Origin of the sequence: Streptomyces sp. UW30, from assembly GCF_008042075.1 — a bacterium.
Classification (GTDB): Bacteria; Actinomycetota; Actinomycetes; order Streptomycetales; family Streptomycetaceae; genus Streptomyces.
In genome coordinates this window covers 398,243-448,501 of sequence record NZ_RDBN01000033.1, presented here as the reverse complement: position 1 = coordinate 448,501, position 50,259 = coordinate 398,243, and the positions used below count along the sequence as shown (strand labels likewise).

At 71.6% G+C, this 50,259-nt stretch carries 42 protein-coding genes and 3 pseudogenes (1 of these 45 running past the window's edge); 22 read left to right on the top strand and 23 right to left on the bottom strand.

Annotated elements, in window-relative coordinates:
• From EAO75_RS17370 to EAO75_RS17350, 5 genes and pseudogenes are all read right to left on the bottom strand, one after another.
• A partial coding sequence (locus tag EAO75_RS17370; RefSeq protein ID WP_187284475.1) for an amino acid adenylation domain-containing protein occupies window positions 1-1,132 on the bottom strand: 1,132 nt, incomplete at its 3' end.
• Between the two features lie 273 nt (window positions 1,133-1,405).
• Window positions 1,406-1,588: pseudogene (locus EAO75_RS48605) on the bottom strand (IS6 family transposase); the annotation flags it as partial.
• Window positions 1,589-1,700: 112 nt separating this feature from the next.
• On the bottom strand, window positions 1,701-1,880 hold the full coding sequence (locus EAO75_RS17360) for a hypothetical protein (protein ID WP_147995947.1): 180 nt from the start codon (window positions 1,878-1,880) through the stop codon (window positions 1,701-1,703).
• Window positions 1,881-2,147: 267 nt separating this feature from the next.
• Window positions 2,148-3,395 (bottom strand): helix-turn-helix domain-containing protein, encoded by a 1,248-nt coding sequence (locus tag EAO75_RS17355; RefSeq protein ID WP_147995946.1) that lies wholly within the window; start codon window positions 3,393-3,395, stop codon window positions 2,148-2,150.
• 442 nt (window positions 3,396-3,837) lie between these two features.
• Entirely contained in the window at window positions 3,838-4,041 is a 204-nt protein-coding gene (locus EAO75_RS17350) for a hypothetical protein (RefSeq protein WP_147995945.1), read from the bottom strand.
• Between the two features lie 468 nt (window positions 4,042-4,509).
• Between EAO75_RS17350 and EAO75_RS17345 the strand changes: the two genes are divergently transcribed.
• The 9 genes from EAO75_RS17345 (at window position 4,510) to EAO75_RS17305 (ending at window position 14,270) form a co-directional block, all read left to right on the top strand.
• A complete protein-coding gene (locus tag EAO75_RS17345) occupies window positions 4,510-5,610 on the top strand; it encodes a GNAT family N-acetyltransferase (RefSeq protein WP_147995944.1) in 1,101 nt (366 codons plus the stop codon).
• Entirely contained in the window at window positions 5,603-5,980 is a 378-nt protein-coding gene (locus EAO75_RS17340) for a nucleotide pyrophosphohydrolase (protein WP_147995943.1), read from the top strand. Before EAO75_RS17345 ends, EAO75_RS17340 begins: the two co-directional genes overlap by 8 nt.
• Window positions 5,977-6,651: a nucleoside 2-deoxyribosyltransferase gene (locus EAO75_RS17335; protein ID WP_147995942.1), complete on the top strand. Its 675-nt coding sequence runs from the start codon at window positions 5,977-5,979 to the stop codon at window positions 6,649-6,651. The genes EAO75_RS17340 and EAO75_RS17335 overlap by 4 nt, the downstream gene beginning before the upstream one ends.
• On the top strand, window positions 6,648-7,934 hold the full coding sequence (locus tag EAO75_RS17330; protein ID WP_147995941.1) for a hydroxymethylcytosylglucuronate/cytosylglucuronate synthase: 1,287 nt from the start codon (window positions 6,648-6,650) through the stop codon (window positions 7,932-7,934). Before EAO75_RS17335 ends, EAO75_RS17330 begins: the two co-directional genes overlap by 4 nt.
• Window positions 7,935-7,948: 14 nt before the next feature.
• A complete protein-coding gene (gene blsE / locus EAO75_RS17325; protein WP_147995940.1) occupies window positions 7,949-8,941 on the top strand; it encodes a cytosylglucuronate decarboxylase in 993 nt (330 codons plus the stop codon).
• Window positions 8,942-8,995: 54 nt separating this feature from the next.
• On the top strand, window positions 8,996-9,934 hold the full coding sequence (gene blsF / locus EAO75_RS17320; RefSeq protein WP_147995939.1) for a CGA synthase-related protein: 939 nt from the start codon (window positions 8,996-8,998) through the stop codon (window positions 9,932-9,934).
• Between the two features lie 52 nt (window positions 9,935-9,986).
• On the top strand, window positions 9,987-11,150 hold the full coding sequence (locus EAO75_RS17315) for a DegT/DnrJ/EryC1/StrS family aminotransferase (protein WP_147995938.1): 1,164 nt from the start codon (window positions 9,987-9,989) through the stop codon (window positions 11,148-11,150).
• Between the two features lie 51 nt (window positions 11,151-11,201).
• Window positions 11,202-12,497: an MFS transporter gene (locus EAO75_RS17310; protein WP_147995937.1), complete on the top strand. Its 1,296-nt coding sequence runs from the start codon at window positions 11,202-11,204 to the stop codon at window positions 12,495-12,497.
• A gap of 153 nt (window positions 12,498-12,650) precedes the next feature.
• Window positions 12,651-14,270, top strand: a complete 1,620-nt coding sequence (locus EAO75_RS17305; protein ID WP_147995936.1) for an ABC-F family ATP-binding cassette domain-containing protein — start codon at window positions 12,651-12,653, stop codon at window positions 14,268-14,270.
• Window positions 14,271-14,849: 579 nt separating this feature from the next.
• Here the strand turns inward: EAO75_RS17305 and EAO75_RS17300 are convergent.
• The 5 genes and pseudogenes from EAO75_RS17300 to EAO75_RS48600 all read right to left on the bottom strand — a co-directional run bounded on the left by EAO75_RS17300 (window position 14,850) and on the right by EAO75_RS48600 (window position 18,796).
• Window positions 14,850-16,723 (bottom strand): annotated as a pseudogene (locus EAO75_RS17300) (rhamnogalacturonan lyase).
• Window positions 16,724-17,045: 322 nt separating this feature from the next.
• Window positions 17,046-17,246 (bottom strand): annotated as a pseudogene (locus EAO75_RS17290) (SAM-dependent methyltransferase); the annotation flags it as partial.
• A gap of 82 nt (window positions 17,247-17,328) precedes the next feature.
• Complete coding sequence (locus tag EAO75_RS17285; RefSeq protein ID WP_147995935.1) at window positions 17,329-18,072, bottom strand: class I SAM-dependent methyltransferase; 744 nt, start codon at window positions 18,070-18,072, stop codon at window positions 17,329-17,331.
• 5 nt (window positions 18,073-18,077) lie between these two features.
• On the bottom strand, window positions 18,078-18,380 hold the full coding sequence (locus tag EAO75_RS17280; RefSeq protein WP_147995934.1) for a 4a-hydroxytetrahydrobiopterin dehydratase: 303 nt from the start codon (window positions 18,378-18,380) through the stop codon (window positions 18,078-18,080).
• A gap of 98 nt (window positions 18,381-18,478) precedes the next feature.
• Complete coding sequence (locus tag EAO75_RS48600) at window positions 18,479-18,796, bottom strand: hypothetical protein (protein WP_410092390.1); 318 nt, start codon at window positions 18,794-18,796, stop codon at window positions 18,479-18,481.
• Between the two features lie 30 nt (window positions 18,797-18,826).
• On the opposite strand from EAO75_RS48600, the gene EAO75_RS17270 reads away from it, so the two are divergent.
• Complete coding sequence (locus EAO75_RS17270; protein WP_147995933.1) at window positions 18,827-19,657, top strand: helix-turn-helix domain-containing protein; 831 nt, start codon at window positions 18,827-18,829, stop codon at window positions 19,655-19,657.
• Here EAO75_RS17270 and EAO75_RS17265 read toward each other — a convergent pair.
• Window positions 19,639-20,064 (bottom strand): hypothetical protein, encoded by a 426-nt coding sequence (locus EAO75_RS17265; protein WP_147995932.1) that lies wholly within the window; start codon window positions 20,062-20,064, stop codon window positions 19,639-19,641. The genes EAO75_RS17270 and EAO75_RS17265 overlap by 19 nt on opposite strands.
• Window positions 20,065-20,337: 273 nt before the next feature.
• Between EAO75_RS17265 and EAO75_RS17260 the strand changes: the two genes are divergently transcribed.
• The 6 genes from EAO75_RS17260 to narI all read left to right on the top strand — a co-directional run bounded on the left by EAO75_RS17260 (window position 20,338) and on the right by narI (window position 28,814).
• The gene (locus EAO75_RS17260) at window positions 20,338-21,201 is read left to right on the top strand and encodes a helix-turn-helix domain-containing protein (RefSeq protein WP_147995931.1); all 864 of its coding nucleotides are present in this window, start codon (window positions 20,338-20,340) and stop codon (window positions 21,199-21,201) included.
• Between the two features lie 172 nt (window positions 21,202-21,373).
• Complete coding sequence (locus EAO75_RS17255; protein WP_147995930.1) at window positions 21,374-22,189, top strand: SAM-dependent methyltransferase; 816 nt, start codon at window positions 21,374-21,376, stop codon at window positions 22,187-22,189.
• Window positions 22,190-22,268: 79 nt separating this feature from the next.
• On the top strand, window positions 22,269-25,970 hold the full coding sequence (locus tag EAO75_RS17250) for a nitrate reductase subunit alpha (RefSeq protein WP_187284474.1): 3,702 nt from the start codon (window positions 22,269-22,271) through the stop codon (window positions 25,968-25,970).
• Window positions 25,970-27,601, top strand: coding sequence for a nitrate reductase subunit beta (gene narH, locus EAO75_RS17245; protein ID WP_147995929.1), 1,632 nt, complete (start codon window positions 25,970-25,972; stop codon window positions 27,599-27,601). The genes EAO75_RS17250 and narH overlap by 1 nt, the downstream gene beginning before the upstream one ends.
• Window positions 27,601-28,095 (top strand): nitrate reductase molybdenum cofactor assembly chaperone, encoded by a 495-nt coding sequence (gene narJ, locus EAO75_RS17240; RefSeq protein ID WP_147995928.1) that lies wholly within the window; start codon window positions 27,601-27,603, stop codon window positions 28,093-28,095. The genes narH and narJ overlap by 1 nt, the downstream gene beginning before the upstream one ends.
• A complete protein-coding gene (gene narI, locus EAO75_RS17235) occupies window positions 28,092-28,814 on the top strand; it encodes a respiratory nitrate reductase subunit gamma (RefSeq protein WP_147995927.1) in 723 nt (240 codons plus the stop codon). The genes narJ and narI overlap by 4 nt, the downstream gene beginning before the upstream one ends.
• A 10-nt stretch (window positions 28,815-28,824) precedes the next feature.
• Here the strand turns inward: narI and dnaK are convergent, their stop codons facing one another.
• From dnaK to EAO75_RS17200, 7 genes are all read right to left on the bottom strand, one after another.
• Window positions 28,825-30,702 carry a molecular chaperone DnaK gene (dnaK, locus tag EAO75_RS17230; protein ID WP_147995926.1) on the bottom strand — a complete coding sequence of 626 codons (1,878 nt, stop codon included), beginning with the start codon at window positions 30,700-30,702 and terminating at the stop codon, window positions 28,825-28,827.
• A 114-nt stretch (window positions 30,703-30,816) separates the two neighbouring features.
• Entirely contained in the window at window positions 30,817-31,536 is a 720-nt protein-coding gene (locus EAO75_RS17225; protein ID WP_147995925.1) for a glycerophosphodiester phosphodiesterase family protein, read from the bottom strand.
• 88 nt (window positions 31,537-31,624) lie between these two features.
• Entirely contained in the window at window positions 31,625-32,053 is a 429-nt protein-coding gene (locus tag EAO75_RS17220) for an OsmC family protein (RefSeq protein ID WP_147995924.1), read from the bottom strand.
• A gap of 66 nt (window positions 32,054-32,119) precedes the next feature.
• A complete protein-coding gene (locus EAO75_RS17215; RefSeq protein WP_147995923.1) occupies window positions 32,120-33,925 on the bottom strand; it encodes a DUF2201 family putative metallopeptidase in 1,806 nt (601 codons plus the stop codon).
• Window positions 33,922-34,983 (bottom strand): ATP-binding protein, encoded by a 1,062-nt coding sequence (locus tag EAO75_RS17210; RefSeq protein WP_147995922.1) that lies wholly within the window; start codon window positions 34,981-34,983, stop codon window positions 33,922-33,924. Before EAO75_RS17210 ends, EAO75_RS17215 begins: the two co-directional genes overlap by 4 nt.
• An 81-nt stretch (window positions 34,984-35,064) precedes the next feature.
• Complete coding sequence (locus EAO75_RS17205; RefSeq protein WP_187284487.1) at window positions 35,065-37,095, bottom strand: phage holin family protein; 2,031 nt, start codon at window positions 37,093-37,095, stop codon at window positions 35,065-35,067.
• A 242-nt stretch (window positions 37,096-37,337) separates the two neighbouring features.
• The gene (locus EAO75_RS17200) at window positions 37,338-37,745 is read right to left on the bottom strand and encodes a hypothetical protein (protein ID WP_147995920.1); all 408 of its coding nucleotides are present in this window, start codon (window positions 37,743-37,745) and stop codon (window positions 37,338-37,340) included.
• Between the two features lie 85 nt (window positions 37,746-37,830).
• Here EAO75_RS17200 and EAO75_RS17195 point away from each other — a divergent pair, with 85 nt between their 5' ends.
• A complete protein-coding gene (locus EAO75_RS17195) occupies window positions 37,831-38,604 on the top strand; it encodes an MBL fold metallo-hydrolase (RefSeq protein WP_147995919.1) in 774 nt (257 codons plus the stop codon).
• On the top strand, window positions 38,601-39,221 hold the full coding sequence (locus EAO75_RS17190; RefSeq protein ID WP_147995918.1) for a DedA family protein: 621 nt from the start codon (window positions 38,601-38,603) through the stop codon (window positions 39,219-39,221). The genes EAO75_RS17195 and EAO75_RS17190 overlap by 4 nt, the downstream gene beginning before the upstream one ends.
• A 72-nt stretch (window positions 39,222-39,293) precedes the next feature.
• On the opposite strand, the gene EAO75_RS17185 is transcribed toward EAO75_RS17190, so the two are convergent.
• From EAO75_RS17185 to EAO75_RS17170, 4 genes are all read right to left on the bottom strand, one after another.
• Entirely contained in the window at window positions 39,294-40,391 is a 1,098-nt protein-coding gene (locus EAO75_RS17185) for an MBL fold metallo-hydrolase (protein ID WP_147995917.1), read from the bottom strand.
• On the bottom strand, window positions 40,388-41,635 hold the full coding sequence (locus tag EAO75_RS17180) for an aminotransferase class I/II-fold pyridoxal phosphate-dependent enzyme (RefSeq protein WP_147995916.1): 1,248 nt from the start codon (window positions 41,633-41,635) through the stop codon (window positions 40,388-40,390). The genes EAO75_RS17185 and EAO75_RS17180 overlap by 4 nt, the downstream gene beginning before the upstream one ends.
• 197 nt (window positions 41,636-41,832) lie before the next feature.
• Window positions 41,833-42,885 carry a hypothetical protein gene (locus tag EAO75_RS45905; protein ID WP_187284490.1) on the bottom strand — a complete coding sequence of 351 codons (1,053 nt, stop codon included), beginning with the start codon at window positions 42,883-42,885 and terminating at the stop codon, window positions 41,833-41,835.
• 178 nt (window positions 42,886-43,063) lie between these two features.
• A complete protein-coding gene (locus tag EAO75_RS17170) occupies window positions 43,064-43,780 on the bottom strand; it encodes an ANTAR domain-containing response regulator (RefSeq protein WP_147995915.1) in 717 nt (238 codons plus the stop codon).
• A 125-nt stretch (window positions 43,781-43,905) separates the two neighbouring features.
• Between EAO75_RS17170 and EAO75_RS17165 the strand changes: the two genes are divergently transcribed.
• Window positions 43,906-45,033, top strand: coding sequence for a GAF domain-containing protein (locus EAO75_RS17165; protein WP_147995914.1), 1,128 nt, complete (start codon window positions 43,906-43,908; stop codon window positions 45,031-45,033).
• A 9-nt stretch (window positions 45,034-45,042) separates the two neighbouring features.
• Here the strand turns inward: EAO75_RS17165 and EAO75_RS17160 are convergent, their stop codons facing one another.
• Window positions 45,043-45,834: an RNA polymerase sigma factor SigF gene (locus tag EAO75_RS17160; RefSeq protein ID WP_147995913.1), complete on the bottom strand. Its 792-nt coding sequence runs from the start codon at window positions 45,832-45,834 to the stop codon at window positions 45,043-45,045.
• A gap of 357 nt (window positions 45,835-46,191) precedes the next feature.
• Between EAO75_RS17160 and EAO75_RS46695 the strand changes: the two genes are divergently transcribed.
• The 3 genes in view from EAO75_RS46695 to fxsT are tightly spaced (at most 41 nt apart) and all read left to right on the top strand, a layout consistent with a single transcriptional unit that may run on beyond the window.
• Window positions 46,192-47,997, top strand: a complete 1,806-nt coding sequence (locus EAO75_RS46695; RefSeq protein ID WP_147995912.1) for an SEFIR domain-containing protein — start codon at window positions 46,192-46,194, stop codon at window positions 47,995-47,997.
• Window positions 47,998-48,038: 41 nt separating this feature from the next.
• Window positions 48,039-49,115 carry an AAA family ATPase gene (locus tag EAO75_RS17150; RefSeq protein ID WP_222723963.1) on the top strand — a complete coding sequence of 359 codons (1,077 nt, stop codon included), beginning with the start codon at window positions 48,039-48,041 and terminating at the stop codon, window positions 49,113-49,115.
• On the top strand, window positions 49,112-50,259 hold the 5' end (the start) of the coding sequence (gene fxsT, locus EAO75_RS17145) for an FxSxx-COOH system tetratricopeptide repeat protein (protein ID WP_147995910.1). The gene runs 2,620 nt beyond the window's last position; the window shows 1,148 of its 3,768 coding nt (coding positions 1-1,148); it begins with the start codon at window positions 49,112-49,114; the stop codon falls past the right edge of the window. Before EAO75_RS17150 ends, fxsT begins: the two co-directional genes overlap by 4 nt.

The following is a 50,259-nucleotide window of genomic DNA, read 5'->3' as shown; positions in this document are numbered from 1 at the left end:
CCCCAGTCCGATACATGCGTGTACCGGAGTCACCCGCGAACGGGTCGTGCAGGAAGCGGGCGGCGGTCTCCTCGGCACGGTTCAGATAGCCGGCGGCAACTCGCGGCCCGGAAATGAACAGTTCCCCGACAGCGCCGTCCTCGACGGGGTGCAGCTGTTCGTCCAGCACATAGGCACGGGTTCCGGGGAGCGGCGACCCGATCGGGACCGACGCTGACGGGTTCTTCCCCTCAGCCATCGCCGGAGTGACCGGGTACACCGTGGCGGTGATCGTGCCCTCAGTGGGCCCGTAGCAGCAGATGACATCCGCCGGAATGTCTTTGGCGAACCACTCTTGGAGGTCCCCATAGCGGATGACGTCATTGCCGACGTTCAGCAGCCGCAGGGTGCGCAGCCGGGGATCGCGGCGTTCGACATGGGCGAGCGTCTCGCGGAAGTAGGCCGGAGAGATGTCAACGACCGTGATGCCCAGCTCCGCGATCTTGTCGGAGATCTCCTGCGGCATCCAGAAATCGGCGTCGGGCAGGACAAGCGTGGCCCCGCTGAGGACCGCGAGGCCGATCTGCTCGAGTGACACATCGAAGACCGGGCCTGCCAGCATCAGGATCCGATCGCCGGAGCTGCAGCCGTAGATGTCCAGGACCCTCGTCAGGTGGTGGAGGAACGCCTCGTGGCTGACCATCACGCCTTTGGGCGTACCGGTTGAGCCCGAAGTGTGGATGATGTAGGCGAGATCACGCGTGTCAGGCGCCGCCGCCGCGATCGCCGACAGACGTTCAATGCTCAGGCCTCGACCAATGAGAACGTGGACCTGTGCGGCTTCAACGATCGACTGCCTGCGCTCGGCCGGCTGGTCCGGATCGATCGGGACGTGGGTCCCGCCGGCCCGGAAGATTGCCAGGAGCGCCACGAAGTGGTCGATCGAGCGCGGGATCTCCACCGCGACCCGCGCTCGATGCGCGACGCCCAGGTCTCGCAAACGGATCGCGAGCTGCGTCGCCTGTTCGTCGAGCTCGGCGTAGGTCAGCACGGCATCGCCATGCTGGATGGCCGGCGCATCGGGTGTGAGCAAAGCGTACTTCGCCAGGTGGTCGGCGAGGGTCCTGGGGACCGACTGCCCCGGGCCGTCCATGGGTGGTGCGCCACGTTGATCAGCGTCTGCCATCGTCCGGCGCTCAACATGTGCATGAAGGGCTGACAATCGAGACCCTCCTCCGTATCTCCTGTGGTCCAGCGGCAGCGATCGAGCCCCTGCCACAGTTCCGCTTCAGCCGTCAGGAGCCCCCGGCCCGCAAAGCTGGGAGATCCTCGGGCCCCTGAGATGATGTTGCTTCAGTTGCCAAAACGATGTCAACACTTTGGCAACTTTTCTTGCCTATTATATGCCTGAAGGTGCCATTGAATTGACGAAGACCTCCTCCCGGTGWCAKMTGWCACCGGGAGGAGGTCGGCGCCGGCGCAGCCGGTTCGCATACTTCTGGCCGAACTTCGCACACCACCGGCGGTGATCCTCGTACGAGACTTCGATGCCGCGCTCGAGCATCAGCTCCACGACCTCGCGGCAGGGGAGCGGGAAGGCTTGTTGCAGGTGGGGCGTAGGCTCAGGCCGGGCCGAGAAGCCCTGGGACGCACGGGGCGGTCTCGTTCAAGCCGCACAGGGTGAAGTCGGCGAGGTTGATCGATTCGTCCTTGCCGTGGCCCTAGAGGAGGATTCGCCTCCAGCGGGTGCCGAGGATCTCGGTCTTGATGTCTTCGCTCTCCGCCTCGCGTTCGTCGCGCAGGTGGATGCCGGCCGGGGCCAGGGGGCGGTCGGTGGAGGTGTACAGGCCCAGCTGCTGGACGTCCGCGGCGACGCGGGCGTATTGCTGGCCGGCGATCACTGGGGAACGCGCGGAAGTGGGCCCGGCTGCGCCCGAAGTACCCCCGTCCCGGCACCCCATGAGGGTGTCGCCGTCCTTCGTCGTGCCCCGACGGCAAACCCGTCCGCCGGGCCGACATCCATACGGCTCTCCGCCACACCCGTGGTCCGATCTCCTCGTCCGGCGCCCGGCGCCGCGCGCCGGGCTTGTCGAAGAGCGCGGCTGAGAGTTCTTTTCCGTCGAGCCACTCCTCGGCCGGCGGTGCGGTCAGTCCCGCGAGCCCGGCGGTCAGGTTGCCGGGGGCTCCCGGAGGCTGGGGTCGGCCTGTCTCTCCGAGGCCCAGGCCAGGGTCTCGGCCAGCGTGCGCCAGATCTCAGAGGCCAGGTGGACGTTGGAGGCGCTCTGGGCCTCTTGGGCGAGTTCCTCGATACGGCGGACACCGGCTTCGCGGTCGCCCTCGAGGATGCGGATCTGCTGGGCGAGGACCTCAAGCCGGATCCGGTCGCGGAAGGTCAGCTGCGGCAGGGCGTCTGTGAGCTGTTCGCACAGCATCTTGGCCTGCACCAAGTCCCGTTGGTGAAAGGCGAGATGGGCCTTGATGACGAGAAGCTCCTGGCGGTGCAGCGGGCCTCCGAAGAGACTCAAGGCGCTTTCGGCCTCGGCCAGCCACTGTTGGGCCTCGGTCACCCGGCGCGGGGTCATCTGCAGGTACAGGGAAGAGGCGGCCAGCCGCAGCCGCAGCACCAGGTCGACGTGGCTGGGCAGTTCGGTCAGGGCCCGCTGCAACAGCTCGACGGCACCCGGGTAGTCACCCTGACGGATGCGTACGTTGGCGGCCGACCACAGGGCCTCGGCACGCAGCACGGGGGGCAGGGCGTCGATCGGTTCCAGCAGCTGGTCGGCGAGCCGGCGCGCCTCCGTGATCAGGCCCGACTCCGCCTCGACCGAGACGAGCACCAGTTGGGCGCGGATGGTGTCCGCCACTGGGACGTCCCCATTGTCGGCCGTAACGAGGGCGGTCTGGGCGACGGCGCGGGCCTCGTCGATGTCACCGACGGAACGCAGGCAGCGGGCGAGGAGAGTGCGGGAGCGCACCTGGAGGGTGGACACCTCCAGGCGGTCGCTGAGTTCAGTGAGTTCGCGTGCCGCGGCGACTTCGTCCTGGCGTTTGCCCTGCTTGGCGTGCAGCTGGACCAGCTTCCACAGGGACAGCCAGCGCAGGGAGAGATCCTCGCCGCTATCCGCCTGGACGGCCTCGCCGAGCAGGCGGATAGCGTCGTCGGCATCATCCGAGGAACTGGCGGAGGCGAGGGCCTGACCCAGCAGCGAGGTGTGGATGCCCTGGAAAACGGACGCGGGCACGCCCAGTCGCCGGGTGAGGTGGTCGAGCACCATAGCGGTCGGGCGCCGGGCCCCGGACTCCAGGCGTGACAGATACGCGGTGGACATGCCCCCCTCGGCAACCTCGGCCTGGGACAGGCCCCGCTCCTGCCGGAGGGTTTTCAATAGCTGTCCGAACCCGGGTTGTTCGAGCACTTAGCCATCCCTCAGCCTGTGGGTCCCCGTGAATGGGACCATTTTCAGTATGGGAGACAGGTTTGTCAACTCTTGTCAACCCTGACCGGTGAAGGGGACGGCGACCCGGCAAACCAGCCGGACACCGGGACTGCGGACTGCGCAAGCCCCGCCCGGACACCGCTTCCGCCCGGCGTGGGACGCCGCACGGCGGCCCGCCGCTTCCAGGCCGGAACGCAGAGCGGTCCCGTCGCGGAGAGCGGGAGCCGGCCGCGGATGTCCGGCGCCCGCCGTCGGGTCACGAGCAGTAACCCAGCCGCCCACCACGCAGGCCACAGCCCGCCGCACTGGACGCTCCACGCAGGTCAGCCCGTCACCGCAGATGCCCTACAGGTCAAGGCCGGTCGCCGCGACCCGTACCGCACAGGGGGCAAACCCTCGCCGCAACCGGGCGCCCCGAAGGTTACGGCCAGTCGATGCGGTCTGCCACGGCGGCCGTAGCGGACAGCACGCGGACGTCGTGCGCGCCGTGAAGCGGCCAGTCGATCCTCACCTGCGAGGCCTGGACCGCACGGCCCTCGGTGCCGGCGTGGACGGCGGCCGCCCCGAGTGCGAGGACTGCGGCCGACAGGACGGCGGTGGTAGTGCGACGACAGGCGTCCTTCATGAGTCTTCCCCCGGGAAGTTGAGTGCGGTGGTGTCTGTAGGCCCACCGGGCAGGTGCGCGGTCGGACCGGCCCGGGAACGGTCAGTCCCTGGAAGCCGGCGGCGGCCGCTCGGTCAGTTTGAAGCTAGATCACTTGCCAAAGTTTGACAAGACTCGATGAGCGATTGACAAGTCTGTCCAGCCGCACCTAGCGTCCTGTCCCGAACGAGAAAGCCGCGGTCATGCCGAGGCCCTGCCCCTGATGTCTCGGCGCCCGCCGCAGCGGGCGCGCGGCGACGACAGGGCGTGTGGTCCCGCGGCAGACGTCGACCCACGATGCGGAGTCCCATGGCACCGACCGCTGGCTGAAGAAGACCCCGCCCACCCGGTACATGCGCAAGTCCCGTGCCATGCGGGACCTTTCGGCCGGACGGCACCTGGTGTGAACAGCGACAGCAGCCCAGCGACCCAGACCAAGGTGATCACACGGTGACAGCCCTGACACACACGCCCCTGCCCACGACTGAGCCGCCCCAGGCCGGCTCCCCCCGCATCCGCGCGGCCGGCGAGGACGACCGAGACTTCCTCAGGTCCCTCTTCACCAGCACGCTCAGCCCGTTCTACGACGGTGACCACGCCGCGCACGCCGATCGCGTCCTCGATGCGCATCTCGCCTCCGGACGCGATCCGTTCGGCCACTTCTCCCACTCCCAGCGCACCTTCATGCTGTGTTCGGACGACACACCCGACGCCGAGCGGCTGGGTGTGCTGCACCTGGTGGTCAAGCGCCAGGGCACGGTGAAGATCAGTCCGCTGATCCTCGTGCCGGAGCACCGCAGCCGCTCCAGACTCGGCACCACGCTGTTGCGCGCGGCGGAGGACTTCGCCCGCGAGGCCGGCGCCCGGCAGCTCTACTGCACGGTCGCCGCCGCCAACACCGCCGCGATCGACTTCTTCCTCTGGCATGGCTTCGTGCTGGCGGGCGGCGCGCCCGGCCAGTACAAGTCGGACAGCACCGAGCACATGCTCTACAAGGACCTGACCCTGCGCACGGAGCCCGCCGGGGACGACCACAGCGGTGTCGTGAGCGACGCCCGCATCCGCCTGTTCCGGCCACAGGACGCGCCCGGGCTGCGTGAGCTCGTGCTGCGCGCGATGCAGCCCGCGTACCGGGGTGTGAACGCGGACTGGGTGGACGCGCTGATTGCCGGGCACGACCGGCGCGACCACGGTGATCTCAACCAGAAGTTCAAGATCATCCACGTGGCGGTGGACGAAACGAACACCGTGTGCGGAGTGGCCGCCGCCGGCCCGAAGAAGGGCCTGTCCGTCAAGCTGATGCCGCTGTGCGCGGACCATCCAGCCGTCCTCGCCCAGCTTCTGGACCAGCTGCCCGACCTGTACCGCGGGCTCGGTCGCAAGCTCTACACCCACCAGCCGCCGGATCCCGCCATCACCGCGCTCATGCAGAGCCGCGGCTGGTCCCTGGAGGGCCTGATGCCGGCCGCGTACCACCCCGACACCTGCATCGTTCAATGGGGCCTGACGCTGCCCGCAGCGCTGCACCGCACCGGAGACGCACATGAGTGACCTGGACCAGTACGCCGACGAACTGCACTCCTTCGTAGCCGCACGCGGCTGGGACGCCTTCCAGAACCCCAAGAACCTGGCGATGGCCCTCGGCGGCGAGAGCGGGGAACTGCTGGCGCTTTTGCAGTGGCTCACCCCGGAGGAGGCCGCGGCACGCCCCTTCGAGGACCCCGAGTTCCGCCGCGAACTCGCCCACGAACTTGCCGACATCCTCAACTATCTGCTGCGGCTGTCCCGTTCGGCCGGTATCGACCTGCTCGCGGCCGCCCGCGAGAAGCTCGCCCTCAACGAGCAGCGTTACCCGGTGGAGCTGGCACGCGGTAATGCCCTGAAGTATGACCGGCTGACCGAGGCGGGTGAGCAGGCATGAGCGGCACCACTCCCCTGCCCCCTACGTCCGCTGCCGCGGCGCACACCGCGGCCGGCCGGCGCATCGGCGACGGCCTCACCGGTGGCCTGCGTGTCTTTCTCGCCGCGCCGTTCGTGCAGTTCATCGATCCGGCCGATGGCGTGGTCCGTCCGCAGTGGCGGCAGCGGCTGTCGGCCTTGCGTGAGGCACTTCTCGACGCCGGGCATGCAGTCTTCAACGCCCACCACAACGAGGGGTGGGGCGAGTGGGGTCTGCCCCCACAGGAGTGCGTCCCCTCCGACTTCCGCGCGATGCAGTGCGCCGACCTGGTGCTCGCCTACCCGGGGACCCCGCCCTCCACGGGCGTCGCGCTCGAACTGGGCTGGGCCTCCGCGCTGCGCAAGCCCGTCGCCCTGCTGCTCGACCCCGGCACCACCTACAGCCCGATGATTTCGGCACTCGGCGAGATCTCCCCGGTGCTGCAGCTGCCGTTCGACGGCAGCTGGTCCGCGCAGAGCCTCGACGGCGCGGTCCGCACCACCCTGGACTGGGCGGCCGGTCTCGGCGTCCGGCCGGGGCCGTGGAGCGCACCGGAGCTGGACCCGGCCCTGGCCTACCACCGGCACGCGACGGGCCGCCCCGGCACGCCCGCGGCGGAGCCGGCCGCCGCGGAAACGGTGGTGCCGGCATGACGACCGCACTGCGGACACTCCCAGCCGCCGCCGGGCCCGGCCGGCCGCCCACCGCCGTGACCGTCGCCCTGTGCGGTGTCGAGTTCGGCTGGGGCAGTGCCGGAAAGCTCGGTGCGATCGTGCACGCGCTGCGGGCGGAGCTCGGCGACTGCGTGCGCTTCGTCGGGCTCGGCTCGCGGCTCGGCCGCGAGATCGTGCGCGGCCACGGTGTCGAAGAGTGGCACGACGTCGACCTCACGGATGCGCGGGCGCTGCGCGCCCTGGTGGACGAGCGGTCCCTGGACGCCGCCGTGTGCGTCCTGGACCGGGCCGCTGCAGTGGCGCTGGAGGACGCAGGCTGCCCCGTCGTGTTCGTCGACAGCCTGCCGTTCCTGTGGACGAAGGACGACCTGGACAGCCTGCCGCTGCGAGCCGGCGCCTACTGCGCACAGCTGGTTCCCGGGCTGCCGGGTCCGGCCTGGCCCGTGCTGGCCCGTGTGGAGAACCTGCGCTGGGTCGAGTCGGTGGTCGTCCCCGGGCCGGTTCGGACAGGACGCGAGGTGCGGCGGGCCGGCGAACGCCGCGCGGTGGTCAGCCTGGGCGGCCTGCTGTCACCGCTGCTGGACGACCCCTCCGCCTACCTGTCCCTGACGGTGCCGGCCGTGCTTGGCGCTCTCGCCGCGTGGGGCACCCGTCAGGTCACGCTGTGCGGCAACGTGCCCGAGGGGGTGCTCGACGGCATCACCGTCCCGGCGGGCCTGGACGTACGAAGCGGCGCCCTCGGCCACCAGGGCTTCCTGGCCGAGATCGCTGAGGCCGACGTCCTGCTCGCCTCCCCCGGTCTGACCACGCTGCTGGAGACCAGCACGCGCGGGGTGCCCGTGGTGTGCCTGCCCCCGCAGAACATCAGCCAGATCCTCAACGCCTCCTTCTACGCGCAGGCCACCGAGGCGCCGGTCGCCGAGTGGCCCGAGGAGGTGTTCCGCGCCCAGGAGGTGCTCGACGCCCGCCTGGTCACGGCACCCGGTGACGTCGCGGACGACGGTGGATCGCCCGGCGAGGATGCCGCCCTGGAACTGATCTACGGCGGGATCGCGCGCGCCGCCCGCACCCCCGCGCCGGTCCGCGCGGCCCTGACCGAGCGCATCGGCGCCTGCCTCGCCGCGGTCGAGCGGCAGCAAGGCCAATGGACCGCCCTGGCCCGGCTGGTCGGCACCGGCGGCGCGGCCCAGGTCGCCGACATCGTGCTGGCCACCGCGGCTCGCCGCGGCACCAGTCACCGCCCCGCTGACCTCCCTTCCTGAAAGGCTGACCGATCATGCAGGAACGACACCGTTATCTGTTCATCCGTGTGCTGGAGGCATGCAACGCCGACTGCTTCATGTGCGAGTTCGCCCTGTCCCGGGACACCTACCGGTTCAGCCCGGAGGACTTCGCCGAATTGCTGCCGGAGGCGGTCGCGAAGGGGGTGGGCTACGTCCGCTTCACCGGCGGCGAGCCGCTGATGCACCGGGACGTCGTCGATCTGGTGCGCATGGGCACGGAGCACGGCATGCGCATGTCGCTGATCACGAATGGCATGTTCCTGCCCCGCTTCGTCGACCGGCTCGCCGACGCCGGGCTGGCCCAGGTGATCGTCAGTCTGGACGGCTCCTCCGCTGCCACCCACGACGTCTACCGCCGCTCTCCCGGCATGTTCGACAACGGTCTGGAAGGGCTGCGCCGGGCAAAGGAGTTGGGGATCATCCCGCGCGTCAACTCCGTCGTGGGACCGCACAACTTCGCGCAGATGCCCGAGCTGCAGCGGGTGCTGACCGACCTCGGCGTCCAGCAGTGGGAGCTGTCCGCGATCAAGCTGGACCGTGAGATCCGCTATCCGTCGGCGGAGGAGGTCATCGCCTCCTGTGAGCCCATCTACACCGCCGACCCGACCACCACGCTCGTACCGCTCGGCAAGCGCTTCTACGGCGACACACCCGAGGAGCAGAAGGCCTTCTTCGAGGAGTCCCTGCCGCCGCGCGCCTCGGAGCCGCTGTGTCTGGTCACCGAGGACGTGATCTACCTGGACGGCAAGAACGGCCGGATGTTCTCGTGCAGTTGCCTTCCGCACAAGGAGGGGGACGAGGGCCCCGGCGGCGCGCCGCTGCGCACCGACGACGGCAAGGTCATGCTCGACAGCCCCGTCTTCCGCACCCACGTGGATCTCTTCAAGCAGCAGGGTCCGACGATGTGCGGCGGCTGCTCCACGACCGCCGCCGGCTACAGCGACGACCTCGCACGCATGGGCGCCGTACCGGCCTGGAACTACTGACGCCCCGCCTTCCCCTCACGCCCGCGTCTGGAACCGACCGCGCCCGGAGCCACCATGTCCTCACCCACCACAGCCCCGCATCCCGCCCCGCCGCGGCTGCGCGTTCTCGCCGCCGCCCGACCCACACTGGAGTCCCGGGCCGCGCTGCGCCATGTCAGCGCCCACCTCACCGAAGTCGAGCTGACCGCTGAGCCGGACGCAGGCCCCGCCCTCGGCGCCGCCGTGGTGTGCGACGACGATGTGCTCGCCGCGCGCCTGAGCGCCTCCGGCGTGCCAGTTGTATTCGTCGCCTCCGGTGGCCCCCCGCCCGGCGACACCTGGCCGCCGTCGGCCGTCCGCTGCCTGCACCGGCCCGGCTGGCTGGGCGGGCAGCGCGCCATGGGCGTGCACACGGTCGGCACGATCGCGCCGCCCCGGGCCGCCCGGGCGCGTGCGGCGCGCGGCGCGGTCGTCCAGCTGTCCACGCCGGATCTGCACCCCGCCGACCACGCGGCCGTCGCCCGGGCGGGCGCGGCCCTGCGCGCCGCCGCGGAAGCGGCACGGTACGACGGGAAACCGCTGCTCGGTGTGGTCCTGGACGCGCCGGTGCCCGCACGGTCCGCCCTGCTGTCCGCGGCCGGAGAGGACACCAGCGCGCTGCCCGTCATAGGAGTCGAGGAGGCCACCACGGAGCGGCTGCTGGCCGAGGCGTCGCTGCTGGTCTCCTCGCCCCTGCTGACTGCCGTCAACCAGGCGCACGCCGCTCGGGTCCCGCTGCTGCTGCTCCCAGCGCTGGACGCGGACCAGGCCGGTCGGCTTGCAGGGATCACGGAGGCGACCGGCATCGAGGTGCTCGACGCGGCCGCACCAGACACCTCGGCCGCCCGCGCCGTCCGAGGTGCCGACCCGCTCTGGAACAGCATCTCCCGGGCACTGGAGCACGCCGGCGACGACCGGCGCGGCGCCCAGCGCGTCGCCCGTCAGGTCCGGCAGCTCCTGCTCGCCCCGTTCTGACGCGGCCTCTCCCCGCAGCCCCTGTCCACCCACCTCGAACGGAAGCCTGCTGATGCTGCGTCCCTTCCCCTACGGCGCCAACTACCTCTCCCTGGGGGACACCCCCGAACTGCACCGGTCCCTCAACAACAAGGTCCTCTTCCGCTACAGCGCCCCTGCGCCGAGCAACGCCGACCTGCTGGAGGCGTACGCGGCCGAGCGGCTCGGCGCGGGGCGGGCGCTGACCGTGCCGAACGGCACACAGGCCCTGCGCGTGGCGCTGATGGGCACCCGACCGCGGATCGGCGACCCCGTGTACATACCGGCGGTCACGTTCGTCGCGGTGGCCGGTGCCGTGCTGTCCTGCGGACTGGTTCCGGTCCTCGTCGACGTCGATGAGCGGTTCGGCCTGGACGCCTCGCTGCTGCCCGCGGACGCGGAGCGAGTGGTGGTGGCGCACATGGAGGGCACTGTCGTCGACCTGCCCGAGCGGGTGCCGTACCTGATCGAGGACAGCGCGCAGGCCATGGGAGGACACCACACGGACGGGCGGCACGCCGGTACCGTCGGCTATGCGGGCACGTTCAGCTTTCACCACGCCAAGATCCTCACCTCCGGCGAGGGCGGCCTGGTCGTGGTCCGCGACCCCGCCCATTGGGACGTCCTGCGCTCCTACACCGACCACGGCTCGGCCCGCGAGCAGGGCAAGTACCCGGGCTGGAACCCCGGCGCGTTCTACGGCGAAAACCTGTGTGCCAACGAGGCCGTGGCCGCCGTACAGCTCCAGCAGTTCCGGCGGCTGGATGAGATCCTCTCCTCTCTGGAGCGGCACTACGCCCTGACGCTGGAGGCGCTCGGCGAGCGCTCGGACGTCACCGTGATCCCCAAGCGCCCCGGTGACGTCAAGACCAGCGTGCGGCTGCTGGTGGAGTCGCGACGTCTGCGAGACCGGGCCATAGAGCGGCTGGAGGAACGGGGGCTGCCCTGCTGGAGCTTGGACAAGTACCTCTTGCCCGAGCACCCGGTGGTGGCGGGCCGCGCCTCGCTGTACGCGGATGGGTTCCCGTGGAACCTGGCCGACGGCGACGACCGTTACGCGCCGTTGAGCCGGGACGGTTTCGCCGCAACTCGCGACCGGCTGAGCCGCACCCTGTGCATACCGCTCACCCCGGAACTCGACGAGGCGGAACAGATCATGTTCGCTAAGGAGATTGCCGCCGTCGTTGCCGAGCTCTGAACGGCACCCACCTGCCCGGCGGACCTTCCCCACAAGAACCGAGAGAATGCCATGACCCATGCCGTATCCGACAGCAGGCCCGAAGAGCCGTCCACCGAAACCGACTCCAAGCCTGCGCCCGCCGGGAACCGGTTCCTCACCGTCCTGAGAGACAGGGACATGCGCGCTCCACTGCTGTGGAGCATCGTCGGCCGGTTCCCGCTGTTCCTGGTCTCGCTTGCCCTTGTAGTGTTCGCTACCTCGCGAGGCACGGGCTACGGTTCCGCGGGCCTGCTGCTGGCCTGCTACTCGCTGGGCGGTGCGATGCTTGCGCCGATCGTCGCCCGCCGCGTCGACGTGCACGGCCAAACTCCCCTGCTCCTCCTTACCGGTGTTGTCCACCCGCTGGCACTGATCGCTCTGGTGTGCGTGGCGCCTGACGCCCGCCTCCTGCAGCTGGTGTGCGCGAGCGTCGCGGGCGCCACGATCCCGCCGATCAGCGGCTCTGTCCGGTCGCTGTGGAGCGCGCTGCCCACCAGTGGCCGGGAGGCGGGCTTCTCCCTGGAGGCGGTGCTCAGCGAGATCTTCTTCATCGGCGGACCGCTGCTGCTCAGCGGCATACTGTTCTGGGGAACCCCCGCCACGGCCCTGGTCGTCGGCGGGGTTCTGGCGGGCGTGGGTGCCATCGGTTTCGCAACCACGCAAGCCTCGCGCAACTGGCGCGCCGAGGAGACCGAGAGCGACCTGCTGGGCGCTCTGCGCTCGCCGGGCCTGGTCCGATTGCTGGCCATCCTGATCTGCGCGGCCGTGTCCACGGGCGTGTTCAACCTAGCCCTGCCCGCCTTTGCCGAGGAACACGGCTCCGCGGACAGCGTCGGGCTGATCTTCGGTGCCTGGGGCGTCGGCGGGGTCGTCGGCGGGCTCTGGTATGGCAGCCGCACCCGGGACTGGCCCGCCGAACGCACCCTCGCCATCGGCCTGCTCCTCCTGTCCGCGCTCACCGCACTGCCCCTGCTCGCCTGGGACAACTGGTCGATAGGCTTGGCCCTCGCCGTCGGCGGCCTGGTCTATGCCCCGGTAACGGTCGTGCAGTACGAACTCGTCGCGCGCACGGCCCCATCAGGCGCCATCACCGAGGCCTTCACCTGGGTCATCACCGTTAACGTCGTCGGCACCGCCGTCGGTGCTCAACTCGGCGGTCTCCTCGTCGGCGCCTACGGCACCTGGGCGGCCTTCGCCGCGGCGGTCGCCGCCCTGCTGGCGGGCACCGCCGTCGCCTTCGCCGTACGCCACCGGTTCACGGCCCCGGCCGGCACCCCCGGCTCGACCCACCGCGATCCAGCGGACCCGGACCTCCACAACGCCTGAGCGGATGCCTCGGGGCCCCGGCTGCCGGCGGCCGGGAAAATAATGAGCAGCCGTCGACCGGGCCCGCCTGGCACCGTGGTTGGGGCCGCCCGCCCACACAGCGCGCCGGCGCACCCACGCCATATCCGTACAGCAGACAAGGACACAGGAAAGATGGGACATCTGGAGGCCTCTCACCTCGAGTACTACCTGCCCGACGGTCGGGTGCTACTCGGGAACGTGTCGTTCCGGGTGGGCGAGGGAACTGTGGCGGCCCTGGTCGGGGCGAACGGCGCCGGCAAGACCACGCTGCTACGCCTGCTGTCCGGCGAGCTGAAGCCGCACGGCGGCACCGTGACTTCCAGTGGCGGCGTCGGGGTGATGCGGCAGTTCGTCGGCTCGGTGCGGGACGAGACCACGGTCCGCGATCTGCTGGTGTCGGTGGCGCCGACGCGCATCCAGCAGGCCGCCCGGGCCGTCGACGCGGCCGAAACCCTCATGATGACGGTGGACGACGAGGCCGCCCAGATGAAGTACGCCCAGGCCCTCGCCGACTGGGCGGAGGCGCGAGGCTACGAGGCGGAGACTCTATGGGACATGTGCACCATGGCCGCGCTCGGGATGCCGTACGAGAAGGCGCAGTGGCGCCAGGTGCGCACTCTGTCGGGTGGTGAGCAGAAACGGCTCGTGCTGGAGGCGCTGCTGCGCGGTCCGGACGAGGTCCTCCTGCTGGACGAACCCGACAACTATCTGGATGTACCGGGCAAACGATGGCTTGAGGAGCGACTCGCCGAGACCGGCAAGACCGTTCTGTTCGTCTCGCACGACCGGGAGCTGCTGGCCCGCGCAGCCGGGCGGATCATCGCGGTGGAGCCGGGACCGGCCGGCTCCGACGTCTGGGTGCACGGTGGCGGCTTCGGCTCCTTCCACGAGGCACGGCAGGAGCGGTTCGCCCGGTTCGAGGAACTGCGCCGCCGCTGGGCCGAGAAGCACGCCCAGCTCAGGAAGCTGGTACAGGACCTGCAGCAGTACGCCGCGCGCAGCGACGATATGGCCTCCCGTTACCAGGCGGCCCGGACCCGGTTGCGCAAGTTCGAGGAGATCGGCCCGCCGCCGGAGCCGCCGCGCAAGCAGGAGATCCGGATGCGTCTGCGGGGTGGCCGGACCGGGGTGCGGGCCGTCACATGCGAGCATCTGGAGCTGACCGGGCTGATGAAGCCGTTCTCGTTGGAGGTCTTCTACGGCGAGCGAGTGGCGGTCCTCGGCTCCAACGGCTCGGGTAAATCGCACTTCCTGCGGCTGCTGGCCGGGGAGGACGTCGCCCACACGGGAGTGGTGAAGCTGGGCGCACGGGTGATACCGGGTCATTTCGCTCAGACGCATGCGCATCCGGAGCTGATGGGGCGCACGTTGGTGGACATCCTGTGGACGGAGCACGCCCAGGACCGCGGCGCGGCCATGTCGGCGCTGCGCCGCTACGAGCTGGACCGCCAGGGGGACCAAACCTTCGACCGCCTCTCCGGTGGCCAGCAGGCCCGTTTCCAGATCCTGCTGCTGGAGCTCCAGGGGACCACCGCGCTGCTGCTGGACGAGCCGACGGACAACCTGGACCTGGAGTCGGCGGAGGCTCTCCAGGAAGGTCTGGAGTCGTACGAGGGGACGGTCCTGGCGGTCACCCACGACCGCTGGTTCGCACGGTTCTTCGACCGCTTCCTGGTCTTCGGCAGCGACGGCTGGGTACGCGAGACCCAAGAGCCGGTGTGGGACGAGCGCCGGGTGGAGCGGGCACGCTGACTCGAGTGATGTGTGTTCCGTTCAGAAATGAGCCGCCGCAGCTCATAGGGGGTCTGGTGGGAACTGCGGGGGTACTGGGACCAGGCCGAGATGATGGTCTCGCTGGTGTATGACCCGCCCACCTCGACGGAGCGGAGCGCTTCGCGGTCTCGCGCGAGGCGCCGCAGGGCACCGGGGTGCCGTCCCACAGCCGCACCACGTCGGTGACTGTCGGCGACGGGTGAAAAGTGGACCGGTGGCGACGCTTGGGTTCGTCGGCGCTGGTTCAACATTCGCGCGTCGTCGACACCCGACCAGTGCTGGGGCCGTGCGAGGCAAGCAGCCGTGGCGCAGGGAGACCCGGGGCATGCCGCGTGAGTACGGCTTCCACGTGCTGCGGCACACGTTCGCAAGCGTGGTCCTGGCCGAGGGCGGTTCATGGCCGGCGAGCTCGCCGAGGCGGATGAGTCTCCTGAGGGGTCCTCTTGAAATGGATCTCCCCAGATTCGCCCCAGCAGCTTTGGATCACGAGAGAAAGCGACCGCCCGCAGGGTGCGAGCGGTCGCCCAAGCTGTCGATTTTCCAGGACATAGGCCGAGGTCAGGGCGTATACACGGCGGGCCTGGGCGCGGTGGCCATGCCATTGCCGAGGAAGAAGCTCGGGTGCGGGGGCTGGTTGTAGGCGGTGTTCTGCCATGCGATGCCCGTGCGGTACATCGTGTCGTGGAGCAGGGTCGTGATCTTCGTGTTCGCCTCGTACGGCGTCGAGTAGATCCGCAGCGCCGTGTTGCCGCTGGTGCGCCAGACGACCTCCTCGCGCCAGTCGCCGAGGATGTCGCCCGAGAGCACGGGTGTGGCCTTGGTGCCGTTGTTGGAGGAGACACCGGAGCCGGTCAGCAGACGGGTGTCGGACGACGTGCCGTACTTGTCGATGCGGGTCCCGTCGAGGAGTTCACGGACGGTGTCGCCGTCCCACCAGGACAGGAAGTTGACGGAGGACGGCTCGCGGCCCTTGGCGGCGCCGGCCTCGTCGCGGACCGAGGAGTCGGAGGCGGACCATATCTCGGCGCCGTCGTTGCCGGCCCAGATGTCCCCGGCGACTCCGCGGCCGTTGTCGCAGCAGGCGGCGAGGACCAGTTCACGGTGCCGTTGGCCGGGTCGATGTACAGCTCGGCGGGCTGGCCGGTCGACTCCGAGACCTTGAAGTACTCAAGTCCCGCGTGCGAAGGGTCGAGGTCGCCGAGGTGCTGGGCGTCGCCGTGGCCGGTCCTGGTGGTCCACAGGCCGTTGCCGTTGTCGTCGACGGCCATCGCGCCGTAGACGATCTCGTCCTTGCCGTCGCCGTCCACGTCCCCGACGGACAGGCTGTGCGAGCCCTGGCCGTCGAACCCCTTGCCGGTGTTGGTGGAGGAGTTGGTGTCGAAGGTCCAGCGGCGGGTGAAGGCACCGCCCCGCCAGTCCCAGGCGGCGATGACCGTACGGGTGTAATAGCCGCGGGCCATGACGAGCGAGGGTCGGGAGCCGTCCAAGTAGGCGGTACCGGCGAGGAATCGATCGACGCGGTTGCCGTACGAGTCGCCCCACGACGAGACCGTTCCGCGGGCCGGGAGGTAGTCCACGGTCCCCATCGCCTTGCCGGTCTGCCCGTTGAACATGGTCAGGAACTCGGGTCCGGAGAGGACGTATCCGCTCGAATTCCGGTGGTCGGCGGACGAGTTGCCGATCACGGCCCCCGTCCCGTCGACCGTGCCGTCGGCCGTCTTCATGGCGACCTCGGCCTTGCCGTCGCCGTCGTAGTCGTACACCTGGAACTGCGTGTAGTGCGCGCCCGAGCGGATGTTGCGGCCCAGATCGATGCGCCACAGCCGGGTGCCGTCGAGCTTGACGCCGTCGACGATCGTGTTGCCGGTGTAGCCGGACTGGGAGTTGTCCTTGGCGTTGGTGGGCTGCCACTTCAGGACGAAGTCGAGGGCGCCGTCGCCGTCGAGATCGCCGACCGAGGCGTCGTTGGCCTCGTAGGTGTACGCGACTGCGTCGGGGGTCGTGCCGCCGGCGGGCGGGCTGATGGGGACGTCCTTGTAGCCCGGGCGGAACTGGACGGCGTGCACGGAGTCGGCCTGCTCGACGCCGCCCACGACGGCCCGGACGGTGTAGTCGGCCTGTTCGGGGGCGCCGGCGTGGAAGTAGTTCGTGGAGCCGGTGACCGGGGTCGAGTTGACCTTCGTACCGGCCCGGTAGACGTTGAAGGAGACGTCGTTCGGGTCGGTGCCGAGCCAGCGCCAGCTGACCAGGTTTCCGCTCGCGGTGTGGACGCTGACCACGCCCCGGTCGAGCTTCTCGACCTGCCGGGCGGTGGCGGCCTCGGCTGTTCCGGCGCCGTTCAGGGTGGTGAGTCCGGCGGCGATCAGGGCGGCGGTGGCGAGGGTCGCTGCGAGGGCGGCCCGGCGTCTACGGTGCTTGCGCGGGTGCTGCACGTGACGTACCTCCTCGGGAGGACGGACGGGTTCCGTTCCCTCAGTCGCCGCCGCGCGTGCGTAAGTTGCCGCGTCCGTCGGCCAGTTGGGCCGCCCTGCGGGCGTGCGTCACCCGGACCGGGCACCGAAACCGTCCACGCGCACCCCACCGGGCGGCACCGTCACGACCCAGCCCCGACGCAGGTCCGCCACCGTGCAACGAGGGCTGCGACCCTGACGACCGTGACCGGTGAAACGGGCCCCGCTGCCGACACCAAGCTGCGAACGAGCGCGTACAACTACGCGACGACGCCCGCTAGTTGGGCCGCCCTCCGGACAAGAATCACCCCGGCTTGCGGAACGCCCGCAGCGTGAACACCGGGTCGGGCCGAGGACGGTCCTGGTCCGGGAGCTGCGCCAGACGGGCCGCGAAACCGTCCGCGAGCGCCCCACCGGGCGGCACCGTCACGACCCAGCCCCGACGCAGGTCCGGCACCGTGCAACGAGGGCTGCGACCCTGACGACCGTGACCGGTGAAACGGGCCCCGCTGCCGACACCAAGCTGCGAACGAGCGCGTACAACTACGCGACGACGCCCGCTAGTTGGGCCGCCCTCCGGACAAGAATCACCCCGGCTTGCGGAACGCCCGCAGCGTGAACACCGGGTCGGGCCGGGGACGGTCCTGGTCCGGGAGCTGCGCCAGACGGGCCGCGAAACCGTCCGCGAGCGCCCCACCGGGCGGCACCGTCACGAACCAGCCCCGACGCAGGTCCGCCACCGTGCGGCGGGGGCTGCGCCCCTGACCGTGACCGGCGAAACGGGTCCCGCCTGCCGGGACCAGGCCGTGGGAGAGGGCGTACGACTCGACGAGCGCCGCTGTGTCCCGGGCCGGGCGGCGTGGGCGGGTGGCCATCACGGCATCGATGTCACTGCCCACGTTGTGGGCGGCGGCCTTGTCGACCGTGGTGACGTAGAACCCGCCGGGCCGCAGTACCCGGGCGCACTCGCCGACGATGGTGCGTACGTCCTCGGTGGACTGCGCGAGATGCAGCAGCCACACGCTGCTGACCGCGTCGAACCGGCCGTGCGGGAACGGCAGCCGGCGGCCGTCGGCGAGCACGACCGCGCCGGGCATGCGGGCGGCGGCCTGCCGGGCCATCGCGGGCGCGAGGTCGACGCCGGTCACGCGCAGGCCGTCCCGCCCCGCGGCGAGCCGCCGCGTCACGATGCCGGTGCCGCACGCGACGTCGAGCAGCCGCCGGGTGCCGTCCGGCAGAAAGCCCAGCACGGCCTGCGCGGCGGCCGCCGCCCGTGGCTCGCCGCCGCGCGAGGCGTCGTACCGCTCCGCTTCCTTGTCGTAGTCCAGCACGCGCGTCACTGTGCCCCGTGGCCGGGGGCGAGCTCCTCGATCCTGCGGGCGAGGGTGAAGTCCCGCTTGGTGACGGCGCCCACGGTGTGGGTGTTCACGGTGAGCGACACCGTGTTGTAGCCCAGGGTGAGGTCGGTGTGGTGGTCGAGCTCCTCCTGGACCTGGGCGATGTGCACGACCATCGCCGTGGCCGCGAAGTGCGAGGGGAGCCGGTAGGAGCGGGCGATGCGGTCGCCTTCCTGCGACCAGCCCGGCAGCTCCGCGAGCCGGTCCTCGATCTCCTTCTGCGACAGCGGTTCAAGGGGCATGGCCTCGCTCCTTCCTGCGCGGGAGGGCTACGGGATGGTTCGTCTTCAGCCTGCCACACGCCGGGCGCGACGGCCCTGGTCAGACGCATGCCCCATGGTCAGCGGCGCACACTTTCGGCCGCCGGGCCGTCGGCGAGCGCGGCGAGCGCGGCGATCTGCGACCGCCGCGTGGTACCCGGTGGGGTGACCGTGGGTGATCCGGGCGGCACGGGCGGCCATGGTGAAGGCCACGTCGGCGGCTTCACCAGGCCGAAGGGGGCCGAGCGCATCACCGCGGCGCAGCCCTTGGAGTCGGGGTTGACCTGGCCGGGCTTGCGGTCGAGCGCAAGGTGCGGTCGGGGGTGTACTCCCCCAGAGGGGCCCACGCGGGCGCGGTACACGGTCCCCCACCAGGAACGACGTCCCAGCCCGGCCATTCCACCCGCTCCTCGACTACGGTCGTAACCATGACCATCGTCCCGTCCGGCAGCGCCCAGCCCGTCATCGCCCCCTCCGGTCAGGGCGTCGGCCCCTTGTTGCGGGCCTGGCGGGAGCAACGGCGGGTCAGCCAGCTGGAGTTGGCGCTGCGGGCCGATTCCTCGGCACGGCACATCAGCTTCATCGAGACGGGCCGCTCCCGGCCCAGCGAGGAGATGGTGCTGCGGCTGGCCGAGCACCTGGAGGTGCCGGTGCGCGAGCGCAACGCGCTGCTGCTGGCCGCCGGCTACGCCCCGCACTACCCGGAGACCCCCCTCGACGACCCGGCTCTGGACGCGCTGCGCGCGGGCATGGAACAGCTGATCCAGGGCTACGAGCCGTACCCGGCGCTCGTGGTGGACGCGATGTACAACGTGCACGCGGCCAACCGGGGCATCCTCATGCTCCTCGACGACATCCCCGAGCACCTCCTGGAACCCCCGCTCAACGCGATGCGCCTGACCCTGCACCCGGAGGGCCTCGCGCCGCGCATCCGCAACCTGCGCGAGTGGCGCGGCCATCTCCTCTCCCAGATGGAACGGCAGATCGCCCTGCACCGCTCCGAACCGCTGCGCCGGCTGTACGAGGAGGTCGCCGCGTACCCGGTGCCCGCGGACGCGCCGGGCCCGGAACCGGACGAGCCCGTCCCGTACTTCGCGCTGCCGATGCAGATCGAGCACGAGGGCCGCGTGCTGTCCTTCATCTCCTCCATCTCCACCTTCAACACGCCCATGGACGTGACCGTCGCCGAGCTGGCCATCGAGACACTGCTCCCGGCCGACCCGGCGACGGTCAAGTACCTTCAGTCGCTGCTGCCCTGACGAGCCTTCAGAGCCGTGTGCTGAAGCGCCGCGAACCCGGCCACGGTCACCGCCTGCACGACGGTCCACACGGCACCCGAGGTGGACGGCGACAGCCACACCGCCAGCGCGACGAGACTCAGCACCGCCCATGCGAGGTTGGCTTCGATCACGGCACGCACCGGGAGAGCGGCGGGCCGGGCACGGGAGGCGAGCAGCCCGACGCCGCCGGCGTACACCGCGAGGAACGCGCCGAGCGCGATCAGCAGCCCCGAGTCGACCCCGAGAAGCCGGCCGAGCGGGCCGGACGCGACGAGATAGGCGAGCCCGTTCGCCCCGGTCACCACGGCGTCCAGGGCCAGAAAACGGCGCAGCACGGTCTGCGGGTCGGAGGTCCGGGCAAGCGCGGCAAGCGAGGTGGCGGACATGACGAGTCACCCTCCGTCGGGGTCGAGTGGCGTGCGACAGGACCCGGATTCCGGACCGGAGTGCGCCGGCCCGGAATCCGGTGCCTCAACGGTCTCGCGGAGCAGCGGGCCGGTCGATTACCTGCGGGGTAATGGCAACGCCCTCAGGGCGCGGGGAACCGCGCAACCAGCCCCCACCGGCCCGCAGTCGGCAGCCAGGACCGGCCACCCCCATGGGTAACCGGAACGTGGCACACTGCATCCCGTACTTCCGGCGCGTAGGGGAGGCGTGGCGTGAGTGAGCGGCGGCCCGCGCCCACCGTGGGCCAGGTGGTGCTCGGCAAACGCTTGCAGGAACTGCGAGAGGCGTCCGGCCTGGGACGCGACGAGGCCGCGCAGGTCCTGCGCGTGACCGCGGCGACGATACGTCGCATGGAGACGGCCGAGGTCGCCCTGAAGATCCCGTACGTGCAGGTGCTCCTGGAGACGTACGGCGTCCCGGACGACGAGGCGGCCGCGTTCGTCTCGCTGACCGAGGAGGCCAACCAGCCGGGCTGGTGGCAGCGGTTCCACGACGTGCTGCCGGACTGGTTCAGTCTGTATGTGAGCCTGGAGGGCGCCGCGCGGATCATCCGGTCCTACGAGCCGCACTTCGTGCCCGGCCTGCTCCAGACGGAGGAGTACGCCCGTGCCGTGATGCGGGCCGGAACCATCGGGCAGACCGGGCCGCAGACCGTGGAGCGGCATGTGTCCCTGCGCATGGAGCGCCAGCGGCTGCTGGAGCGCCCGGACCCGCCCCACCTGTGGGTGATCATGGACGAGACGGTGCTGCGGCGCCCGGTGAGCGGTGGTGGCGTGGTGATGCGCGACCAGGTGGACAGGCTTCTGGAGTTCGCCGAGCGCGACCGTGTCACGCTCCAGATCGCCGAGTTCGCCTTCGGCCCGCACCCGGGGACGTACGCGCCCTTCACCCTGTTCCGCTTCGGAGAGCCGGAGCTGCCCGACATGGTCTACACGGAGTATCTGAGCGGCGCCCTGTATCTGGACTCCCGCACGGAGGTCGCCGCGCATCTGGAGGTCCTGGACCACATGTCGACGGCCGCCGCGTCGGCGGAGCGCACGAAGAAGATCCTGCGGGAGTACCGCGAGACCTGTTGAGTACAGCGAGACCAGTTGAGTACCGCGAGACCTGTTGAGTACAGCGAGACCAGTTGAGTACCGCGAGACCTGTTGAGTACCGCGAGACCTGTTGAGTACCGCGAGACCTGTTGAGACACAGCACCGGCAGAGCACCACCACGGCGATCGAGCCCACGAGGAGACCGCACCGCATGACCGGATCCGAGTCCGCGCCCGCCCGCGTCGACACCAGCCGGCCGCATCCGGCGCGCGTCTACGACTGGTGGCTGGGCGGCAAGGACAACTACCCGGTGGACGAGGAGCTGGCCCGGAAGATCCTCGCCGTGGACGGCACGGTCCTGCGCGGTGCGCGCGCGAACCGCCGGTTCATGCACCGGGCCGTGCGCACGGCCGCCGAGGCCGGGGTGCGCCAGTTCCTGGACATCGGCACCGGCATCCCCACTGAGCCCAATCTGCACCAGGTCGCGCAGGGCGTCGCGCCGGAGTCCAGGGTCGTCTACGCCGACAACGACCCGATCGTGCTGCGGCACGCGGAGGCGCTGCTGCACGGGTCCGCCGAGGGCGGCACGGACTATGTGCACGCCGACGTCCGGGACGTGGACGCCCTGCTGAGCCGGGCCGGCGAGTCCCTGGACTTCGCCCGGCCGGTCGCACTGTCGCTGGTGGCGCTGACCCACTACCTGGGCGAGGACCCCGACGGCGACGACGTGTACGGCCTGCTGGAGAGGTACGTCGACACGCTGGCCCCGGGCAGCTACCTGATCCTGTCCCAGGTCACCCCGGACCTCAGCCCGCAGGCCATCGAGAACGCGGCGAACCACTTCCGGCGCAGCGGCACCCCGTTCTTCCCCCGCTCGCTCGCCGAGTTCTCGCGCTTCTTCGACGGCCTTGAGCTGCTCGGCCCGGGTGTCATCCCGGTCTACGGCTGGCGTCCGGAGCCGGCGGACGTGGCGGCCCAGGCGGAGGGCATCGTGCCCGTGTACGCGGGGGTCGCCCGCAAGCCCTGACCCGTACGGGCGCCGAGAACGGGTGCGCTCCCCCGCCTCGCCCTAGGTTCGTGATCAGGGCAAGCAAGGGAGCGCGCCTGTGACCGACACCCGGATACCGCCCACGACGCCCACGCCACCCGCCGAGCCGGGCGCGGCGCTGCTGAAGGCCGGCAGGTTCTTCCGGCCGGGCACGCCCGCGCGCGATCTGCACAGCGTGGCGCTGACCGGCGGGCGGGAGGCGGACGCGTTCTACCGGGACCGGTGGAGCCACGACAAGGTCGTGAACTCCACGCACGGCGTGAACTGCACGGGCTCCTGCCGCTGGAAGGTGTACGTCAAGGACGGCATCATCACCTGGGAGTCCCAGCAGACGGACTATCCGAGCGTCGGCCCCGACCGCCCCGAGTACGAGCCCCGCGGCTGCCCGCGCGGCGCCGCCTTCTCCTGGTACACCTACTCCCCGACCCGGGTCCGCTACCCGTACATCAGGGGCGTCCTCCTGCAGATGTACCGGGAGGCGAAGGAACGCCTCCGCGACCCCGTCCTGGCCTGGGCGGACATCCAGGGCGACCCCGAGCGCCGCCGCCGCTACCAGCAGGCGCGCGGCAAGGGCGGCCTGGTGCGGGCGAGTTGGGACGAGGCGGTCGAGATGGTCGCGGCGGCGCACGTCCACACCATCAAGACTCACGGCCCCGACCGCATCGCCGGTTTCTCCCCCATCCCCGCGATGTCGATGGTGTCGCACGCGGCGGGCGCCCGCTTCCACTCCCTGATCGGCGCCCCGATGCTGTCGTTCTACGACTGGTACGCGGATCTGCCCGTCGCCTCCCCGCAGGTCTTCGGCGACCAGACCGACGTACCGGAGTCGGGCGACTGGTGGGACGCGGCGTATCTGGTGATGTGGGGCTCGAACGTCCCGGTGACCCGCACGCCCGACGCGCACTGGATGGCGGAGGCCCGCTACCGGGGCCAGAAGGTCGTGGTGGTCGCCCCGGACTACGCCGACAACGCCAAGTTCGCCGACGAGTGGCTGCATCCGCATCCCGGCACGGACGGCGCGCTGGCCCTGGCCATGGGGCACGTCGTCCTCAAGGAGTTCTTCGTCGACCGGGAGACCCCGTTCTTCGCGGACTACGTACGGCAGTTCACCGACCTGCCCTTCCTGGTCACCCTGGAGGAGCGGGACGGCGCCTACGTCCCCGCGAAGTTCCTGCGCGCCTCGGACCTGGGGCAGGAGGGCGAGGGCGCCGCGTGGAAGACGGTCGTGCTGGACGAGGTGTCGGGTCGCGCGCTCGCACCGAACGGCTCCCTCGGCTTTCGCTGGACCGAGTCGGGCAAGGGCAGCTGGAACCTCGAACTCGGCGACATCCGGCCCCGGTTGAGCCTGTACGGCAGTGCGGTGTCCGCGGGTGTCGAGGTGCTGCTGCCCCGCTTCGACACCGAGGGCGGGCCGCACGGGCAGGGGCGCGGCGAGGTCATACGCCGTGGCGTCCCGGTGACCAAGCTCGGCGGCGCGAACGGCCCGCTGGTGACGACCGTCTTCGACCTGCTGCTCGCGCAGTACGGGGTGGCGCGGCCGGGGCTGCCGGGCCGCTGGCCCGCGTCGTACGACGACGCCGATTCGCCCGGCACGCCGGCCTGGCAGGAGGCGCACACCTCCGTCCCGGCGGCCAAGTGCGTGCGGATCGCGAGGGAGTTCGCGGACACCGCCGAGCGGTCGAAGGGCCGCTGCATGATCCTGATGGGCGCCGGCACCAACCACTGGTTCCACTCCGAGACGATCTACCGCACCTTCCTCGCCCTGCTCCAGCTCACCGGCTGCCAGGGCCGCAACGGCGGCGGCTGGGCGCACTACGTCGGCCAGGAGAAGTGCCGCCCGGTGACCGGCTGGGCGACGCTCGCGGCCGCGTCGGACTGGTCACGCCCGCCGCGCCAGATGATCGGCACGGCGTACTGGTTCCTGAACACCGACCAGTGGCGCTACGACCGGTTCACGGCCGACGTGCTCGCCTCGCCCTTGGGCACGGGGCGGTTCCGGGGGATGACGGGCGCGGACTGCCTGGCGCTGTCGGCGCGTGCGGGGTGGATGCCGTCGTATCCGACCTTCGACCGCAACCCGCTGGAGCTCGGCGAGGTGTTCGGCGATCCTGTGTCGCGGGTGGTGGCCGAACTGCGCGCGGGGACGCTGAAGTTCGCCTGCGAGGACCCGGACGCGCCGGAGAACTGGCCGCGCATTGTGACGCTGTGGCGGGCCAACCTGCTCGGCTCGTCGGCGAAGGGCGCGGAGTACTTCACCCGGCACCTGCTCGGCACGCACTCCTCGCTCCGGGCCGAGGAGGCGCCCGAGGACGTCCGCCCGAACGAGGTGGCCTGGCACGACGAGGCGCCCGAGGGCAAGCTCGACCTGCTGCTGTCGCTGGACTTCCGCCAGACGTCGTCCACGCTGTTGTCGGACGTCGTCCTGCCCGCCGCCACCTGGTACGAGAAGCACGACCTGTCCAGCACGGACATGCACCCCTTCGTCCACTCCTTCACCCCGGCCGTCGATCCGCCGTGGCAGGCGCGCACCGACTTCGACGCGTTCAAGGCGCTGGCCGAGCGGCTCAGCGAGCTGGCCGTCGACCATCTCGGCGTGCGCAAGGACCTGGTGGCCACGCCGCTCCAGCACGACACCCCGGGCGAGATCGCCCAGCCGGGCGGGGTCGTCCTGGACTGGAGGCGCGGGGAGTGCGATCCGGTGCCCGGGAAGACCCTGCCGAACCTGACCGTCGTGGAGCGGGACTACACGGCGATCGGCGCCAAGTTCGCCTCGCTCGGGCCGCTGGTGGAGCAACTCGGGCTGCCCGCCAAGGGCATCACGCTGCGGCCGGACGAGGAGGTCGAGGACCTGCGCCGGCTGAACGGCGTGACGGGCGACGGCCGGCCCTGCCTCGACACGGCCGTGAAGGCGGCGAACACCATCCTCGCCCTGTCCGGCAGCACCAACGGCCGCCTCGCCACCCAGGGCTTCCGCACCCTGGAGGCCCGCACCGGGCGGGAGATGGCGCACCTGGCGGCCGAGCACGAGGGCAAGCGGATCACGTACGCGGACACGCAGGCCGCGCCCGTGCCGGTGATCACCTCACCGGAGTGGTCGGGCAGCGAGTCGGGCGGGCGGCGCTACACCGCCTTCACCCTCAACACCGAGCACCTCAAGCCCTGGCACACCCTCACCGGCCGCCAGCACTTCTTCCTCGACCACGACTGGATCCACGAGCTGGGTGAGGCTCTTCCCGTCTACCGGCCGCCGCTGGACATGAACAAGCTGTTCGGCGAACCGCGCCTGGGACCGGACGGGCAGAAGGAGGTGACGGTCCGCTATCTCACCCCGCACAACAAGTGGTCCATCCACTCGGAGTACCAGGACAACCTGTTCATGCTGGCCCTCTCCCGGGGCGGCCAGAACATCTGGATGTCCCCGCAGGACGCCGACGCGATCGGTGTCGTCGACAACGACTGGGTGGAGGCGGCCAACCGCAACGGCGTGGTCGTCGCCCGGGCCGTCGTCTCGCACCGGATGCCGGCCGGCACCGTCTACATGCATCACGCGCAGGAACGCACCATCGCCGTCCCGAAGACGGAGGCCACCGGCAGGCGCGGCGGCATCCACAACTCGCTCACCCGGCTGATCCTCAAGCCGTCCCATCTCGTCGGCGGGTACGCCCAGCTCTCCTGGGCGTTCAACTACCTCGGCCCGACAGGCAACCAGCGCGACGAGGTGACGGTCATCCGCCGCCGCAGCCAGGAGGTCGAGTACTGATGCGTCCGATGGCCCAGATCGCGATGGTGATGAACCTCGACAAGTGCATCGGCTGTCACACCTGCTCGGTCACCTGCAAGCAGGCGTGGACCAACCGGCGCGGCATGGAGTACGTCTGGTTCAACAACGTCGAGACCCGCCCCGGCCAGGGCTACCCGCGCCGCTACGAGGACCAGGAGCGCTGGCGCGGCGGCTGGGAGCTGAACCGGCGCGGCGCGCTGAAGCTGAAGGCGGGCGGCCGCTTCCGCAAACTCGCCGGGATCTTCTCCAACCCCGAACTGCCGGAGATCAAGGACTACTACGAGCCCTGGACGTACGACTACAAGAACCTCACCGACGCCCCACTGGGCGACGACTACCCGGTCGCGCGGCCGATCTCCCAGCTCGACGGCAAGCCGATGAAGATCGAGTGGTCGGCGAACTGGGACGACAACCTCGCCGGCGCCCCCGCCTACGGTGACCTCGACCCGATGGTCGAACAGGCCCGTCAGCAGGCCTCCGACAAGGTGCGGTTCGAGTTCGAGCAGAGCTTCATGTTCTATCTGCCGCGCATCTGCGAGCACTGCCTCAACCCGTCCTGTGTGGCCGCGTGCCCGTCGGGGGCGATGTACAAGCGGGCGGAGGACGGCATCGTCCTCGTCGACCAGGACCGGTGCCGGGGCTGGCGGATGTGCGTGACGGGATGCCCGTACAAGAAGGTGTACTTCAACCACGCCACCGGCAAGGCCGAGAAGTGCACGATGTGCTATCCGCGGGTCGAGGTCGGTCTGCCGACGGTCTGCTCGGAGACCTGCGTGGGCCGGCTGCGCTACCTCGGGGTGGTGCTCTACGACGCGGACAGGGTGACGGCCGCGGCCTCCGTCCCGCGCGAACGGGACCTGTACGAGGCGCAGTTGGGTGTCTTCCTCGACCCGGAGGACAGCGAGGTGCGGCGGGCGTGCGAGGAGGCGGGAATCCCGTACGACTGGCTGGAGGCGGCCCGCCGCTCGCCCGTGCACGCGCTGATCAGCAAGTACCGGGTGGCGCTGCCGCTGCATCCGGAGTACCGGACGATGCCGATGGTCTGGTACATCCCTCCGCTGTCCCCGGTGGTGGACGCGCTGGCGGAGACCGGGCACGACGGCGAGCACGCGGGGAATCTGTTCGGCGCGATCGACAGTCTGCGCATCCCGCTGGAGTATCTGGCGGGGATGTTCACGGCCGGCGCCATCGGCCCGGTCCGCTCCTCGCTGGAGAAGCTCGCCGCGATGCGCTCCCACATGCGGGCGATCAACCTCGGGGAGGAACCGGATCCCTCGGTGCCGGCCGCGGTGGGCATGGCGGCCGGGGAGATCGAGGAGATGTACCGGCTGCTGGCGATCGCCAAGTACGAGGACCGGTACGTCATTCCGACGGCGGCCGTCGGCGACGCCCGGCGCCTTGAGGAGTCGGCGCTGCCACAGGGGTGCAGCCTCGACTTCGACGGCGGGCCCGGGATGGGCGGGGACGGGCCGGTCGGCCAGGACTCGGGCCGCAAGCTGCTGCCGCTGGTGACGGTGGAGAACTTCCATGCCCTGCGCCGACGACAGACCTCGGACGACGCCGCCGACGCGGCCGAGTTGACCCGCACAGCCGACGTCGAGGAGACCTGATGCCGTCCTTCGAGGTGCTCTACCAGGCGGCCGCGCTCTGTCTGACCTACCCCGACGACGACTTCCGCGCCCGGCTGCCCCTGCTGCGCGAGGCCGCCCCGCAGCTGCGGGAGTTCACCGACCACGCGGCGGTCACCGAGCCGCAGGAACTGGCCGCGCACTACGTCGAGGTCTTCGACTTCAAGAACCGCCACAGCCTGTATCTGACCTGGTGGCTCGACGGGGACACCCGGCGGCGCGGCATGTCGCTGCTCCGCTTCAAGGACGTCTACCGCGCCCACGGCCTGGAGCTCACCGGCGAGGAACTGCCCGACTTCCTGCCCGCGGTCCTGGAGTTCGCGGCCCGCACCGGCGACACCGACCTGCTGCTGGAACACCGCGAGTGCCTGGAGCAGCTCCGCGCCCGGCTCACCGACTTCGGCACACCGTACGCGTCCGTCCTGGACGCCGTGTGCGCCACCCTGCCGACCGCACACCCGGGGGTGCGCCCATGACCACGCTTCTGTGGGGCGTCCTGCCCTACGTCACCTTCGCCCTGCTGGTCGCCGGCCTGGTCTGGCGCCACCGCTACGACCGCTTCGGCTGGACGACCCGCTCCTCCCAGGTCTACGAGTCGAGGCTGCTGAACATCGCCTCGCCCGCCTTCCACTACGGCATCCTGTTCGTGCTGGTCGGCCATCTGGTGGGGCTGTTCGTCCCCGAGTCCTGGACGGACTCGCTCGGCGTGAGCGAGCACACGTACCACCTGTTCTCCCTTTACGGCGGTACGGCGGCGGGAGTGGTGACGGTCGCCGGGATCGCGCTGCTGCTGTACCGCCGGCGCACCAACGCACCGGTGTTCCGGGCGACGACGACCAACGACAAGCTCATGTACGTCGTGCTGGTGGCGGCGATCGTGATGGGCATGGTCGCCAAGCTGGCCCACTCGTCCGGCGACGGCTACGACTACCGCCAGTCCATCGCCCCTTGGGCCCGCAGCCTGTTCACCCTCCAGCCGGACCTGGTCCGGATGCAGGGCGTGCCGGTGCTGTACCAGATCCACGCGGTGATCGGCATGGCGCTGATCGCGCTGGTGCCGTACACCCGGCTGGTGCACATGTTCAGTGCGCCGGTGCAGTACCTGTTCCGGCCGTACCTGGTGTACCGCAGCCGCGACCCCGAGCAACTGGGGCCGCGGCCGGAGCGGCGGGGCTGGGAGAGGACCGGGTCCTAGGCGGCGGCCCTCACGCGGCCCCGCCCTTCTGGTCCTTCTCGTCGTCGACGATCTCCGCGTCCACCACGTCGTCGTCCTGCGGTGCGGTCTGCTCCGTGCCGTTGCCGGCGGCGGTGGCGCCGTCGCTCGGGGCCTGCTGGGCCTGGGCGTACATCGCCTGGCCCATCTGCTGGCTGACCGTGGCGAGTTTCTCGATGCCGGTGCGCAGGACGTTCGTCTCGGCGTTCTGCTCCAGCTGCTGTTTCAGGTCCGTGATCGCCGACTCGACCTCGGTCCTGGTGTCCGCCGGGACCTTGTCCTCGTTGTCGCGGAGGAACTTCTCGGTCTGGTAGACGAGCTGCTCGGCCTGGTTGCGGGTCTCGGCGGCCTCGCGGCGGTTACGGTCCTCGTCGGCGTACTGCTCGGCCTCCCGCATCATCCGGTCGATGTCGTCCTTCGGCAGTGCCGAGCCGCCGGTCACGGTCATCTTCTGCTCGCGGCCCGTCGCGAGGTCCTTCGCGGAGACGTGCATGATCCCGTTGGCGTCGATGTCGAAGGCGACCTCGATCTGCGGCACGCCGCGCGGGGCGGGCGGCAGGCCGGTGAGGTCGAAGACGCCGAGCTTCTTGTTGTAGGCCGCGATCTCGCGTTCGCCCTGGTAGACCTGGATGCCGACCGAGGGCTGGTTGTCGGCGGCGGTCGTGAAGATCTCCGAACGCCGGGTCGGGATCGTGGTGTTGCGCTCGATCAGCTTCGTCATGATGCCGCCCTTGGTCTCGATGCCCAGGGACAGCGGGGTGACGTCGAGCAGGAGGACGTCCTTGACGTCGCCGCGGATGACACCCGCCTGGAGGGCCGCGCCGACGGCCACGACCTCGTCGGGGTTGACGCCCTTGTGCGGATCCTTGCCGGTGAGTTCCTTCACGAGGTCGGTGACGGCCGGCATGCGGGTGGAGCCGCCGACGAGGATGACGTGGTCGACCGCGGAGAGCTTGATGCCCGCGTCCTTGACCGCCTGGTGGAAGGGGGTCTTGCAGCGGTCGAGGAGGTCGGCGGTGAGCTCCTGGAACTGGGCGCGGGTCAGCTTCTCGTCGAGGTGGAGGGGGCCCTCGGCGGACGCGGTGATGTAGGGCAGGTTGATCGTCGTCTCGGAGGAGCTGGACAGCTCGATCTTGGCCTTCTCGGCGCCCTCGCGCAGCCGCTGCAGCGCCATCTTGTCGTTGCCGAGATCGATCCCGTACTGCCCCTTGAACTTCTTCACCAGGTACTCGACGACCCGCTGGTCCCAGTCGTCGCCGCCCAGGTGCGTGTCGCCGTTGGTGGCCTTGACCTCGATGACGCCGTCGCCGATCTCCAGCAGCGAGACGTCGAAGGTGCCGCCGCCGAGGTCGAAGACCAGCACCGTCTGCTCCTCGCCCCGGTCCAGGCCGTAGGCGAGGGCGGCGGCCGTGGGCTCGTTGATGATCCTGAGCACCTTCAGGCCCGCGATCTCCCCGGCCTCCTTGGTGGCCTGCCGCTGGGCGTCGTCGAAGTACGCGGGGACGGTGATCACCGCGTCGGTGACGTCCTCGCCGAGATAGGACTCGGCGTCCCGCTTCAGCTTCTGCAGCACCCGGGCCGACAGCTCCTGGGCCCGGTAGCGCGAGCCGTCGATGTCGCCCTGTTCGGGGAAGCGCCAGTTCGCGTCGCCCATGTACCGCTTCATGGAGCGGGCGGTGCGCTCGACGTTCGTCACCGCCTGCCGTTTGGCCACCTCACCGACGAGTACCTCGCCGTTCTTGGCAAAGGCCACGACCGACGGTGTGGTCCTGGCCCCCTCCGCATTGGCGACGACAGTGGGTTCGCCGCCCTCCAGGACGGCGACCACCGAGTTCGTGGTCCCCAGATCGATCCCGACCGCGCGTGCCATCGTTGTCCCCTTCCGCCAGGGCACCTCTTGAACTCCAGCACAAAACTTGAGTGGGCTCTTGTCAATGGGGCGAGTGACCCGGGGGCGGGTGCCGAACGAGGGCTGAGCGGGCGCTCAGCCCCGCAGGGCCAGGGCGCGGCGGGGCCGGTCGGTGATCAGGACGTCGACGCGCGGATCGGCCAGAAAGGCCCGCATCTGCCGGTCCTCGTTGACGGTCCACACCATGGTGAACAGTCCGTTGCGGGACGCCTCCCGCAACACGGTCGCACGCGCGAGGCGCTGGTGCACGGCGACGCCGGTCGCACCGCAGGCGCGGATCCGCCGCATGGGCAACAGCTCGCTCAGCCGGATCCGGGCCAGCCGCGCCGGCCCGACGCCTCCTCGGTGCCGCCCCAGCGACAGGGCCGTGCGCACCCGGGGAAAGGCCCGCGAGATCGCGGCGACGGAACGGTCCTCCAGGGTCGTGGCGACGAACCCGTCCTCCCCGAGCAGCGCGACCGCCCGCTCGACGAGCTCACGCTCGTATCCGGTCTCCTTCAGATCGAGGTGCCCTTCGAGCTTCCCGGCGATGAGCCCCATGACGTCGTCGACGACGGGCACGACGTACCCGGCACGCTCGCACAGCTCGGCGTAGGTGATCCGGGACAGCAGGGGTCCGATCGGGCCCACCCGGGCATCGTGATGGACGACGAACACGCCGTCCGCCGTCCGCCGAATGTCGAACTCCACATACTCGGCACCACTGAGCAGCGCATCCTCATACGCCTGCCAGGTAGCAGCACCGGCACGCTCGGTCCCACCACGGTGAGCGGAGACGGCGGGAGGTGAGGGCATCCTCGGTCGACTTCCTGAGACGGGGGCGGGGACCGCGCCCCCGAAGGGGCGCGGGGCGGCGTCGATATGCGGCTCCCCCAGCGGAGCGTTACGCCAGCTTGGCGGACAGCGTGATGTTCGTGCCCTTCAGCGCCTGGCTCACCGGGCAGTTGGCCTTGGCATCCTCCGCGGCAGCGACGAACGCCTCGTTGTCGATCCCCGGCACCGTCCCCTCGACCGTGAGGTGAATCCCCGTGATGCCCTCACCCGGCTGGAAGTTCACGTCGGCCGAGGTGACGAGCTTGGTGGGAGGCGTGCCCGCGCCGTGCAGGGCGTGCGACAGCGCCATGGAGAAGCAGCTGGAGTGCGCGGCGGCGATCAGCTCCTCCGGGCTGGTCTTGCCGTTCGCGTCCTGGGAGCGCGAGGCCCACGTGACCGGCTGCGCCTCGATGGCACCGGAAGAGTCGAAGTGGACGACACCGTTGCCCTCGAGCAGGTTGCCTTCCCAAACGGTGTGTGCGGAGCGCGTGGTAGCCACGATTCTTCCTTTCGCGTGGGGGCCCGTTTTCCTGGGTCCGTGCCCCCCATCCGATCACACTCGGGCTCAACTCACCCGGAAGACCGGCCCACGCGGGGTGAACGGCAGGCGACGGCCTTGCGGAATGAGGTACGCATGCTCGCGCCGCACCCGCAGCACATCGCACCAGCCGTCGGTGATGACGAGGACGGGCGCGCCCGGCGGGAAGTCGTCCGCGCGCTGGAGCAGGTCGATCCCGGGCTGCAGGACCGTACCGCCGCGCCCGTGCACCCGCACCCGCCCCGCGATGTCCGTCACCGGCACATAGCCGGCGTCGTGCGGCGCCACGTCGCAGAACACGACCCGCGCGGCCGGTACGTCCCGGGCGGCGGCGTAGGAGGCGATGGCGCCCAGCGCCTTGCCGAGCAGCACGCTGCCCATGGACGCCGAGGTGTCCAGGACGACGCCGAAGGTGCAGCGGGCGATCTCCTCGGGCGGGAAGTAGCGGCCGGCGCGCGGGATGTCGGGCGTCGACGCCTGACGGCGCGCGGGACGGGCGTACGTCCGCACCGGCTCGGGGCGTGGCACGAACTCGTCGAACCAGCGGGCGAGCCGGGCGTCCCAGGGCAGTGGCGGATGGCTGAGCGCGCGGATCTCCTGGACGAGACCGCCGGGCAGGAAGCCGCGCTCCTGCTGCTGGTGCAGATCGAGGCCGTGGGAGAGGCCGCGGCGGTAGAACTCGTCGAGGTCGCAGGCGTCGCCGGGCGCGCCGAGCGGGGCGCCCAGCACATCGCCGACGCCCTTGCCGCGCAGGGTGGCCAGCCGGCGTATCCGGCGCAGGTCGCCGGCGATCCGGTCGTATACCTCCTCGGCCGACAGGCCCGCCAACTCCTGGTCGCACAGCAGCCCTTGGGGCATCTCGCCGACCTGCATCTCGCGCAGCCAGCCGTTGATGACGTAGTCGCAGGCCACGTTGAAGAGGTAGGGGTCGCGGGCCCCGCAGCGGTCGCCGTGCCGCAGGGCGGCGTGCAGCATCTCGTGGGCGAGGATGAACCGCCATTCCTCGTCCTCGAAGTGGCGCAGCGGGTTGATGTAGATCTCGCCGGCCTCGGGGTTGACGGCGGCGACGGCGATGCCGTGCGCGCGGGCGAGTTCGGCGTCGGCGACCAGCTTGATGCCGGCCGCGATGCCGCCGAGCAGCGGGTAGGAGGTGATGAACCACTCCAGCGCCCACTGCCAGGGCCGCTTCTTGACGGGCTCGCCGTCCATGGAGTCGCGGCGGCCGCCCGCCAGGTCCATCGCGGTCGACACGGTCCGGGTCAGCGCGGTCGCGAACGCCAGCTGGTGGTCCGGGGGCGACCCGAACCAGCCCATCCACTCCACGAGCAGCAGGTCGGGCTCCGGGCCCGCCGTGCCGCAGCGCTCGTACGCGGCCGGTATGCCGTCGCGCCGCCAGCGCGCGGCGAGCTGTTCCTCGTCGCCGTCCGGGTAGGTCAGGGGCAGGTGGTCCGGGGCCGTGCCGACCGGGCTGCTGAGCAGGAAGCGGTTGACGACGGCGCAGCGGGCGGCGAGGTCGGCGCGGTCGGGCTGCACGGGCGTGCCCTTCTTGGAAGGGACGTGGCCGAAGCCGAGGTGCAGGACGGCGTGTGCGATGGCCCAGGCCCAGGTGGCGGGTTCGGTGAGCCGGTCGGGGTGGACGTGCAGGACGCCGTCGGATTCGACGCGAAGGAGGCCGTCGCGCGGCGCCTGTTCGCAGTTCTCGTGGCGGCAGACGGTGAACTCGACCGCGGCGAGCGCCGGGTTGGCCCGCACCAGCCGCATGCCCTCGGCGAAGGCCTCCGCCGCAAGGTCCCGCTTCTTCTTCCCTTTCCCCTTGTCGTGGGTGCGGCTCATCGCCGCGCCTCCACCAGCCGGGGCATGTCCCGCGCGGCTTCCACCAGGAACCAGGCCGGCAGTACGGGATTGCCGTCGGCGTCGGAGGCGATGACGCTCTGCGCGACCTCGACGGAGATCTCCGCGAGCTGCACCAGCAGCGACTTCGCGCGGTACGCGGTCTGCCGGCCGCTCGCCGACATGTGCTCCTTGCTGACCGGCAGTTCCTTGATCAGCCGGCCGCGGAAGGACTCGGCGAGGTAGTAGAGCAGGTCACGGTCCTGCATTCGGTGCGGCCAGCGGGCGTCGCCCTTGATGATCGCCTCGATGCCGTACTGGCTGCGCACGATCTTGACGTATCCGCAGAACGCGGTCGCATGCGTCGGCGTCAGCGTGCCGTGCGCCACGACCTTCAGGGTCTCCTCGTCGAGGTCGCGGCCGAAGGAGTGCAGCGCGTCGGAGAGCATGTGCCAGGAGCGGGGCGTGGAGAACGGCTCCTCGGTCTTCGGCGGCTTGGACCACAGGTGGTCGGGGCGGTCGGTGAGGTGGTCCAGGATCCACGGGTGGATGTCGTTGTTCGCGGCCCAGGTCAGCCAGTCCTTGGCGGACGCCTCCAGGTGGACGTGGGTGAGCCGGTTGACGAGGGCGGAGGCGATGGGGCGGGCCAGGGCGTTGTCCGTGGCGCGGTTTCCGGCGCCGATGACGATGGAGCCCTTCGGCAGTTCGTAGTTGCCGATACGGCGGTCCAGGATCAGCGAGTAGAACGCCTTCTGCACGTCCGGCGTCGCCGCGTTCAGCTCGTCCAGGAACAGGCAGTACGGCTCGTCGCGGGCGATGGCCTCCGGCGGGCAGAACACCGAGCGTCCGTCACGGATCTGCGGCACGCCGATCAGGTCCTCCGGCGCGAGCTGGGTGCCGAGCAGGCTCACGCACTCCAGCCCCAGCGACGCGGCGAAGTCCCTGACGAGGGACGACTTTCCGATGCCGGGAGCGCCCCAGATGAAGACCGGCCGCACGGTGGCGAGGCCGAGGAGGAGTTCGGGGATACGGGTGGGCGTGACGGTGACGGCTGCCTGCAAGGCAGGTGCTCCTTGGGAGTGTTCGAGCGGTTTGCGACTCGAACAGTGTGTGCCTGCGGCCCCTCGTACGCAGCCGATTTTTCAGGCGGCCCGCTCCTGCGGCTCCGCCTCCACCGGCACCTGCGGCCCGTTCGCCTCACCCAGCCAGCGGCGCAGCACCCGGTGCACATGCTCGGCGCCGACGAGGTCCTCCCCGTCGTCGAGCGGCGCGGACAGGGCGAGCGGCGACAGCAGGAACGGTCGGCCCTGCGCGCCGCCGAGCCCGCCGTGCGAGCCGATCTGCTCCTCGAAGGCGAGAACCTCCCCGTCGGCCGGGTCGTACGCGGAGTTGACCATGATGTCGGCGGTGTTCGGGAAGGAGTGCGTGCGACGCACGGCGTCGGCGGCGCCCGGCCCGAAGACCTCCAGCGGCCCCGGATCGTCGTCCAGCCGGTCCAGGGGGATCTCCGCCCCGTACGCGCCGAGCACGACCCCGCCGTGCCGCTCGCTGCGCACCAGCAGGAAGCCGATGCCGGGGTGGTTGGCGAGCGTGGTGAGCAGGGCCGGGTGGCGGGCGTCGATCTCCTCCTTGGTCATGCGGTGCGGCACGTCCGGGAAGGAGACCAGGCCGAGGTTGCCGGAGGCCAGCACCAGCGGCTCGGAGCGGCGGCGCGAGGGGCGGTGCTGGTCGCCGCCCTCCTCGACGGGCCGGCGCAGCGCCGCCCGCACGGCCGCGCGGGCCTCGGCGCCGCTGTGGGTGCGCCGGGCCCTGCGCGGCACGGGCAGCCCGCAGCCGGCCCGCACCAGGTCCCCGAGGCCGAGGCCGTAGCGGGCGCGGAAGGTCTCGCCGGGGCTCTGGCCGTGGTCCGACAGCACGACGATCCGGTACGGCCGCGGCGCGTGCTCGGCGGCCTTCTCGATCAACGCCAGCGCCCGGTCGAGCCGTTCGAGGACTTTGTCGGCGTCGCGGCCGAACGGCCCGGAGTGGTGCGCGACCTCGTCGTAGGCCACGAGGTCGGCGTAGACGGCGGTGCGGCCGGCGAACATGTCGCCCATGACCGCGGCGACGACGACGTCCCGCTCGACGACGGTCGCGAAGGCGCGGATGAACGGGTAGAGGCCGCCGCGGGAGACCCTCGGCCGGGCCTTTCGGGCGCGGGCCCTGGTGGACTGGCCGATCTCTCGGCCGACCTCGGCGACGAAGGACAGGGCGGTGCGGACGGCGTTTGCGGGGTCGGAGAAGTAGGCGAAGTAGCCCGCGCGGGAGCGGTTGCGGCGATCTCGCCGCCTGGTCGCGATGGACAGCACGAGGGCCTGTTCGTCGGCGCCGCCGCTGAAGAGATTGCCGCGGCTGGCGCCGTCGGCGCTGAGCAGTCCGCCGTCGCCGGTGCGGTCGATGGCGCGGCGCTGGAGCTCGGCGGCGCTGGTGGGGCGGTTGCAGACCATCACCTCGCGGCCGGCCTTCTCGTACCAGCGGAACGCGGGGACGTCGTGGTTGCTGCCGTGCAGGATGCCGAGCTGGCTGGCGCCGGTCTGGCTGGACCAGTCGGTGCGCCAGGGGGTGAGCCGGTGGGTGGTGCGCACGCCGTGACCGGTGTCCTCCCCCAGCCAGCGGGCGACGGTGGGCATCAGGCCCTTGCCGACGGCGGCGAGGAGGAGGTCGTGGCCGACGCCGTCGAGCTGCATGAAGACGGTGCCGGGGCTGGAGGGGCCGGGGGGCAGGGCCCGGCGCCGGCGGTCGGCGAGGCGGTACAGCCGGCGGCGGTAGGCGTCGTCGTCGCGTACGGCCAGGGCGCCGCCGGTGGCGGAGGCGACGGCGGACATCACGGCGGCGACGATGACGGCGGTCTCGGGGGCGGCCTCGCTGTCGCCGGAGGGCACCAGGCGCAGGGCGACGATGAGCAGCGAGCCGTTGAGGAAGAACACCAGCAGGCCGAGCACCAGCGCGGGAACGAGGAGCAGCAGCCGGACGAGGAGGGGCCAGACCAGCGCGGAGAGCAGACCGAACGCACCGGCGCCGAGGGCCGCGGTGATGGCGATACGGGTGGCGCTGTCACCGTCCGCCGACTGCAGCTGGAAGTCCGGCAGGATCCCGGCGAGCACGAGCATGGTGACGGTGGAGACCGCCCACACGGTCACACTCCGCCCGACCTGACTGGCAACCCGCCGCCAACGCCCACGCACGCCCAGCCCACCTCACGTCCGAAACAGGCCTTTACGCCCTCAGCCTGACACAACGGTCCTTCGGGCCCGCCGGTTCCCCTTGCCGGCTGCGGTGGGGCAGCGCCCCTCAAAGGGGCGCGGGAAACTGCGCGACCAGCCACAACGGCGCCGCAGACAAAAGGCGACACAACCCGGCACCACCAGCGGAGCGCCTAGCGCCCGTCGTACCCCGCGGTCGGCATCGACAGCCTCCGATGCACCCGTGCCTTCATCTGCGCGTCGTACAACGGCTCCGCGCGCCCCACCGTCTCCACCCGCACCCCGCGCCGGGCGCACTCCGCGGTGAACTCCTCCACCGACGACAACGCGCTCTCCAGCACGCGCCGGCTGGGCGCCACGAACAGGTCGAGGCCGGGGCGGACGCCCTCCCACAGGACGCTGTGGTCGGCGCGCAACCCGCGTACGAGCAGCTCGCGCGCCACGACGTACCCGTGCTCGGCGGCCCAACGCGTGCACATCGCGTGCTGGCTGCGGGAGTCCACCAGGAAGGGGTCGGCGTCCAGCTCTTCGAGCGGCGTCAGACTGGCGATCGCCGTGACGCGCACAATGGATGGCCCCATGGCGTCCCCCTCACCTCCGGGTTTCGGGCCCCGACCCTACTCCAGCCCGTACGCTTCGGGGAGTCGCGCGAAGGAGGCAAAGAAGGTGCCGGTGGAGATCACCTGGTGGGGTCACGCCACCTGCACGATCGAGGACTCGAACGTGCGCATCCTCACCGACCCTCTGTTCGCACGCCGGCTCGCACACCTGCACCGCCGCCGGGGCGCGCTACCGGCGCCCGACGCCCGGCGCGCTGACGTCGCCGTGGTCTCCCACCTCCACGCCGACCACCTGCACGTTCCGTCACTGGCCGGGCTGCCCCAGGACACCCGCCTGCTCGTGCCCCGGGGCGCGCCGGGCGCGGTACCGGGTCTGCGCCGGCTCTCCCATCTGCGGGTGACCGAGATGGCGCCGGGGGACGTGACCACGGTCGACGACGTGGCGGTACGGGCCGTTCCGGCGCGGCACGACGGGCGGCGGCTGCCCGTCGGGCGGCACCGCTCCCCCGCGCTCGGCTATGTCGTCGAGGGGGAGGGACGTACGTACTTCGCCGGGGACACCGGGCTGTTCGACGCCATGGCGAAGGAAGTGGGCCCGGTCGACGTGGCGCTGCTTCCGGTGGGCGGCTGGGGACCGTATCTCGGGGAGGGCCACCTGGACGCGGGGCGCGCGGCCGAGGCACTGGTCCGGCTCGCGCCGCGCAGTGCGGTGCCGGTGCACTACGGCACGTACTGGCCGATCGGCCTGGACGCCGTGCGCCCTCATGAATTCCACGCGCCCGGGGACGAGTTCGCGCGTCTCGCGGCCGAGCGCGCGCCCGGCGTGTCGGTGCACCGGCTCGCGCACGGGGAGAGTGTGCGCCTGGAGGTGGCCCGATGACCGTGCTGGCCGCCGCCGCGACAACGGTGCCGCACGAGTCGACGCAGCAGGCGATCGGTTATCCGACGCTGTTCCTGCTGGTGCTGATCGGGGCGCTGGTGCCGATCGTGCCGACGGGGGCGCTGGTGAGTTCGGCGGCGGTGGTGGCGTTTCACCAGACGGCGCCGTTTTCGCTGGCGCTGGTCTTCGTGACGGCGTCCACGGCCGCGTTTCTGGGCGATGTGACGCTGTACTGGCTGGGGCGGCGTGGCATGGGCTCGAAGAACGGTTCGCGCTGGCTGGAGGCGATCCGCTCGCGGGCGCCGGAGGAGCGGCTCACGCAGGCGCAGGATCGGCTCGCCGCGCACGGGGTGGCGGTGCTGGTGCTGTCCCGGCTGGTGCCGGCGGGGCGGTTGCCGGTGATGTTGGCCTGCCTGCTGGCCGCGTGGCCGATGCGGCGGTTTGCCCGGGGGAACTTTCCGGCCTGCCTGGCCTGGGCTGTGACGTATCAGTTGATCGGGATTCTGGGTGGGTCGCTGTTCGACGAGCCGTGGGAGGGGGTTGTGGCGGCGGTCGTGCTGACCGTGGTGATCAGCGCGGCGCCGGGTGTGTGGAAACGGGTTCGACCTGCCAAGTGAGGCTTCATTGCAGGCTGCGGGCCCGTCGTGGCTGGTCGCTCCCCCAAGCTCTCGGCATCCACTGAGCGTCGGCTACTTCAGAACCCGTGATCCTCCCACTGCCAGGTCCCACAGGTCCTCCCGCGCCAGCCCCGCCTTCTCCCATGCCGCCCGCACCCGCGTGAGGGGCTCCAGGACGGGCTCCGCCGACAGCACGAACGTCGCCCAGTGCATCGGCGCCATCCGCCGCGCGCCCAGATCCTGGGCCGCCCGAACCGCCTCCTCCGGGTCGCAGTGGACGTCGCTGAGCCACCAGCGTGGGTCGTAGGCGCCGATGGGGAGCAGGGCGAGGTCGATGCCGGGGTAGCGCTCGCCGATGCGGGTGAACCAGTGGCCGTATCCGGTGTCGCCCGCGAAGTACACGCGCTGTCCGTCGGGGGCCGTGAGCACCCAGCCGCCCCACAGGCTGCGGCAGGTGTCGAGGAGGGTGCGCTTGGACCAGTGATGGGCGGGCACGAAGTCGAAGCGGACGCCTGACAGTTCGGCCGCCTCCCACCAGTCCAGCTCGGTGACCTGGGTGAACCGGCGGCGCCGGAACCAGGCGGCGAGGCCGGCCGGCACGAACACGGGGGTGTCGCGCGGGAGTCGGCGCAGCGTGGGGGCGTCCAGGTGGTCGTAGTGGTTGTGGCTGATGACGACCGCGTCCACGCGCGGCAGGGCGTTCCAGGCGACGCCGACGGGGGTGATGCGGGCCGGGGTGCCGATGATGCGGCGCGACCAGACCGGGTCGGTGAGCACGGTCAGTCCGCCGATCCGGACCACCCAACTGGCGTGACCCGCCCACGAGACGGCGATCGTGCGGGCGTCCACGCGGGGCAGCGGGCCCGGCTCGAAGGGCAGTCGCGGGATGTCGGCGAGGCCCTCCCGGCCCGGGCGTACGGCGCCCTCGCGGGCGAAGCGGGCGAGGGTCTTGATGCCGGGGAGCGGGGCGGTGAGGCGGTCGTGGAAGGTGCGCGGCCACACCCGGCGTWCGCCCAGCGGGCGGGGTGCGGCGAGCGGTGGGAGCGGGGGCGGGGGCGCGAAGGGTGACGGGTCCGTCGCGGGTGCGTCGGCTTCCCGGGCCGTCGTGCTCGGGGCTGCCGTCCGTGAGGTGGCCTTGCGCGTGGTGGGCGACTCGGACTGCTGCGTCATCGCGGAGGCTCCCATCGCTCGGCGTCGTCGCGGAGATCGTCGAAGACCGACTTCAAGTGGATCAACGCGCGGTGCACGTGTGGCAGTTCCAACGGCGAGGGTGAGCCGATGCATTCCGCGCGTTCCTCGTCGGTGCCCGTGAGCAGCGCGCCGGTGGACAGCCGCACGCGCAGCGCCCCGAGGTCGTCGCCGAAGCGGTGCCCGCCCGGTGCGGGCATGCCGAGCCGATCGGCGAGGAAGTCCTCCAGGTCCTGTGCGTCCCCCACGCCGTGCGCGGACAGCCCGGCGCGCAGCGGGCCGAGGTCGACATACAGGTGCCGTCCGGCCTGCGGGGGCCGTGCCAGTGCGCCGGCAGCCACGGCGGCGGCGTGCGCGGCGGCGGCCACGCGCGCGTGCAGGCGTACGGCGGCGCCGATCCGCTCGGCGACCGGCTCGGGCTCGGCGAGCGCGTACCCGGCTGCGAGGGCGACCGGGCCGGCGACGCCTGCCCCCAGTGCGGTCAGCACGTCGAGCACGCGCGCGTGGAGGCCGTTTCCGGCGTCGTGCGCGGGGAACCGGGCGACCGCGGCCGGCCAGCCCGGCGGGAGGTGGGCGCCGGCCAGGTCGGTGACGACGGTGACCTGCTCGGGCAGCATCTCGGCGGGGCTGACCAGCACGGTGTCGTGCGGGGTGTGCACGGTGTCGCGCCAGGTCTCGTCGCTGACCAGCTGAAGTCCCTCGCCGGTGGCGGCCTCCAGGGTCTCGTGCAGCAGTTCGGGCGGGGCGACGGTGGCGGTGGGGTCGTCGGCGACGGACAGCACGAGCAGCCGCGGGTCACCGCCCTCGTCACGGACCCGGCGGACGGTCTCCAGCAGGGCGTAGGGATCCGGGACACCGCCGCACTCGGCCGACGTCGCCACATGGAAGACGGGTCTGCCCAACAGGCGTGCGTACGGCGCCCACCAGGCCGCGCAGGGCCGCGGTACGAGGATGTCGCCGCCGATCGCGAAGGTCAGTCCCAGCAGCAGGGCAGGCGCCCCGGGAGCGGCCACGGCCTGTTGGGGCTCGGTCGGCAGTCCGCGCCGGCCCCAGTAGCCGCACGCCGCCTCCAGCAGGGCGGTGCCGCCGCCGATCGGCTCGCTCTCGGCCCGGTCCGCGGCCGCGGCGAGCACGGCGGCCAGTTCGGGCAGGACGGGCAGCCCGTCGTCCGGGAGCGGCGGCCCGTATCGGACGGGGCCGTGGCCTTCGGGGTCCGTCCGGCGCATCGTGCCTCCGCTGTGCCTGGTGCCGTGGTGGTTCGACGTCGTCGGGTGCTCCGTGCGGCTGATGGTGCGTGCGGCGTTCTCTGTGGCTCCTACGGTGCGGGGGCCGCAGGTGCGTCGCGCGCCCCGCGTACCCATCGTGGCGCAATTTCCGTGGGTGGCCGCCTGCGTTGCGCCGGGCAAGGGAGCGGCCGTACCGATCAGTCCTGCGTGGTGGGCCTCCTTCGGCGCAGCCGGTACACCGCGCCCCCGAACGCGCCCGCCATCAGCAGGCCGCCGGCGACCAGGGCGGGAACGGAGTCGGTGAACGTACCGCCGGTACCGGCCTGCACACCGTGCTGGTCGCCCGCGTCGGCGCAGTCCTGCGCTCCGGACTCGCCCTTGCCGGAGTGAAGCCCGCTCTCGTCCAGGGAGGGCTCGGCCGCGTTCGCGTGGGGGTCGGTCTCGCCGGCGTCGGAGGTGTCCCACTCGGGCTCGATGCCGCCGGTGCCGGTCCCGCCCGTGCCGGTCCCTGGGGCTCCGGACTCGTCGGCCCCGGTCCCGGTCCCGCCGATGCCGGTTCCACCTGCTCCGGTCCCTTCGGCTTCGGTCCCGTCCCACGCGGGTTCGCTCTGGCCGGCCTCGGGCTTCTCGGCTCCGGTCCAGTCGGACGGGGGTTCGGTGCAGGTACCGCCGGCGCCCTCGGTTCCGCCCTGGCCGCCGGAGCCGCCCCAGCCGCTTTCCCCGCCGCCGCTGGTGCCGCTCTGGTGGCCGCCGCTCTCTGAGCCCTTGCCGCCGTCCACGCCGCCCTTTCCGCTCCCGCTCTCGCTCTCGCTCTCGCTCCCGCTCTCGCTGGCCACCGTGAAGGTCGCGCTCCACTCCTTGCCCTCCCCGCCGGCCGCCGCCGGGCAGGTGCCGTCGACCGTCCAGGCCGACTCCGGTCCGGCCGCGTCCGGGTCGCTCTCGAAGTTCTCGGCCGGGGGAACGCGGGCGGTGCCGCGGTAGGCGGCCCCGGCGGCCTTCCCGTCGGTGCCGGAGACCCGCTTCAGCTCGACGGTGCCCTCCTCGAACGCCTGGGAGGTGGCCTCCAGGGTGGCGGGCGCGGCGGCCCCGTCGAGGGCGTCGCAGGTGACCGAGACGGTGATGCTGCCGCCCGGCGAGACGCTGCCGGGGCTGACCTCCGCGGCCGGGTCCGCGAAGGCGGCCGAGGCGGGGGCGCCCACGACGGCACCGGCCAGAGCGGCGACGGACAGGGCACGGGCGGTGCGGCGCATGGGGTGAACTCCTTCGGCCGACGACTGCGGGGGAACGGCGGTCGTGCCCCCGCAGCCATGACAGCCCGCCCGACGCCCGGGCGCGCGCGGCCGGACACCATTCGCGGGACGGGTGACGGCCGAGTGGGTGACATCGCCCGGCCCGGCAAGCCGCCGCAGCCCCCGCTCCTCACGCCCGTCAGTTCAACAGCGCCGCCAGATCCCGCTCCAGCCCGCGCCCCCGCCTGCCGACGACGCCGGACGCGACGTCCGCCAGCTTGCGGTTGGTGCCCTGCGAGATGCGGCGCAGTACGCCGAACGCGGCGTCGGCGTCGCAGCCGAGGACGTGCATGACGATGCCGCACGCCTGGTCGACGACGGGCCGGGAGCGCAGGGCGGCGCCGAGGTGGTCGAGCTCGGTGAGCGCGGCGCGGTAGGAGCGGTCCCGGACGAGGCAGCTCGCGGCGAACTCGCCGAGGGCGTGCACGGGCCCGTGCGGAGCGTCCTCCAGGGCGCCCGGACGGAAGCTGTAGAGGCTGAGCGTCACCGTCAGCCCGGACCGGCGGAACGGCAGGGTGACGCTGGACCGTACGCCCGAGTCGAGCGCCAGGGCGCGGTACTGCGGCCAGCGCTCGTCGTGCAGCAAGTCGGCCGAGTCGACGGGCTCGCCGCGCTCCAGGGCGGCCGGAATGGGTCCGTCGCCGGAGCGGAGCTGCACGGCCACGAGTGCGGCCAGGTCGGGGTGGGTGACGGCGGCGGGCCGGTCGGCTCCCGCCTCGGCCACCGTGCTGCCGGCGCCGCAGCAGTCGGCGGTGCAGCGCAGGGCCTGTTCGGCCAGCGCGGACAATCGGCGCCCGGGAAGGGCGGCTTCGGCGGACTCGTCTCCCCAGTGACCCACATGGTCGCGAGCGGGCATCGTCAACTCCTTCCTCTTTCCTGCGCGTTCCCGGTCCCGGCCGGGGAAAACGACCGGAGAACAAGGTGGAACCGCTTGGCTTCCCGCCGCCCCGGAACACGTCACCGCGAGCTAGGTTCATGCCCATGGAGAAGACGGACGGATTCGGTGAAGAGCTCGCGGATTTCGTGCGCCGCGTCGCGGAACTCAAGGCGGCGCGATCCGTGTCCGAAGGGGACCTGCCGACGGTCCTGGACGCGGCCATCTTCGAACTCGACCATGTCGCCGACCAGTTGTGGCCATGGTACGAGCGGGTGTCCTCGGGCACGCTGCCCCGTACGGCGTCCGGCGACCGTCAGGAGCAGCATCTGCTGCGGGCGGTGTTCCAGCAGTTCCCGCTCCCGGTCGCGCTGGTGGACCGGGAGGCGGTGGTGCGCCGGCTGAATCTCTCGGCGACCTCGTTCACCGGCGTGCGCTCCGGCCATGCGACGGGCCGGCCGCTGACCGGCCTGCTGGCCCATGCCGACCGGGCGGCGTTCCGTTCCCAGGCCGCCGCCGTGGCCCGCGGCGAGGGTGACCGCAGCCTCACCGTTCATTTCCAGCAGCATCCGTCGGACCCGGTCCACGCGACCCTGACCGCCGTACGTCCGAGCGGGGAGCCGCACACCACGGTCCTGGTGGTGATGCAGCCCGGCGAGCTCGGCGCACTCAACACGGCGACCCGGCCCGCTGTGCCCGCGACCCGGATCCCGGATCTCGCCGAGACGACCCGGCACGCGACCCTGATGGACCTGCTGGACGAGATGACCACGACCCTGCTGTGCGCACCGCGCGGCGACCGGGAGACGGTCCTGCGGCAGGCGGCCCAGGTCCTCCACGGCGCCTTCGCCGACTGGGTGATCGCCGACACCGCCGCCGGGCGGATGTCCCGTACGGCGGTGCTGGCCCCTTCGCCCGAGGAGGCGACGGCGCTCGCGGCACAGGACCCGGCCACCTGTCCCCTGGTCACAGAGACGGCACGCACCGGCTCCCCGTCCCTCCAGGTACGCCCCGAGGACCCGGACGCCTTCGGTCAGGACGCGCAGGGCGCCCCCGTCCTCGTACAGGCGAACGTCACGTCACTTCTGTGCGTACCGCTGGTACTCGGCGGCCCGGCACAAGGGGTCCTCACCCTGTTCAGATGCGGCCCGCGCCGGGCGTTCTCCATGGCGGAGGCAAAGACCTTGGACACGATGTCCCGCCACGTATCACTGGCGATCGCGGCAACGCCTTGAGACCGCTCCTCAAGCCACATCGCTCAGTACTTGCTCCCGCACCCGGCGGCAGCACCGGCTGATCAGCCGGGACACATGCATCTGCGAGATGCCCAGTTGCTCCGCGATCCGACTCTGTGTCATGTCCCGGAAGAACCGCATGTAGAGAATCGCCCGCTCCCGCTCAGGCAGCGCGGCGAGCCGCGGCTTGACGGCCTCGCGGTCGATGACCGTGTCCAGCGCGGGGTCGGCCGACCCCAGCATGTCGCTCAGCGAGTACCCGTCGTCGCTGCCGGGCAGCTCCGCGTCCAGCGACAGGGCGGTGAAACTCTCCAGCGCCTCAAGGCCGACCCGGACGTCGGCCTCGGTCAGGTCGGCGTGCTCGGCGATCTCGGCGGCGGTCGGCATCCGGCCCGAGACGGTCTGGAGGTCGTGCACGGCGAACCGTACGCGGTTGCGCAGGTCCTGGACCCGGCGCGGCACGTGCAGCGTCCACATGTGGTCGCGGAAGTGCCGCTTGATCTCGCCGGTGATGGTGGGCACGGCGTAGCTCTCGAAGGCGTTGCCGCGCTCGGGGTCGTATCGGTCGACGGCCTTGAGCAGCCCGAGGGCGGCGACCTGCCGCAGATCGTCGAGGCTCTCGCCGCGGCTGCGGAAGCGTCCGGCGAGCCGGTCGGCCATGGGCAGCCATGCCTCGACGATCCGCGCGCGCAGGGTGTCATGCTGCGGGCCTTCGGGCAGGGCGGCCAGCCGGCGGAAGTCCTCGGCGGTGTCGGGGGCGTCGTCGTGCGGGTGGTGCTTCGCGCTCACTGGAGTGGGCATGGTGCGTCGCAACTCCCTTGGTCGTGCTCTGACTTGGACGTCACCGTGGGAGTGCGGGCGCGCACCGGAGCCGGACACACCCGTGGCGGAACTCGCCGCTCCCACGGACGTGCCTCCTGTCCGAAGCACTGTTCGTCCGCCTGCCCTCACTCACCGTCCTCAAACGCACACACAGGTTTTCGACCCCGCCCGCGGGGTCACTCGCACCGGAGGCGCACGACCGGCCCCCGATGACCGACCCCGCGCCTCTCGACGCGCACATGGACCGAACTCCCACAGATCGCCCGCCGGAACCCCCCTCGCCCGACTACCCTGAGTCCCTGCGCGGGAGGGGGCTCGGGGGATGGAGTACGGGGGATGGAGTACGGGGCGGACGCGGCGGTCGGGACGGGAAGGCCGCGGGTCTTCATCTCCTACGCCCACGACGACGACGGCCACGTCACCAAGGTGGAGACACTCTACGAACTGCTGCGCACGCAGGGCGGTCTCGACGCGAAGGTCGATCTGTACGCGGGCGTGCAGCCCCAGGACTGGCCGCGCTGGATGATGCGGCAGTACGCCGACGCGGACTACGTGCTCGTCATCGCGTCTCCCGAGTACAAGGTCCGCGGTGACCACGAGCAGCAGGACGGGGTGGGGCTCGGCGTCGCCTTCGAGGCCGGCCTGCTGGGCACCGAGCTCTACGGGAACTACAGGGCCTGGTTCCGCAAGGTCCTGCTGGTCGTCCTGCCCGGGCGCAGCGAGCAGGAACTGCCCGAGTTCCTGGGGGCCGTGCGGATCAGCCGCTTCGCCGTACCCTCGCTCGACGCGGCCGGCATCGAGCAGCTCGTGCGGTACATGACGGGCCAACCCGAGCGCGTCGAGCCGGAGTTGGGGCCGATCCCGGTGTACGGCACCCGCCCGTCCCTGGTGGCGACGGCCCCTCCGTGCTCCGCCGGTGAGAGCCGGCCGACGCCCGCCGCGCCACCCCCGGGCGTGCCGTCGGGCGGGCTGGACGACGACGCCTGGCGGGAGCTCGCCAGGCTGCTCGGCGGTGTGCAGCCGGAGAGCTGGGCCGGGCAGGCGTACCAGTGGTCCTTCGGAGCCGCGGGCAGTCCGGGCGGGGCGGCCGCGCCGTTCGGCACCCCGGACGGTGACCTGTACGCATGGGCCGAGGATCTCGGCCGGCGCCGTCACGCTCCGGGTGCGGTGCCCAAGCCGGTCGCCTTCGCGCACGCCCTCGCGGCCGGTTACGCCGCCGGGGAGAGCCCCGCCGACCAGCAGCGCGCCTCCGCGCTGGCCACGTGGGTGGGCCGGTTCCTGGACAGCCGGGAGCTGCAGAGGCTGGACGAGGCCCCCGGCATCAAGCGGAGCGAGGCGACGCTGACCGTACGGCTGACGGAGCACGCCCAGCGGCGGGACCGGTTCTATGCGGAGATATGGCTGCGCACGACGGACGGGAGACAGCCCCGGCGTCTTCAGCCGCCCGAGGACGCCGGGTCGCTGGTGGTGGACATGGACGGGGCGCGCGGCCTCCTTCAGGAATGCATGCGCACTCTCCCCGATGCGCTCACCGGCGGCGAGCAGGGCCCGGCGGCGAAACTGGGGCGCATCGAATTCGCCGTCTTCGACGGCCTGTTGGAGGAGACGTTCGAGCAGTGGCCGCTGCAGCTGCGCAGGGTGACGCGTCCGCTCGGCAAGCTCTACGAGGTCGTGGTCCGCTGCCCGGACGAGCGCTGCGAGTTCGACCTGCCGCAGCTGTGGTCCCGCCGATGGGAGTGGCTGACCCGGTGCAACGGCCACGACGAGCGGGCGACGGCGTGGGTGGCGGACGAGGACGTCGCGTGTCTGGACGAGCACATCGGTGAGTGGCGCGGGAACGACCACCCGGTATGCGTCGCGGTGTCGACGTCGCCGGCCCAGGAGGGCGTGTCCGCGGCGCTGGACGCCGGGATGCCCATCGTCGTCTGGCAGCGCGACAGCCACCGCGGCGACCCCGCCGTGCCGCCGTTGAACATGCTCCTGGACCTGGCCGCCGTGGCCGAACTGCCCGGCGCGGTGGCGAAGTTGCGCCGGAGCACGCAGGTGCCCGACGCGGCCCGGGCGAGCGTGGTCCTCCTCTGGGACGACCCGAACCACTCGCCGGCCGCGGACCCGCTGAGCGACGCGAACCTCATCGCGTGACAGACCGTCCGGCACGCTGCCGGAGACCTACCGGAGGTGCCGTGAAGGACTGGTGGATCTACAAGGGCGACCCGGCCGTGCCGACCGACCGGCACCTTGCCCGGCTCGCCGAACACCGGCCGCCCTGGCGGGTGTTCGAGGGCGAGGCCGACCCGGACCACACGGTGCCCTCCCTCGACGACGACCAGTACGCGGCGGACCGCGAACGCGGCGCGGGCTATCTCGCCGACGACAACGAGATCGACCTCGTCAACACGGCCCTCCTCCTGCGGCGCCCCCTACTGGTCACGGGAGTGCCGGGAGTGGGGAAGTCGACGCTGGCGTACAGCATCGCCCAGGACCTGGGCCTCGGCCCGGTGCTGCGGTGGCCCATCACCAGCCGGGCCACACTGCGCGACGGCCTCTACCGGTACGACGCCCTGCGGCGACTGGAGGACGCCAACCTCACGCGCATGCGCACGGCGCCGGAGGAGCTGGCCGCGCAGGAGGAAGGGCAGCCGACGGATCAGGGCTCCCCGACCGTCGACGGCATCGGGCGGTACCTCCGGCTGGGCCCCCTGGGCACCGCGTTCCTGCCCGCCGAGCGCCCTCGCGTTCTGCTCGTCGACGAGATCGACAAGTGCGACATCGATCTGCCGGGCGACCTGCTCACCGTCCTGGACGAAGGCCGCTTCGACATCCCGGAGCTGGCCCGTCTCGCCGATCACCAGCAGACGGTCGCCGTCGGCAATGACGACCCCGGCGGACGGGCCCGGATCACCGCGGGCCGGGTCCAGTGCCGGGCCTTCCCCGTGGTCGTCCTCACCAGCAACGGCGAGCGGGAGTTCCCGCCCGCCTTCCTGCGCCGCTGCATCCGGCTGACCATCGAGCGGCCCGGGGAGGACAAGCTGCGGCGCATCATCGAGCAGCGCATCGGGCCCGCCGCCGCAGCGGCCGCCACCGGTCCCGACGGGCTGATCGGTAAGTTCCTGGACCGACGCGAGCGCGGTGAACTGGGCACGGACCAGCTGCTCAACGCCGTACAGCTGCGCCTTGCGGGAGCGTGGACGGCGCCGGACGACATCGGGCAGCTGGCCGACGCGACCCTGCAACCGCTCAGCGGGCCGGCCGCGACGTGATCTCCCACCTCCTGGATCTCCTGCGGGAGGGCGGGGTCGAGGACCCCGGCCCCGAGGAACTGGCGGACATCCTCTGGCTCGCCGAGCACGTCCTGGAGGGTCGGTCGCCCGGCACCGAGGACGCGGCCGAAGCGCCACTGCGGGCGCCCGCCGCCGAGACGCCGGAGACCACGGAGGATCCGACACCGGCCCATCAAGATCCCGTCGAGGGCCCCGCCGCGGTCCGGCAGGCCACCCTGCACATCCGTGGCCCGCGGCGGCCCGCGCGCGCCGACCGGCTCGCCGCTCCCGTGCACGTCCCGGCGGAGGCCGCCCTGCCGCACGGCCTGGCGCTGACAAGGGCGTTGAGGCCGCTCACCCGGAAAGCGCCGTCGCCGACCGCGTTCGAACTGGACGAGGAGGCGACGGTCACGCGGCTCGTGGACGAGGACATCATGGTCCCGGTCCTGCGCCCCGAACCGGCCCGTCGGCTCTGTCTCACCCTGGTCGTCGACACCAGCCCCTCGATGGCTCTGTGGCACAACGAGGTCCGCGAGCTCCACCAGGGCCTGGCCCGGCTCGGCGCGTTCCGTGACATCCGCCGCTGGAATCTCTCCCCCGCCCCCGACGGCTCCGGGGTCGAGGTGCGCCCGCACCCGTCGGTGGGACGCCCGGCCCGCCACCCTCGCGAGATCCTGGACCCGACCGGGAACCAGCTCATCGTCGTCCTCAGCGACACCGTGGGTTCCATCTGGCACGACGCGACGGCGGAGCGTCTGCTGCTGGACTGGGCGCAGCGCTCCCACGTCAGCCTGATGCATCTCCTGCCCACCTCGCTGTGGAGCCGCTCGGGCGCCGCGCCGGCACCGGTGTCGCTGCGGGTTCCGCAGCCGGGGGCGCCGAACACGCGGTGGGGCCTCGCGCTTCCCCGCCGGTTCGTCTCGCGTCGACGGCCCGCCCTGGCGGTCCCGGTGGTCGAGCTGGAGCCCGGACCGCTGCGCGGCTGGGCCGAGATGACCGCCGGCAGCGGCCACTGGACACCGACGGCGGCGCTGCTGCTGCCGCACGGGACCCGCGGACGGCGCGGCGAGGGCCCGCCGTCCCGGTCCGGCGCACCGACCGCGGCGACGGGCGCGGACGAGGCGATCCTGCGGTTCCGCAGATC

What these genes read in the sequence shown, in the direction of transcription:
- EAO75_RS17270 (WP_147995933.1), top strand. Translation starts at nt 18,827, where the DNA reads ATGACCATCGTCCCGTCCGGCAGCGCCCAGCCCGTCATCGCCCCCTCC.
- EAO75_RS17190 (WP_147995918.1), top strand. Translation starts at nt 38,601, where the DNA reads ATGACCGTGCTGGCCGCCGCCGCGACAACGGTGCCGCACGAGTCGACG.
- EAO75_RS17330 (WP_147995941.1), top strand. Translation starts at nt 6,648, where the DNA reads ATGACGACCGCACTGCGGACACTCCCAGCCGCCGCCGGGCCCGGCCGG.
- EAO75_RS17215 (WP_147995923.1), bottom strand. Translation starts at nt 33,925, where the DNA reads ATGAGCCGCACCCACGACAAGGGGAAAGGGAAGAAGAAGCGGGACCTT.
- blsF (WP_147995939.1), top strand. Translation starts at nt 8,996, where the DNA reads ATGTCCTCACCCACCACAGCCCCGCATCCCGCCCCGCCGCGGCTGCGC.
- EAO75_RS48600 (WP_410092390.1), bottom strand. Translation starts at nt 18,796, where the DNA reads ATGGCCGGGCTGGGACGTCGTTCCTGGTGGGGGACCGTGTACCGCGCC.
- EAO75_RS17200 (WP_147995920.1), bottom strand. Translation starts at nt 37,745, where the DNA reads ATGGGGCCATCCATTGTGCGCGTCACGGCGATCGCCAGTCTGACGCCG.
- EAO75_RS17180 (WP_147995916.1), bottom strand. Translation starts at nt 41,635, where the DNA reads ATGCGCCGGACGGACCCCGAAGGCCACGGCCCCGTCCGATACGGGCCG.
- EAO75_RS17305 (WP_147995936.1), top strand. Translation starts at nt 12,651, where the DNA reads ATGGGACATCTGGAGGCCTCTCACCTCGAGTACTACCTGCCCGACGGT.
- EAO75_RS17280 (WP_147995934.1), bottom strand. Translation starts at nt 18,380, where the DNA reads ATGCCCCTTGAACCGCTGTCGCAGAAGGAGATCGAGGACCGGCTCGCG.
- EAO75_RS17160 (WP_147995913.1), bottom strand. Translation starts at nt 45,834, where the DNA reads ATGCCCACTCCAGTGAGCGCGAAGCACCACCCGCACGACGACGCCCCC.
- blsE (WP_147995940.1), top strand. Translation starts at nt 7,949, where the DNA reads ATGCAGGAACGACACCGTTATCTGTTCATCCGTGTGCTGGAGGCATGC.
- EAO75_RS17315 (WP_147995938.1), top strand. Translation starts at nt 9,987, where the DNA reads ATGCTGCGTCCCTTCCCCTACGGCGCCAACTACCTCTCCCTGGGGGAC.
- EAO75_RS45905 (WP_187284490.1), bottom strand. Translation starts at nt 42,885, where the DNA reads ATGCGCCGCACCGCCCGTGCCCTGTCCGTCGCCGCTCTGGCCGGTGCC.
- EAO75_RS17265 (WP_147995932.1), bottom strand. Translation starts at nt 20,064, where the DNA reads ATGTCCGCCACCTCGCTTGCCGCGCTTGCCCGGACCTCCGACCCGCAG.
- narH (WP_147995929.1), top strand. Translation starts at nt 25,970, where the DNA reads ATGCGTCCGATGGCCCAGATCGCGATGGTGATGAACCTCGACAAGTGC.
- EAO75_RS46695 (WP_147995912.1), top strand. Translation starts at nt 46,192, where the DNA reads ATGGAGTACGGGGCGGACGCGGCGGTCGGGACGGGAAGGCCGCGGGTC.
- narJ (WP_147995928.1), top strand. Translation starts at nt 27,601, where the DNA reads ATGCCGTCCTTCGAGGTGCTCTACCAGGCGGCCGCGCTCTGTCTGACC.
- EAO75_RS17170 (WP_147995915.1), bottom strand. Translation starts at nt 43,780, where the DNA reads ATGCCCGCTCGCGACCATGTGGGTCACTGGGGAGACGAGTCCGCCGAA.
- EAO75_RS17350 (WP_147995945.1), bottom strand. Translation starts at nt 4,041, where the DNA reads ATGAAGGACGCCTGTCGTCGCACTACCACCGCCGTCCTGTCGGCCGCA.
- EAO75_RS17165 (WP_147995914.1), top strand. Translation starts at nt 43,906, where the DNA reads ATGGAGAAGACGGACGGATTCGGTGAAGAGCTCGCGGATTTCGTGCGC.
- EAO75_RS17335 (WP_147995942.1), top strand. Translation starts at nt 5,977, where the DNA reads ATGAGCGGCACCACTCCCCTGCCCCCTACGTCCGCTGCCGCGGCGCAC.
- EAO75_RS17340 (WP_147995943.1), top strand. Translation starts at nt 5,603, where the DNA reads ATGAGTGACCTGGACCAGTACGCCGACGAACTGCACTCCTTCGTAGCC.
- EAO75_RS17225 (WP_147995925.1), bottom strand. Translation starts at nt 31,536, where the DNA reads ATGCCCTCACCTCCCGCCGTCTCCGCTCACCGTGGTGGGACCGAGCGT.
- EAO75_RS17310 (WP_147995937.1), top strand. Translation starts at nt 11,202, where the DNA reads ATGACCCATGCCGTATCCGACAGCAGGCCCGAAGAGCCGTCCACCGAA.
- EAO75_RS17255 (WP_147995930.1), top strand. Translation starts at nt 21,374, where the DNA reads ATGACCGGATCCGAGTCCGCGCCCGCCCGCGTCGACACCAGCCGGCCG.
- dnaK (WP_147995926.1), bottom strand. Translation starts at nt 30,702, where the DNA reads ATGGCACGCGCGGTCGGGATCGATCTGGGGACCACGAACTCGGTGGTC.
- narI (WP_147995927.1), top strand. Translation starts at nt 28,092, where the DNA reads ATGACCACGCTTCTGTGGGGCGTCCTGCCCTACGTCACCTTCGCCCTG.